The following is a 57,671-nucleotide window of genomic DNA, read 5'->3' as shown; positions in this document are numbered from 1 at the left end:
AGGCCACTTTATTATCAAAAACTAATCGAATTATCGCATTCGGTTCAGTTATTCCAGTGAATATAGGCTTATTGATATTTGTGTAGTTATCGCCCTGAATCCCTGAATCTGAGTCTGGTGTTAACTCTCCCGTCGCCAAAGCGATAGTTTTTACCGTAAAATCGCCCGAGATGGGTTGCATGCTAATTTGGCCAAGAATGTCATGTGCTTCGATTTCATAAGAGTAAGCCCCCTCAGCAAGTGCTTCCTTATCCGATAGCTTAATTTGCCAGTTACCATCGTGATCCGCGGTCGTATGATAAATGTTTCCATTGATCTTCAAGCGAACTTGCGCGTTAGCTTTAGTTGTTCCACTAAATGCGGGTTGGTTAACATGAATAACACCATCACTTGTTAGTGGATCGTCTAAGACTGCGGTTAATTCAGGAGGGGAAATGTCATAGACTAAATCAAACTCAAACTGCGTTTCACGGTTAACTAAATCCTTTGCGCTAACCAATAATTTAAGACTTTCTCCATTCTTAATACCGATAGGAACAATATCGTTGGGTAATTTTATTTGCCAACTTCCTTGGTTATTTGCCTTTGTAGTACCCAGTATTTTTCCAGTTGCATCCTTGATGCTCACCAGACTTGCGGCACTTGTCGTACCCGTGAGTGTTAAATCATTTTGATTGAAAAGTAATTTGCCGTCTTTTTCAGAAATTAACTGTTTATCATTCACACCAAATTCGATACTTGGTGAGGTCTTTCCGAGCTCGTCATTGAGCACTTTAATAATCACTTCATGCTCAGTTTTATTACCCGCGATATCAAATGCGGTTATTTTTGCCACATGCTCACCGTCAGGTAACACTAGCTCATTAGCAAACACCGTTTTAGAACCATTATATTTAGTTTGTAGCTTACTATGCCGAGTCGTTTTCCCATTCACATTTATCAGGTAATAATCCATATTTCCATGATAAGTGAAAACTAATTCAGGGTTAATTACATTAGCAACTAGCGTCCCCGAGTGAACCTGTGTGCCACTAATCTGAAAATCACTAAATATTGGTTCCTCAGTAAGAATATTGAGTGTTGTTTGTCCAACTGAAACGGTACCATCATCTTGGATAAAGCTAATATGATAGGCGCCATCCCCTTTAATAGGCACTTCAAAACACCACTCCCCCTTCTCATTTGCTTGAATAGGATAACTATCACCATTTACTTTGGCTGAGATTGTGCCACCGGCTGTTATTTTACCTTTATAAACGGGTTTTTTATGATTGGTATAGTGGTTACCGATTTGGCCGGAATCCGTATCAGGGTCAAGGTAAAACTTAAAATCACTGATCAATACAGAAGAAGAAAATTTCCTTACTGAGCCATAAACATCTTTAAATGTGAGAGTATAAGGAACCTCTCCTAGCGGGAGCTGAATATCAGCTGGAACCTTGAAATCCCAGTTTTTTCGGCCATTGGTCAAATTAACTGAATACGTTTTACCACCTATCAGTATCGCGCCACTGAGTTCATCACGATCCGACGCCCCAGAAATCTTTCCTTGTAGCTTTGGCGAGCGGCTTGAACTTAGTGAGCTATTTATTTCTCCGGTACTGCTCGACTCTGCGGCCACTTGAAATGTCACATTTAAAACACTGTCCTTGATTTGAATACCTTTTTCTTCAATTGATTGCTCTGTGACTATTCCAGAGGCTGAAGTTGCAACGAGTATCAGTCGGTCAAGATCGTAACGGCGATCCGTTTTAAGAAAACCGGGAGGCAAACTAAAAGACCAATTTCCCTCGTTATCAATATTGGTGATGGAAAAAACATGCTCATCTTTCTTACTCAATCTAAATTTAAATTTTAAACTTGAACCTGGGGTTACCTTTCCTGTAAATGTTGCCTCTAAGTCATTGGTCGATTTATCACCATGAAATTTTCCTCGGGCCCACGGTGAAGCCAAAGCCGCATTCGTTATCTTTGGTGGATTAGCATTTATCGTCAGTGTATCTATTTTTTCGTATTGATTACCTGCCGCATCCATCACAGTAATTTTATAATCACCAATAAAATCTTTCGGTAATTCATTGGGTAAAGCTAAACTCCAGAAACCATTGTTATCAACAACTGTTGAAACTAACTCATTATTTAATCCCAGCGAAATTTCACTTCCCGGCTCACTTTTTCCGGTAAATACAGGTTTACGATGTGCCGTAATAAAGTTTCCTTTGGTTCCTGTATCCGTTTCTGTGCTGAGCTCAACGGTTAATACGGGGGATATCGTATCAATAAAGATATTCCCAGAAATATCCTTTGTTTGTCCATTTGTCGGGTGCTCAGCCGTCACAAGATACTGGTTATTTCCTTCTGTAAGCTCTTTGAGTTGAATTTCCCAGTTTCCAGTCACGTTATCTGCCAATGTAGAGAAACGTTCATTCCCGATTATCAGTGTTACTTTAGCCCCCGCTGTAGCGAACCCAGTAAACTTAGGGGCTGTAATATTGGTGATATAATCACCTTTCTTTCCACTATCACTCGCAGCGTCTAATGCGGCGACAAGAATCGGAAATTCGGCTTCCCCACCCCCCACTGATGGGGGTTGATACGTGAAGCTCTGACTGATTGTATCTTGGTTGCCCGCCGCATCCTCTGCAGTGAGCTTGTAGTGATTATCCATACCGACATCCGCATCGACATCAAAAATCAGAGACCATTTTCCTTGGCTATCGGCATAAACTGTTTTAATTTGACCTTTGAATTCAGCCGTAATTTTACTTTCGGGGTCAGCTTCGCCACTAATTTGTGGTCTTTTTAAATAAGTCACTGAAGCATTTGAATTTTCTTGGCTTGCAGGATCTAAGTGTGCGGTCAGTGTAATATTACTATCTACAGTGAACTGCCCTTTGGACGTCCCGATATTACCGACTTTATCGGTTACCTTAACGTGATAATCATACTTGCCGTCTTTACCCACCGCAGGCAACGCTATTTGCCACTGCCCGTCTTTGTCAGCAATGGTACTGTATTCTTGCCCCGCAAATTGAAGCACAACCGTCGATTGCGGTTTGGTACTCCCTGCCACGGTCACAGCTTTTTGTTGGGTGATATGGTCACCTTTGAGCCCCGAGTCGCTGCTTTCGGTCAGTGTCGCTTGTGCGGCGGGTGGGGTGGTATCGATATGCAGTATTTCACTGATTCTCTCGCTATTACCCACAATATCAGTAACCTGCACCTTGAGTGAATGGCTTCCCGACGTGAGTGGTGAGGTGATCAACACCGACCAACTTCCTTGACTGTCCGCTTGCGTAGAATATGTTTTCCCGTCAATCGCGATACTGATTTTGGCATTTGCCTCACTCAGCCCAGACAACGTTGGCGTCAGTTGGTTAGTAATAAAATCTGACTGGTTATTGAGTTGTAACGTCGTCGGGTGCAAGGTGGTTTTTATCTGCACAGACTCTGTAACCACCGCCGTATTGCCTGCCACATCCGTGGCTTTCACCGTATAATCATAGGTACCATCCGTGAGTGTTTGCTGGACGACAACAGCCCAATCCCCATGGCTATCCGCCGTCGTATTCAACTGCTGCCCGTCAATCGTCAACGCAATACGGCTCCCGGCTTCCGCTTTGCCTGAAAAATGCGGACGAGTCTCTTTGGTGATGTTATCACCAATATTACCGCTATCCGACTGCGTATCTAGGTGTACTGATAGGCTATCCACCTGTGTATCTACGGTAAATTGCCCGTTGGATGTGCCAACATTTCCAATGGTATCGGTCACACTCACTTGATAATCATACTCGCCGTCTTTACCCACCGCAGGCAACGCTATTTGCCACTGCCCGTCTTTGTCAGCAATGGTACTGTATTCTTGCCCCACAAATTGGACCACGACCGTCGATTGCGGTTTGGTACTCCCTGCCACGGTCACGGCTTTTTGTTGGGTGATATAGTCACCTTTGAGCCCCGAGTCGCTGCTTTCGGTCAGTGTCGCTTGTGCGGCGGGTGGGGTGGTATCTACCAATAAACTCTGGATAAATATGCCCTGATTACCTACATTGTCTGTTACCGTAACGTTTAATACATGTGAGCCATCTGTTAGGTTATCAGTGATGGTGAGTGACCAATCGCCTTGCTCATTGGCTTTGGTGAGGTACTCTTTCCCTGCCACCTTAACGATAACATTAGAATTGGGGTCTGTTTTCCCCGTAAGCGTTGGCTTGACTTTATTGGTCAAGAAAACAGCTGAGTTATCAAGCAGTACACTAGCATCGGGTTTTGATGTTTTGATGGTAACACTCTCAGTGATAGTTTTTTGGTTACCCGCTATATCTACTGCAGTAACTTGATAAGCTAATACACCATCAGCTAGTGGCTTCTCGACTGTAATTCGCCACCCCCCTTTATTATCAGCAATTGTCGATAATTTTTGCCCTGAAATCGTTAGCGTTACCGAGCTCCCTACTTCAGCTTTTCCTGCAAAAGTAGGAAATTGCTTATTCGTTATTCTTCCCCCAGTCGTTTCGATATTTGAATGCCCATCAAGGCTTACAGAGAGGTTATCAAGCCGAGTGTCCACTTCAAATTGACCACTCACGGTGACAGGCTTGCCATCACCGGAAGAAACAACTAATGAGTATTCATATATTTTATCTTCTAACGGTTCTGAAATTTTTAATGACCATTTCCCGTCTTTATCCGCTGTTATAGGGTATTTGTTATCATTAATCGTTAAGTAAGCCTGACTATCGAGAGAAACAATACCCGTAAATATTGGTGTATTAATATTCGTAATATTATCGCCCTTTTTCCCTGAGTCAGACTCTTCGCTTAATTTTCCCTGAATAAAAACTTGTGTTATCGGTTTAGCTATTTCGGGCGTTGCAGATAATTTATTTGAAGACTGAGTGGGTGATGATGAGGAACTTGTTGGCATAACGACAGGTGCGGATGGTGGAGAAAAGGTTAAGTTGCTGTCTTCTACTGGTGCTTTTCCTTCTTTACTTTTTTGATTTAGCTGTTTTTTCGCTTCAGCGAGCTTTGTCAATGATGAGCTTAATAATACTTCTTTTTCATCTTTCTCTGAAGACAAGGTCTGAAGTGTCTTTTCTAATTGTTGATTTTTTTGATTTAATTCTGCCAGTTTTTTACTGAAACTTTGTTCATCACCTTGCAGCTCCTCCTCATCTATTTGTTCACTATTATTTTTTGAGTCTTGATTATCAGCATATTCAACAAGATCACTCGTTAATTGCTCTTTGATATAAACAGCATCAGCACCCACATTTAAAGTTATTGATGATAGAATTTCATCTTGTGAAAGAATCGCTCCTTGAACCGTCATCAATGTCATATTGCCTAAAATTACTTCCGACAGCCCATTTTTAATAGTTTCAATAGAACCATCAGGCTTAGTGACAATTAAATCAAGCCCTTGAACTTTAAATTTTTGGATTTCTATGTTTTTTAATTTATCTGTGATAGTTTTATCTGTCATGTTCTATATCATTATATTAATAAATGGAGTCATCAGCGAATACTCACATGCTGCCGTTAATAAAAACAATTATATCTATTTAATTAAAAATAAAACGTCGTTTAACTGCATATGGTCTGACAATCTTTCTTTTTGAGCTCAAATTCAAGTGAGTTCATTTCAATAGCGACTATAATATAAACATGAATTAATAACGTTGTTTCTAAAATGAAAGAATCAGATATGGAAAACGATGACGATAACTCTGATGAAGAACTCGCCCCAATGGTTGATGGGCTAAGTGGAACATTATGCATAATTATTTTAGTTTCTATGGTGTTTATTTTTAGCGGAATGAAAACCGCAGAAACCTATATTCACTATGGAGAACTAAACTTTGAAAAAACAAAAATAGACATGCCAAATAAACGAATTTACTTTAAAGGTGGCATTCATTTATCAAAAAGTGAAACTTTTTTAATAAAAAAAGAAATAACTAAAAACGAAAGTAAAAAAATCATTATCAATGGTTATATCAATGATAAAGTCAGCCACAGTAAAGAAAAAAACACTTATAACCTTCTTTATATGGCATCACTAATTAAAAATCTGGGAATAAATAAAGAGATTGTTCTAAAACAAGGAACAAGTGAACACTGCCCAGGTTGGAATTCATGTATTTATTGGGATTACAAATAATATGTACTATCTTGGATTATTTTTTTATGCTGCAACGTTCCTAGCTTGTTTTTTATTACAATCAGTACGCGAAATGGTTCAGCAATGTCTATTACTTGCGCCTGAAATAAGCTACACGATGATTGGAATTTATATTTACCCTTTAATTATCTTCTTATTTCATCGGTTATTTAATAAAAATAAACAAAGCAACTATACCTTACTTTCAAACCAAACTAAATTATCTGCATCTGTCACGGTATCATTAGGGTTAATTGGAACATTTATTGGCCTAACAGGGATGATCACTGCTATATCAGCATCGCTTGGGGGAGAAGGTGATATCTCAGAAAAAATGAACGCCATGATCTCATCTATTTCAATGGCACTGAATTCAATGTCTTTTGCATTCTTAACGTCCATTCTTGGTGTTTCTATTTCAGTTTTGCTATTAGTTAGTTTGAATTTTTTTCATTTCTTTTACCAAAAAGAAAATAAAAAAACTGCACAACAGACATCAGTAAACTACGCAGAAGAACTTAATCACATTCAAGAAACCCTAAATAAATTGCAGAAAGTAAATATTACTATAGCGCAAAAAATGATTTCAGTGACTGAAAGCAATGAACTTGCGACTGATATTTCGTCACACCTCCTAACTTTATCCAACACTGCACAAGACCACTTAGCCGTTTTACAGTCAATAAAAGATGCTGATGACGACTGGAAAAGAAAATTAGCGGTTTACTTATTAGAAGAAAAAATAAATAAAAGAAATGAAAATGAAAAAATATCAGAAGAAATACTTAAAATCGACCAAACTACGCAATGGCTAAAAGAAAATACCATTCAAAGCAGGAAAAAACTTTTAACTTTATTATCAATGGATTAAACATATGCGCCCCATCACTTTAAGTTTATTATTAACTTTATTATCAACAGGTTACAGTTTTGCCAATCAAGGTATAGAAAACTTTCAAACCTTTATTAACCGAGTATTAGAAAATTCTAATCCAGTTCAAATAAAAGCGTTAGAATTAGAGGCTGAAAACCTTAGAGCAAAACAGACAGATTATTATTATCTACCTAAAATATCAGCATCAGGAAAAATAAAAAGCCATGATGGGTGTACCAGTAATCATATTACTGCCAGTTCATTAATCTATGATACTGCGTTAAGTCATCGGTTTAATGAAAAAAACTTAAAACTAGAAATATCAACACTTTCTCTGAACAAAGAAAAAGAAGAACTGTACACTGCAACAACTAATAACTTAATTGGTATTTATTATCTCAATGAGCTAACAAAAACGACAGCTGATTTAGATAGCAAGGCTAAAAATATTTTCAAACTCATTACTCACCGCTATAAAAATGGTATAGCTAAATACAGTGATGTTGAACAAGCCTCTTTGTTGATGCAACGGATTGAAACAGAACTACAGAATATAGAAAAAGAAATTGAACAATATAAATCAAATATTGAGCTTTTATCGGGGATTACCTTTCCTTCGAAAGGTGTACAAGTACCAAAAAATCTATTAAAAAAATTGCAAGCAACCATTATTGATAGTGAAAATGCACAACAAAATAACGAATATAATTTGCTGCGCATGCAAGCTGAGGTAATGAAAGAAAATGCTTATCAACAAAACCCATTATTGAATGTTAATGTTATCGCCGAAGAACGATTTGTTGATCAAGTTAGAAGCCGTAACGAATCTTACATGGGAATGGAGGTTAAATTAAATATTTTTGATCTTGATAAAATGCTGAGCGAAAAATCTCAGCTAAAACTGTATGAAGCCACAAAAGGGAAAGCAGATTATAAATATAAAGAATCAACCGCTAAAATTAAAAATTTAAAACGAATTGCTAATTCAAATTCGAATGAACTTATAGGGCTGCATGCACAGCGTAAGACTATGCGTTCAATAATTAAGAGCCAACAAAGGGAATATGAGATATCGCAGTCCTCTTTCTATGAAATGGTGAACACACTTTTTGATATGTTAACAATGGAAAGACGCATAGCTGAGTTAATGATTGCTGATATGAAAAACAAAATGGAATACATCCAATTAACAGGGAAGTTAACTGAAATTGAAACGTTATCTAAATAAATTTATCTATATTCCTAAAAAATTAAAAATACTCCTAGGTATTACATCCTTATTTATTGGGTATATTTTATTAGCTAAAATCGAAATATCCTCTCCAGGTGAGGGAGTTATCTCAGGCGTCTCCAACCGATTAGAAATAGTCAGCCCAGCGTCTGGGTTTATTAATCAATTCGCGATAAAAACCGGTGATAAGGTCGAGAAAGAGCAAATTTTATTTTCCTATACGAATTTAGATGTATTTCATCAAGAAAAAACATTAACCAACCTCGTTACATTTGCTAATGAACGTATTGATGAGTTAGAAGAAAATAAAAAATTGTTAAATAAGATCCTTGATGGAAGTATAAAGACGGAGTCTGAATATTTTTTCTTTGCGAAGGGGTTACAGAGTAAAACTTTAAGCGCCTATAGAGAACTCTATGGCCACATTCTATTACACATGGAGATAAGCAATTTGCGAGATAAATATATCTCACAAATTAAAGAATCTAGTGAATTAGAAAAGCAGATTAACATTCTGAAAAAAAAAGATTTATTATTAAAAAATGCAAGAGCTCCTGAAATTGAAAAACTCAATAATAACGCTGAACTCAGCCGTACCAACGCACTGATGACATCAGGAGAATTAAATGCTCAAGGGCTATTACGAGAAATCTCACTGCTAGAAAAAAAATATACTGCGCGGCTTATCGGTGAGATCCAAGAAAATGAAACTCTCCTTCATCGTCTGAAAAAAGAAAAATTAGAAAACAGCGGGCAGATGGATTTACTGCGCAATAAAATAAGAGCGAATAGTGTGTTATCGCCAGCGAATGGAGTGGTACTAAGTATCGAAAAAGATTTAGAAAAAGGTTCTTATGTTGAAGCGTCTAATTTAGTGATGGTAATTAAAAAACAACAGGATACACGAGTCATTGAAGGTAAAATATTAGCGAAATATCGCCCTTTTATCGCACCGAAACTGCCAGCAAAAATTGTGGTAAATTCCCCCGGATTTAAAAAAATTATTAGCGGAAAGGTCACAAAAATTAGCGCTGACTCCTTTACTGACAGAGAACGAGCCAACCAAGAACGCTATTATTCAGTACAAATTACACCAGAACAAAATACCGAGCTCCTTCCAGAGCATGACGGCTTACCTGTGATGCTCTATATCTCGAGTAAAGAGATTTCAGTATTTCGTTATTTAACCGCATTAGTTAGCGATAACATGACATTTAACGTTTGGTGACCCTATGTTAGGTTTTATTTCCGCATTATCTGCTGCCGTTGCAACCATGACATTACTCATGGCCGTACTGTTAGCCAATGTGTTATCGAGTACGATGGCAGCTGAACAAAATAAAGGTAAAACTGCATTTATCGGAATTGATGACAACAATACTGAAACTTCCTCATCTATAAATAACGATAGTAATAATGACAACGGTACTGGCAATAACGTCATGAAGTCGTTAATGTTCAGCCATGACACCTTAAAATTAATTGTTAATAAAAAAGTTAAATCTATTGATGTTTATTGCAGTTATGGAAATAACATATCTTTTGACGCCGCAATGACCTACACCATCTATAACACAGTGTTAATTAAAAAAAACACACCTAATGTACACATTAAAGCATTAAAGCCGATTGAAGATAATCAAGGGGTTAACGCTTGCTTCCTGAAGAGTGAAGAAAATGAAAGAAAGTAATTTCCATGATGTTATTAATCAATATTTCAAGATATTAGGAGAATCATTTACCTCTCCAACACTCTCGTATGACAATAAATATATACTAAATAATATAAACGAATTTATTGATAATGATTTTTTCAATTATCAATATGTTTCTATTGTAGATTTTAGTGAAAGCAAGCTACCAGCACTGTTTATTATGGAGATAACTGATGGAAAATATATTATCATCAAAAATCATCGAGGCCAGCTAACCAATCTAACAACCGATTCCGCAATAACACAACAACTAGTTGAAAATAAACATTTATTTTCATTCTCTGCACGTGAAAACATGCTCAGTGAAGCGAGTATATATAAATCGCTGATTAAATTAACGCCAAAATCAAATTTATTTTCACTACCTTTAATCGTATTTGCACTGTTATTACCTTTATATTCAAACCTATTTAATTCCCGACTCGTTTATAGTGAGTCCATAAGCTCAATTTTATATATTAGTTTTATTTTCATTGTCATTATTGGCTTAGAGTTTTTCATCAAACATATTATTCATGAACAAAATATAAAAAAAATAAAGCTTAATATCAGTATTTTTAATCGTTATTTTGTTAACTTATTAAAACAATCTAGCTGTAAAAGTGCCTCAATTAAGGTAAGAACAGCAGAAGCATCAATCTTACAGGTATGGGAAATTAAGCCACAAATTATTTATGATATTGGGTTAGCTATTTTATTTTCATTTTGTATTGTTGGCATGTTAGGTCTTTATTCATTATTGCTATTGAGCTATTACGCTGGGTTTATCTTTTTATGTCTGCACATCCGCTTTCTATCCTACAAAAATATGCTGAGAGCTAACACCTTAAACTATGAAAAATCAGCCATGTACTACTCGTTAGAACAAAAAAAACATGAGCTTTGTTTTGCCAGAGATGACTATTTTAAGCAATACATCAGTATAAAAACCAATGAAGATGAAAAAATAAAATTAAAACTAAACGAGGCCAATCATCATTGGATGGAAATTATCAAAGTAAATACGTTTTTATCCATGATAGTAATGTACATAGCTAGCTATTTGGCTATTGGTGACGGAAGCTTAAGCTTAGCTTCTATTATCGCCGTAATGATCATTAATGGTCGACTTTCTGGTGCTATCACAAGTGCGATTAATCGCTTATTTATAGTAAAAACACATCTATTTCATATCAAATCCAGTATTGATCAGTTAAAAAACAATCCACTTATTCATTTTAAAGTAGATGGCATAACAACAGATTCAATAACACATTTTAGTGCAAAAAATCTTAGCGTTAGTATTCATGGCAAAACGATTATTAACCAGCTCAATATTGAAGCCAAACCCGGTGATGTTATCGGTATAACAGGTGTTTCAGGAGTAGGAAAGACATCACTGATGAAAGCCTTATGTGGGACTTCACAATACGCCTCAGGGAATATTACAATCAATGGTATTAGTATCGATGAAATTTCCCAGTGCTTTTTAACAGAAAAGATTGCCTACCATAATGGTGTTTCAACATTCGTTCATGGCAGTATTCGCGATAATTTTAATTTCTATGGTGTATTCGATAACGACATAATTGTTCGTCTTACTAAACTCTGCTGCCCGAGCTTACTGATTAGCAAAGAAACATTAGATGATACTCTCGTCACCGATATCGCTGCATCTACAGGGGAAAAGCAAAAATTACAGCTTGCTCTTATACTGATGAAACAACCTGACATGATCTTGTTAGACGAATCAACATCATTTATGGCGACCTCTGATGCACTCCCATTCTTACAATTAATGAAACAAGAGTTTGAATTAGATAAATCAATTATTTTCTTGTCTACTCATGACTTAGGGTTAGCCTCATTTTTTACTACACATATTGAATTATCACCGGGTCACGCTAAACGCATTAGCTCCCCACAGCATCACAATGAAATTGTTATTCCTAAAATTAATTTAAGCTAATTAAGCTAATAAAGAAAAACGCCCACTTGATTGTGGGCGCTTTGATGACGTTTAATTCAATGAATTTAACTTTGGTGTGTTTTTATGAACCGTATTACAAGAACATAAAGAACACCATACCAACAATTGCCCCTGTCGTGCCAAGAATAGTTTCCATTACCGTCCATGTTTTTAACGTTTGTGCTTCTGTCGCACCCGTAAACTTGCCATATAGCCAGAAACCGGAGTCATTCACATGGCTTAAGATCAATGAACCGCCAGAGATACAAATTGCTAAAGCCGCCAGCTGTGCTCCTGAGTAACCTAGCTCACTGATAACTGGGAGTACTAAGCCTACTGCAGTTAAACATGCAACCGTGGCAGAGCCTTGAATAACACGTACTGCTCCTGCTAATACAAAGCAAGCAACCGCAATCGGTAAACCAGCACCAATTAAAGAATCACCTAGCGCAGGGCCAACACCTGAATCCACTAAAATTTGTTTAAATACGCCACCAGCACCCGTTACCAGTAAAATGATCCCAGCGGGTTGAATCGCTGCAGAACAAATCGCCATGACTTTTTCTTTATCCATACCATAACGGAAACCTAGGCCATAAATCGCCAGTAAACACGCTAACAGTAATGCGGTGAAAGGGTGACCGATAAACTCTAACCAATGCTCAAGCGTGGTTCCTTTTTCAACTAAATGTGTTCCGATGGTTTTTAAACCCACTAATACCAATGGGAAAAGCACTAAACACAAGCTAAATCCAAAGCTTGGCATTCTGCCATGTTCTGTATTTGGCGCTTGATAATCCGCTGGAATATCAATATGAACAAAGTTACTGATAAATTTACCAAATAAAGGTCCCGCTAAAATCATGCCAGGGATAGCAGCACATAACCCAATTAAAATCATCCAGCCATAGTCTGCACCCATTTGTGATGCAACCAACATTGGTGTTGGCCCCGGTAATAAGAACGCAGCCGCAGCGGCAACCCCTGCAAATAATGGGATAGCAAGGCGAACAACGTTATGGCCAGTGCGGTTCGCTACCGCAAACACCACACCGATTAACAAAACAATCGCCACATCAAAGAAGAGTGGTAGAGCACAAATCAACCCTGCGACACCCACTGCATAATGCGCATTTTTTTCACCAAACAGATTCAGTAGCTTATTCGCAATCTGATCTAAAGCACCTGTTTCATGCAGAATTTTACCGAACATTGCTCCGAGAGCGACTACGATAGCAAGGAATCCTAAGGTTCCCGCCATTCCTTTTTGCATGGTTTCAGTGATCTGTTGTACTGGCATACCTGAAAACAAACCCGCACCAATAGAAACGATCATGAGTGCGACAAATGCGTGTAAACGAGCATACATCACTAAAAAGAGCAGTAAAACGACCGAGCCAACCGCCGTCAGCACGAGCGTTAACGTGCTTAATGTTTCTGGGGTATTCATTAGTTATCTCCAGCGACAATCTTACGAATAGTAGAACACGTATTTTCAATCACGTTTTCTAAGGATGGGCGAATATCAACAACCTGCACATCAGGTTCATCCGCGCCAGGTTCTTGCAAGGCATCAAATTGCGATTTCAGCATTTCAGGTTTAAAGAAATGCCCTTTACGTGCTTTCAATCTTTCTTCAATAACAACCGCATCACCTTTTAGGTAAATAAAATAGAGGTTGTGGTTCCCCTCTCTTAAGATATCTCGATAGCTTTTTTTCAATGCGGAGCTCACCACCAGAGATACCCTATTTGTTCTTTGCATTGCAAAAATGGCATTGTTCAATGCAACTAACCAAGGTTTACGGTCATCATCATTTAATGCATGACCCGATGCCATTTTTAAAATATTTGATTTAGGGTGAAGAAAGTCACCATCAAGGAAGGCAGCTTGCAGTTGCTGTGCGACACCTGTGGCAACAGCAGACTTACCACTACCCGATACCCCCATTAGTACAAATGTATAGTTTTGTTTTTGGGTATCATTCATAGGAAACTCCTCAGATATTCACTATTGTCCTGGCTTTAGTTAAAAACCGGCATTTGTTACCGGTAACAAGTTACGGGTAACATTATCATCAGTGAGGATTTATTTAGCAATCAAATTGGCGAAGAAAAAAGCAGAACTGTGATAGTTATCGCAATAATATAGAGGGTGCCAAGATATGAGTTTTTAATAATTTGAAGTTCAACAAATAAAGCTATCGTAAATAATTCACACTACGGCGCGAAGTATGACGGATAAAGCTACCCGAAATAATTTGAATTAATAACTCGCATTATAGCTTGCTCTTTATCCTAAATAATTCGTGTTGTAGCTAGACGCCAATCGAGCTAACCTCTGGGAGCATACACAAGTATGTGACTAGAGTTAGCAAGTGCGGGCAACGACGCTACGGCGCGAAGTATGACGGATAAAATTAGATACTTTCGCCAGTGAGGAGACTAAACCCCACATCAAAATGCGTCTCGACAAGCTTCTTACCAGACATTCTCGCCAACAAAACTTCCGCCGCCTTGCGCCCCATTTGGTCCCTTGGCGTCAAAATACTTGCCAGTTTTGGCGTCATCACTTGCCCTACGTCATGGCCATGAAAACCTGAAATAGCAAGGTCTTGTGGGATTTGAATCCCTAGACGTTGACACTCAAAAATCGCCCCTATCGCCAAGTCATCATTGGTACAAAATAAACCGTCGGTATCTGGGTATTTAGCGCGGCAATCGTGCAGTAGTTGGGCACCTAGCGAATATGACGAGCTCGCTTGTGTCATCACATTACGAGGCTCAAGATTTGCATCGAGCATGGCCTGCTCATAACCCTTTAAACGAATAAAAGTACGCTCATCATGCCTTGCCCCTAAATACACAACTTTACGGCAGCCACGCTCAATCATCGCCTGGGTCATTTGGCGGGAAGCTTCAAAGTTATCGATACCCACTGCGATATCTAGGCAAGGTGAAACGCTATCCATAATCTCAACAACGGGGATCCCCGCAGTTTTCAGCATACGTAACGTGCGTTCAGTATGTGTTCGTTCGGCTAAAATCACACCATCAATATTATAAGAAAGTAGCGAGGTCAGCCGCTCTTCTTCTTTTTCTGCTAAATAACCATAGTGAGCGAGCATGGTTTGGTAACCATGACGGTCCGTCACTGCTTCAATTCCACGGATCACTTCGGCAAAAACTTGGTTTGTTAAAGATGGGAGCAATACCCCAATGGCATGGCTGGTTGAATTCGATAAAATATCGGGCGCCTTATTTGGAATATACCCGGAAGCCTCCACCGCCTGAGCAATTTTATCGCGCAAAGCTTCTGAAACCTGCTCTGGGTTTCGTAAAAAACGGCTCACCGTCATTTTTGTAACGCCAACTTGGTCGGCAACATCCTGCAGAGAAGGTCTTTTTTTCTTCATAAGTTCAAAGCGATATCCAATTCGTTAACGATAACTATGTTCTGCTATCTATTAATGGATAGCAATCTTTGTTACTGATTTACATCACATAAACATCGAATTTTCTGAGCACGGCAACTTTTATAGTTGACTCTCTATCATGACTCCGCTAATTTTCGCGTTATATAATTATTATCATAACGAAGCAATAAAATTAGATTATGGCAATCAATCGTAGGCAGTTCCTTAAATCCAGTGCAGCACTGGCTATTTTTTACAGCTTGCCGAGCTTTGCACAAACTCGCCTAGCCGTCGAAGCGGCCATATTTGGAAAACTCCCAGCACCAGAAAATATTCACCGAGTCATCAGTTCAGGTCCTTCTTCCGACTTACTGATGTTCGCATTAGCTCCTGAAAAGATGGTGGGTTTCGCCTCTATTTCGCTGAAAAAAGGGCAAACCGGCCTTTTTGCACCACAATGGCTTGAGCTACCTGTTTATGGCCGCTTAGCAGGCCGTGGGAGCACCCTTTCTCTTGAGCAACTGCTGTCTTATAGCCCAGATTTGATCATTGATACCGGAAACATTGACGAAACTTATCGCTCACAAGCGGAAAAGGTCGCCAAACAAACTCATGTACCTTATTTATTAATCGCCGGCGGGTTAAAAGATTCACCTCAACAACTTACACAACTAGGTGAAATATTAGGCGTTATCCCGCAGGCTCAAACATTGAGCCAACTCGCTCAACGCTATATTAATGATGCCACTTTATTTGCCAATCAAAACCAACAAAAATCGCTGAGTTTTTACCTTGCAAGAGGAGCAAAAGGTTTAGAAACTGGCGCTAAAGGCTCAATTCATACTGAAGCGATTGAAATACTCGGGTTACGTAATGTGGTTGATATTCCTAATTTCCATGGTCTGACTACGGTTTCTATGGAGCAATTATATCAATGGAACCCTGACATCATTATAACTCAATATGACGAATCCATTGAATTAATGACAAATTCCGCATTATGGAGAGGCCTTGATGCCATTGCCAACAACCAATTATTACTATTTAGTGGCATGCCATTTGGTTGGTTAGATGGGCCTCCAGGGGTTAACCGCCTATTGGGAATGAGACGCCTACAAAGCCATTTTGATAAAAATATTGCTGCGAATATTAAGCATGATATCGCTGAGTTTTTTACTCATTTCTACCATTCATCATTAACGGCACAGCAAGTTGAGTTGCTCATGGAAAAATCATGAATGATGTACTGAGACAAGGGAGAAGATCCTTTTTATTAATCATCATTTTATTAATAAGTTTTATTATCGCCTTAATAAGTGGTAAGTACTCACTTACATTCAATGAGCTTTATCATCTATTTGTCAGCCAGTTATCTTCTCATAGCGAGTTGAGCAACCCGCGCCATGAAACTATTTTCTGGCAAATACGATTTCCTCGCACGTTAGTCGCTATTGTCATTGGTGGAGGTCTGGCTATTGCAGGAGCGGCTTACCAAGGTATGTTCCGTAACCCATTAGTTTCCCCTGATATTTTAGGCGTTTCCGCCGGTGCTGGCGTGGGTGCTGTTATCGGTATTTTCTTTGGCCAATCCTTATTTTACATTCAACTGAGCGCATTTATTGGTGGGCTAATCACCGTCTCCTTAGTCTGTTTTATTGCTCGATTAGCGCGGCAGCATGATCCTATTTTATCCTTGGTGCTGGTCGGTGTTGCCATCAGTGCACTATGTGGTTCAGCCATCTCTTTAATGAAAATTCTTGCCGATCCCTACACTCAACTGCCTTCCATCACATTTTGGTTGTTAGGTGGATTGTCATCGATTACCCAAGCTGACCTAGTCTCCGTGTTACCGATGATGGTTATCGGTATTATTCCGTTATTATTATTACGCTGGCGAATGAATTTACTCAGTTTATCGGATGAAGAAGCCAAAAGCCTTGGGATCAATGTCAGTTTAACTCGTGCTATCTTCATTGTTTGTGCCACTTTACTCACGGCAAGTGCGGTTTCTATTGCGGGAATTATTGGCTGGATAGGCTTGATTGTGCCACATATCACTCGAATGATAGTGGGCGCTAACTTTCGCTATCAGCTCCCTGCATCACTGGCAATTGGTGCTATTTTATTACTCATTACAGATACCTTAGCACGGACTATTGCGGCAATTGAATTACCCATAGGCATTTTAACCTCCGCAATTGGCGCCCCCTTCTTTTTGGCTATTTTGTTACAGACAAGGCGGGTGAAATGAGTATTTTGTCTTTGCAAGAGGTCGCTATTGGTTATCATGACATATCAATCATTGATGGTATAAATCTTTCGTTACCTAAAGGTGAGATTAGCTGCTTATTAGGCGCCAACGGCTGCGGTAAAACCACGTTAATGAAAACTTTACTGGGACTATTACCGGCAATTAAAGGTAAGGTATGGCTCAATGGGCAAGAGATTAAGAACCTTAAACCACGCGAAATCGCCAAAACTGTCGCCTATGTTCCCCAAGCTCATGATACCCCCTTTACCTTCACGGTACTTGATATGGTTATGATGGGCTTAACACCGCATATTTCATTATTTTCGGTTCCTAAAGAAACAGAAAAAAATTTAGCCTATCAACAACTCAAGCATCTGAATATCTCACATTTAGCATCACGCCTATACAGCACGCTTAGTGGAGGAGAAAAGCAATTAGTATTGATAGCAAGGGCTTTAATACAAAAACCATTACTTCTAATTATGGATGAACCTGCCGCTAGCCTTGATTTTGGTAATCAAATTCGCCTACTTGAGCAAATAGAAAAATTAAAATCTCGCGGTATGACAATTTTGATGTCAACTCACCATCCACAGCATGCCGCTGCTATCGCTGATAATGTTATTTTGCTCGATAAGCACCACAAAGCAAGGCAAGGATTATCTAAATGTATGTTAACACTTACTAACTTAGCAGCCCTCTATAATGTGGATAAACATAGCATTCAATCTCACTTTCAGTTTCCATCAGCGTTTTCTAGTTAAGGTCAGAAGCCATGTTAATCAATCAAATCGATTTTGCAAAAATGTACCAGCAACATATGCAACAAGCTCAACGAAGCCGTAAAGAACCGGAACATTGGGATAAAAAAGCACAACAAATGGCGCAAACTTGCGCTAACCCCAATGACCCATATTTAGTCCAGTTTCGCAAATTAATGGATTTAACAGGTGCTGAAACACTGCTTGATGTGGGCTGCGGCCCTGGCTCCATCAGTCTGTGTCTTGCGAATGAATTCAAAGATGTTATTGGTATTGATTATAGTCGTGGCATGCTTGAGATGGCTGAACTGCGCGCAAAAGAACTCGCTATTCACCATGCACGCTTTGAAGTACTCGCATGGGAAGATGATTGGAGTTCATTGCCAAAAGTGGATATTTCAGTGGCATCGCGTTCAACACTCGTTGATGATTTAAAAGCCGCTTTACTCAAGCTCAATCGCCAAACAAAATTACGGGTTTACACCACTCATACCATCAACCCAACATTTATTGATGAACACATTATTCGCAAGATAGGCCGCGAAGTTATTCGTTTGCCAACCTACATTTACGCCGTGAATATTTTGCATCAAATGGGCATTAATGCGCGCGTTGATTTTATCAAAAGTCCTAAGAAAGGTGGGTTTGATAGCTTTGACACTTTCGCTGACAGCGTCAATTGGTCTCTTAAAAATATCACACCAGAAGAAACCGCTATCTTACGTAAGTACTATGATGAACAAACGGATTTAGGTAAAACAATTCCTTATCCATCCAGAGATTGGGCGATGGTATCTTGGGATGTGGTTGATGAATCGGAACTGACATTATGATTTACCTACCCGATACATTAATCGACCAACTACTGCTAGATGACATTCAATACGGTGACCTCACCACACGGGCACTCGGCTTGCACTCTCAAATGGGTGTAATAACCTTTACATCCAAATTCGGAGGTTGTATCAGTGGGCTGATTATCGCCAAACGCATGCTAGAGAAACTGGGGATCACTTGTGATTGCCACTTTCAAGATGGCCAACTTGTTGAGCCGCAAAGTGTTTTAATTTCTGCCACTGGGCCGATTGAAGCCTTGCATCAAGGCTGGAAAGCGGTGCAAAACGTGCTTGAATGGTGTAGTGGTGTCAGCCACTACACCCAGCAAATGGTCAGTATTTTGCGCCAATATCAACCGGATGGGCAGCTTGCGTGTACTCGAAAAACTATTCCTTATACCAAGCCTCTTGCCTTAACTGCGATTTTGGCAGGGGGCGCTATTATTCATCGAGCGGGTAGCGCAGAAAGCATTTTACTGTTCACCAACCATCGTCAATGCCTTGAAAATCCAGATGATTGGGCAAGCCATATAAAAACACTGCGCCAAGCAGCCCCAGAAAAAATGATTATTGTCGAGGCCGATGATTACGAACAGGCCATTCTTGCAATCAATGCGCAAGCCGATATTGTACAACTCGATAAACTGCCTATTGAACAAATTCAGCAACTACAAGAACTCACCAAGCAGCAAAACCGGCCTTGCCAGCTATCGATTGCAGGTGGAATTAATTTAAAAACAATAGAAGCATTCGCGCAAACTGGTGTATCACTCTTAGTTACATCCGCGCCTTACTACGCAGCACCCCGAGATATAAAAGTGAAGATCTTTAAGCAGTAAGCTAAGAAGTTAGCGTCAGAAAAACCGTTCGTAAAAACAGCCTACCCCGTAGGCTGCATCCACCTATGGTTAATGACGCATATCGTTGTATAAAAAATAATATATCGTTATTTACAAAACTGGAAAGACATAATGAAAATAAAACAAATTACCTATTGGATTGGGATGGCTTTATTCACGACACAGGGCTACGCAGCCTCACCTAACACTGAAAAAAATACCGATGTGATGTCCGTTTGGAGCACCCCGCTTGCCGCTGATGCTAACATCATCACAGAAAACCAAATGAAGCAGCTGAATAAAACAAACGTCGCACAGGCGCTGAGTACCATGCCAGGAGTTTCTATTCAAAAATCAGGAAACCGCAATGAAACTCAAGTCAATGTACGTGGTTTTGATAGCCGCCAAGTACCTATTTTCTTTGATGGTATTCCAACTTACGTGCCTTATGACGGTACGCTAGACCTTGGCCGCTTTATGACTAGCGAGCTAGCCAGCGTAGAGCTATCTACCGGCTATACCTCTCTATTACAAGGCCCGAACCTGATGGGCGGGGCTATCAACTTAACCACCGCCACGCCTCAAAAACCCTTTGAAGCCAATATTAGCTTAAACCAAGGTTTTGCTCGCGGTGCAGATAACGCCCACAATATCAGCGCACGTTTAGGGGGGCGTAACGATCTCGGCTTTATTCAAGTCAGTGGCAGTCAATATAAGCAGCGCTTTATGGGAATACCGGGCTCAGAAAATAATAACCCATTAGCGGGTAATAATGGCCGTCGCCCGAATTCAGCAACTGATGACAAACGTATGATGGTGAAAGTAGGCTGGACACCACGAGAAGCAGATGAATACGTCGTGACTTATTTAAAACAAGAGGGTGATAAAAATAGTCCACCTAGCGTAACGAATAAAAAACAACAAATTTGGCAGTGGCCTGCTTATGATAAAGAAAGCATTTATTTCAACGGTACAACCCAAGTCACCGACGATATCGCCTTACAGAGTCGCCTATACCACGATACGTTCAAAAATACGCTTCATCAGTATAAATCTGTCAAAGATTACGAAAAAGGCCTTTATAACTACAGCCGTTACGATGATTACAGTAACGGTGCTGACATGCGTGTTGACTTCACCGTGCGTGAATTAGATATGCTGTCATTTGCTGCACACTGGAAAGAAGATGTCCACCGTGCACGCGCCAAAAGAGATGTCCCATTCGACCGCTATAAAGATAATACCTATTCTATTGCTACCGAATATCAATGGGTTGCCATGGATAACTTAGATATTATTGGTGGTATTGGCTATGACTGGCGCAAAAGTGCTGATGGTAAGCGCTATGATTACAAATCTGGTGATTTTGAAAAATACGATGGCAATAGCCAACATGCGTTCAACTGGGAAGTCATGGCTCGCTATCATTTAGAAAATAAAGATACCGTTCAATTTTCTATATCAGAAAGAAGCCGTTTCCCAACGCAAAAAGAGCGTTATACCAAAGAAAAAATGAAAAGTGACGACACATTCGTCATTAACCCACATATCGATACTGAGCGTGCTCTTACCTATGATTTGACTTACAAGGGACATATCTCACCCACTTGGTCATATACTTCAAGTCTCTATTATAACCATGTAACTGATGCCATTATGGCGCATCGTGTCGGTACTAATCAGGATGGAGGTTATATACTCGAAAATCGTAACAGCGGCAAAGTTGACTACTTTGGCATTGATTTAGGGACTAACGGGCAAATTACCGATTGGTTGGAAGCGGGTTTAAGTTACGGCTACATTCATGCTGATCCAAAACACTACAGCGTTAAACATGTTGCTGAATTACCTATCCACAAAGCCTTCGCTTGGGTGAAATTTACCCCTTATGAGCCATTCAGCATCACTGTAACCGAAGAAGCAAGAAGCTGGGCCTTTAATTATGTCGATGCAGATAGCAAAGTGCGTGGATATGCCAAAACTGACCTACGTTTAGATTATGACTTTGGACAAGGAATATCTGTTAATACATCAGTTAATAACTTATTCGATAAATCATATGAATATACTAATGGGTATATCGAAGAGGGTCGTAATTATTGGTTAGGTATTGAATATAAATACTAATCTAAATATATTAGGCAATGACTTTAATCATTGCCTAATATTATATAAATAAAATAAGATTAATCTGTGCTCCTGCAAAAATAATAAACATAAACCCCATAAAGTAAGCTTTAGAGGGTGAGAAAAGAAGGTTGTAAATTAAAGGCAAGATAAGTCTTAATTAAAATTACATCAAATTAAAACTAAATCTTTCAATTAATTGTTCATCATGAGTTATGAATTTATAATAAATTTGTTTAATATATGTTTCATTTTATCTGTTTATTTTTAAATAAAATTAAATATCATTTTTTATATTTTATTTATTAGTCAAAAAAACTCAGCAAAGCTAAAATTTTTTGATAGCACCGCATTCATCTCTTGATTCTCAATAGTTCAAGAAACTGTGATAAACTTGTGTGCAGTAAACATTTGCATTTTTCAACGGGTGGGGTCAGTAAAATGGAAAAGATGAGTGAAAAAAAAGTTCTTGCGATGGCAGAACATATTTGCCAATCAAGAGGCGTCAGGTTGACACCACAGAGAGAAACGGTATTGAGCCTAATAGCACAACAGCATGGTGCGATCAGTGCTTATGATTTACTCGACTTACTACGTGAAATTGAACCTCAGGCTAAGCCACCTACCGTTTATCGTGGCCTTGAGTTCTTAATGGAGCAAGGTTTTATCCATAAAATCGAATCAACCAACAGCTATGTTGTTTGTCACCATTTTGATAACCCAAGCCATATCTCTGTTATGTTAATTTGCGACCAGTGCGGAAGCGTAACGGAAAGTGATTGCACAACGATAGAAGCCGCAATTATTAATTTGGCAGATGAACACCAATTCCGCTTAAGGCATACCGTAGTGGAAAACCATGGTTTATGTAAAAATTGCGACGAAGTGAATAGCTGCCAAGATCATGAACATTGTCATCATAACCACGAACAACCTGTAACCCCTAAGAAAAAGTAAATAGCCGGACTGCTAGATCGTTTGATGAAATGCAAAGAGAAAATAGAGAAGAGAAAAATATAAGAAAGGAAACAAAACAGGCAGACTTCAGAATAAAACCATGAAATCTGCCTGCAATCGTCTTCACCGTCTGTAACACAGCTGGTTGCTAACGAAAATTAATACCAATCACTGTTACGAATAACCCCAACCGCTAAACCTTCAATAGTGAAATTTTGCTGACGCAAGTCAACAACAATAGGTTCGAATTCTGGGTTTTCTGCTATTAACTCAACACGGTTACCCTGTTGCTTAAAACGTTTAACAGTGACTTCATCTTCGATACGTGCAACCACTACTTGCCCGTTATGTACATTTTGTGTTTTATGCACAGCTAATAAATCGCCATCCATAATACCAATATCTTTCATGGACATCCCATTCACACGCAATAAGAAATCTGCATGTGGTTTAAACAGCTCAGGGTCAACTTGATAGTGGCTCTCAATATGTTCCTGTGCTAATAATGGTTCGCCAGCGGCTACACGTCCAATCAGAGGTAACCCCTGATCTTCGGTTTCTTCTTCAAGAAGCAGACGAATACCTCGAGATGCACCTGAGACGATTTCAATAACCCCTTTACGCGCTAAGGCCTTTAAATGCTCTTCTGCCGCATTAGGCGAACGAAAACCAAGGCTTGCTGCTATCTCAGCGCGTGTAGGAGGCATACCCGTCTGCGAAATGTGGTCACGCACTAGATCGTAAACCTGCTGTTGTCGAGCCGTCAGTGCTTTCATTCCGTTCCCCTGTTTGTTTATACAGTCAAGCTGTGAGTATATACAGGTAAATGAAGATTTGGAACAGTTAAATCGCTCAATTTAAGCATTTGTTATCGATTTATTTTCTTTTTACCTGATTAAGTAACCAAACACCTTAACCAGGGAAATAGCGCTGCCATAATACGAGTACCCAAATAAACAACGCTAAACCGATACTCACAAATACCGCGGCAGAACCAATATCTTTAGCTCTCCCTGAAAGTTCATGATATTCACTTCCGATACGGTCAACTACGGCTTCTATCGCGCTATTCAGTAATTCGACTATTGCCACCAGAACAACAGAACTCACTAACAAAATCCTATCTATATAGCTGATATCTAAATAAAATGCGATAAAAATCGCGATAATTGCAGCAACAGATTCTTGCCTAAATGCGGCTTCATTAACCCAAGCTGCCTTCAAACCTTTAAGGGAATACCCCGCAGCTTTAATCACTCGCGTGAAGCCCTTAACTTGACTCGCCATATTTATTCCTTAAAAAATACAAACAATAATCGATTTTTACGGTCAAAGTGAATTGTCAGTAACAGATCTAACCATGTATTTCTGGTATGATTGCGCAGCATTGTTAACAAGAGGCTATAATCATTTATGTCACTATGGCGTAAAATATATTACAACACGTTGAATTTACCACTTAAATTATTGGTAAAAAGTAAACTAATTCCTTCGGATCCCATCACTGAGTTGCAGCTTGATGTCAACAGGCCAACCCTATACGTATTACCTTATCATTCGAAGTCTGACCTCCTCACGCTACGGCACCAATGCTTAGCTATTGGTCTGCCAGACCCGCTGGTCGACAATGATATCAATGGAACGAAGCTTCCGGCCTACGTTTTTATCGATGATGGCCCACGTGTTTTTCGCTATTATTCACCGAATCCACGTAAGGATTCAGTAAAAACATTCCATGCTTATTTAGATTTGCATAAAAACAACCCAAATCTAGATATTCAAATGCTACCGGCATCCGTGATGTTTGGGCGCTCACCTGGTCGTGAAGGCCATACCCCAGCACCACCACTGAAACTGTTAAATGGCATCCAAAAATTCTTCGCCGTTTTATGGTTAGGACGTGACAGCTTCGTACGTTTATCTCCGATTGTCTCAATTGGGAAAATGGCACAAGACCACGGTACAGACACCATTATTGCCAACAAACTTGCTCGTGTCGCACGTATTCACTATTCGCGCCAACGTCTCGCAGCAGTTGGGCCTAAACTCCCTGCACGTTATGAGCTGTTTAATAAGTTATTGACGTCAAAAGCAATTGAAAAAGCCGTTGAAGACGAAGCGCGCAGTAAAAAAATTCCACTCAAAAAAGCTCAGCAAAATGCCGTTGGGATGATGGAAGAAATCGCAGCCAATTTCTCTTATGAAGCAGTACGTTTAACGGATAGGGTTCTTAGTTGGACTTGGAATCGCCTTTATCAAGGCATTAATGTTCAGCACGCTGAACGAGTCCGCCAGCTAGCACAAGACGGCCATGAAATCGTTTATGTGCCATCCCACCGTAGCCATATGGACTACTTACTGCTCTCATATGTGCTATACCATCAAGGGCTAGTTCCACCCCATATTGCCGCGGGGATCAACCTCAATTTCTGGCCTGCTGGGCCTATTTTCCGTCGTTTAGGGGCCTTTTTTATTCGCCGAACGTTCAAAGGCAATAAACTGTATTCGACCGTTTTCCGTGAATATTTAAGTGAGCTATTTGCCCGAGGTTACTCCATCGAGTACTTTGTGGAAGGTGGGCGCTCACGTACCGGTCGTTTGTTACAGCCTAAGACGGGTACTCTCTCCATGACGTTACAAGCGATGTTGCGCGGTGACTCACGCCCTATCACCATTGTTCCTATCTACATCGGGTATGAGCATGTGATGGAAGTGGGTACTTACGCCAAAGAACTGCGCGGTGCAGAAAAAGAGAAAGAAGGCTTTTTCTCTATGGTTCGCGGCTTACGTAAATTGCGCAACCTAGGCCAAGGCTATGTTAACTTTGGCCAGCCAATTTCGCTTCCACACTATCTCAACCAGCGTGTACCTGATTGGCGCGACTCTATCGACCCTATCGAACCACAAAGACCAACTTGGCTAAACCCAACGGTCAGTTCGTTAGCTGATAACATTATGGTCAATATTAATAATGCAGCCGCAGCCAATGCGATTAACCTGTGTGCGACTGCGTTACTGGCTTCTCGTCAACGCTCACTGACTCGTGAGCAACTAGTTGAACAAGTCGACTGTTACCTGCAATTATTGCGCAATGTGCCATACACCGCAGATGCTACAACGCCAAATAAAACGGCCGAGCAATTGTTAGAACATGCTTTGCACATGGATAAATTTGAAGTCGAAAAAGACAGCATGGGGGATATTATCATTCTTCCTCGCGAAAATGCCGTCTTGATGACCTATTACCGTAACAATATCCATCATTTATTAGTATTACCATCGCTAATAACTAGCATTGTGTTACACCATGAACGCATAAGCCGCCAAGACATTCACTATCAAGTAGGCCAAATTTACCCGTTCTTAAAAGCAGAACTGTTTATGCGTTATAACAGTGATGAGCTACATGAGACGGTAGATACACTAATTGATGAACTGAATAACCAAAAGCTAATTTGCTTAAAAGAAGATGATGTGGTGGTGCTAAATCCTCGCCGTATTCGCCCATTACAGCTCTTAGCAGCAGGCGTTCGTGAGACTTTGCAACGTTATGCAATCACATTGTCATTACTCAATGCGAGCCCGGAAATTAGCCGTAATACACTGGAAAAACAAAGCCGTATCCTTGCGCAACGCCTTTCTGTTTTACACGGTATTAACGCTCCTGAATTCTTTGATAAAGCGGTATTCTCGACATTGGTCGATACCCTAAGGGAGGAAGGCTACATTGATAATAATGAAAATGATATCTTTGTAACCAATGCACAGAAACTGTATGCCGTTCTGGCTCGCTTGATGTCACCTGAGATCCGTTTAACTATTGAAAGTGTTAGCCAAGACGATGAGTTTTCCACTGCGATAGAGAAGAATACAGAAACTGAAACAAATGCAGACTAGAAATCTTGGAGCTAAATAAGTAAAAGGGGTAATGTTATTCACATTACCCCTTTTATTTAATAGAGCTAGCGCTAACAATAATCTATGTCCTAAATAATTCGAAGTGCCGCACCAATGATGAATTGTTTTTTGAAACCACTGAGTTCGATTAATCAAGGTGATGTTGCTGAATTATTTATCTGGTATTATCTCTGAGCATCGCTTCGTTAAAGAAATCCAAACCAATGGCGCTTACTTTTGGTTCCTATATATAGGACTCACTGAAAAAGTATCGAATTCCACCACACTAACCAAAACAGCCAATACCTAATATTGATAGCTAGAAGGATAGGCGATTTTTATGTGTATTCAATATTATTTTAATAAAAGAAAAGCCGCCAAAACCCAACATAAAAAATTGATAAATAACAAATAAATTCAAAAAAACACACAGTTTGAAATATGGTAAATATCAAAAAATAATTTCAATTCATAATAAATTATCATTTCTTAATTAACCCCACTCTCTATGACTTCTTATTTAGTCCAAACAAGTACGTTCACATTATCAATCTAAATATATAAATTTCACCGCAAGACGAAATGCAATCATTGAGTCGAGTATTAACATCCACCACCAAAATGAGGCATTAGATTACATAACTGAAATTTATAACAGCAACTCAATATCTGCTTATCTCACTCTATTATTGGTGTTTAGCACCTTTGATAGTTCATTTATTCACAATGGAAATATCCTAATTATGGAAACAACGACTTAAAGGAAGGAATAAAAGGAATAAATAAATGATTTTTGGTATTAACCGTTACAGTATCAAATCATCTCAGATGCCCTTATTGATTCCCGTTTTACTGTCCGTATCCATCATACCAACTGGTTCAGTCTTTGCTACTGGGTTTGTAGATAGAATCAAAGTGAAGCCTTACCACCTGCAGACAGGAGAGACCGTTCACAGTGTGGCTCATCAATACAATCTGACGGTGGAGGAATTAAAAACATTAAATCAAAAACGCAATTTCGCCCGCGCTTTTGAACAACTTTCAGCTGGAGATCAAATCGATGTACCAAGCACTTACATCGCCAATACGACAGATAAAACGACGAAGAAAGGTGTACAAGTAAACGACTCAGATAGTGAAATTGAGAACTGGTTGGCCCAAACTGCCCCTAACTTTTTCCAAGCGATGAACACACAAAGTGCAGAGGAGTACCTGACTAAACAGGCCAAGGATATGGCGGTGAGCACAGCGTCATCAACCATGGAGAGTTGGTTAAATCAATATGGTACCGCACAAATTAGTGTACAGCCGGGAGATAAACTGTCACAAAGTACGCTGTCTGCCGACATGCTGTTACCTGTATATCAAAACCCAGATTGGCTGGTGTTCACCCAGTTAGGAGGTCGGAACCTTAATGATCGCACCACCCTAAACTTAGGAGTGGGCGCTCGTCGGTTCAATGAGCAATGGATGTATGGCGTCAACACCTTTTATGACGCTGATATTACAGGTGGGAACAGCCGACTCGGTATTGGCGGAGAATTGTGGTCCGATAATCTACGCTTTTCAACCAATGGTTATCTGCGACTCAACAACTGGCATCAGTCACGGGATTTTGACGACTACGATGAACGCCCCGCCAACGGATTTGATATGACCGCCAGTGCTTGGTTGCCATCTTATCCACAACTTGGTGGCAAACTGAAATATGAACAATATTTCGGTGATGAAGTGGCAATGAAAGGTAAGGACTCTCGTAGTAAGTCGCCAAAAACAATGACTGTAGGGTTGAATTACACACCTATTCCATTAATTACCCTTGGGGCTGACTGGCGTACAGGACAAGGAACTGATGATCTGCAACTTCAGGCACAACTGACCTATTCATTCGGTGTGCCTTGGAAAGACCAAATATCATCGAGTTCAGTTGCTCGCCTGCGTTCGCTCTCAGGCAGCCTAATGGCACTGGTTGAGCGCAATAACAACATTGTACTCGAATACCGTAAACAGGATTTGATCAGTTTAATACTGCCGCAGGAAATCCGTGGTCGAGGTGCCAGCCTACAGTCACTGAGCGCTATCTTAAAAGCGAAATATGGTGCTGAACGTGTGAAATGGGGAATGCTGACAGAGTTTTCATCCAACGGTGGGAAAGTACAGTCTGTTGGCAAAAGTTTAACAGCTTGGCAAATTCGCCTACCTGCTTGGCAGGCGGGTAAAAGCAATACTTATACCCTAAGTGCTATTGCATGGGATGGAAAGGGAAATGCATCAAAACCGGCCTATATAAAAGTGATTGTCGACGCAGGGTTTTCTAACCGCTACTCAAGTTTGACTGTTGGATCAGGTGTACTGAATGTCGATCAGTCGGAGGTATTAACGCTGACGATGCGGGATGAGCAGAATGCACCGATGACTAAATTGGCTTCATCGATTCAGTTGCCGTTCGCCTTCACGACACAAAAAGGCGGGTCATCACTATCGCCTTCGCAAAGTGGCGTTAAGTTGGAGGCGTTGAAAGAAACGGCACCGGGTGTTTATACCACCACCATCACCACTGGAAAATTGCCGGGCACCCTCATTTTTAGTCCGAAGGTAGAGGGGATCAATCTAGCGTCAACAAAAATAGAAGTGATGGCAGCCCCCGTAGGATTACAAATATTTCATAACGGCAGTGTTATAAAAAAGCGCCCCGTCGTTGGGGATGTCCTAACAGCAACACCAGAGTGCCAAGTCAACTGCATTTTGCCGACAGCTTGGCAATGGGAAGTGGAGACAATACAAGGATCAGGACAGTATCAAGCGATTAATGGCGCTACAGCCATGACATATACAGTCACCGCAGACACGCAAAAACGCAGGTTGCGAGCGACCGCACAATAAATACGCCTATAGGGCAACTTAATAAATTTAAAATATAAGGTAATAATTAGATGAGCAACAAAAATCAACAAACCCCAATGATCCGCAAAAACAACCTATCTGTCCTGATTGCGGGAGCCGTGTTAGGCATGACTTTTGGTACATCGGCACTCGCTGCCACGACTCAGACTCCGATCTCGATAACCTCCCCAGCAACAACTGCGGTTATTGGTCATGCACCAGAGCTAAAAGCGGGTACCATCACGGCCACAGATAAGAACAATGACGGTGTATTAGGTGAGAATGATGAGTTGAAAGCGTCAGGTTTTGACTTCAGTGATAAAGACAACGATACACTAGTGTCTATCGTCTATGAATGGCATGACGGCAAAAATGTTATTGCAGGGCAAACGAGCGACATGCTGAAACTGACATCGGCATTGTTAGGTAAAAACATTACCGTTAAGGCCGTCGCAAAAACGGATCCAGCTAAGACGGAGCCGTCAGAGAGTGTAGCCGTAGCAGCAGCAACCTTCATCGATATCGGTGGTAAGACAATAGTGGGCGGCACTAATATCCCAACAGTGAATGGCAATATCGTGAAATCAGTAACTATTTCGGGTCTCACTGGAGCTGGGTCACGACCGCTGGTTGGTGATTCGCTGAAAGCAAATGTCACCTGTCACGGGACTTGTGATAATAACCTGACTTACAAGTGGCAGATTCAAGACTCTGTGAATTCGAGCAAATACACAGATATTTCAGGTGCAACCACAGCAACATACACGGTTAAGAGCGCAGAGCAGAAACGTAAAATTCAGGTTATCGTTTCGAACAAATAATCACTATCCCCCGCAGCGAAACATTTCGCTGCGGTATTTTTGATAATAAGCACCCATAACACACTGCGATAACAGAATAGGATATTCATAAAATGGCAGAGAGGACAAAAATTATCCCCCTTATTCGTCTGATAACGTTGGCAGCAGGATTGGTCATCGTAGGAGGCGTATCCGCTTCTGTGATCGAAGTCAATACCCAAACGCTTCCCGTTATCGGTCATGCACCTGTCGTGACTGATGTTCAATTTAATAATAAGACACCCGCCGTTAATGACACGGTCACCGCTGATCCAAAGATAACGGATGCAGATAAGGATGCATTAGAAACATCACTTTTTCAATGGAAACTCGATGGTAAAAATATTTCAGGAGCCACGCAAAATAGCTATAAACTCGTCCCCGGCGATGGCAATGGAAAACAACTGTCGGTCGAGGTCACGCCACAAACCGACCCTAAAATCACAGAACCAGCAACTGGCGCTATATTCACTTCATCAACTCTCACTACTAGAGGGCTGGCACCAGAAGCTCATGATGTGAAAATTGATGGTCAGCCAGAGCCTGGTAGATTACTGACCGGAAATTATCGCTACCATGATGGGGACAGCCCGAGCGATCCTGAGAGTGGAACCAGTTTCGAGTGGTTCTGTTTGCGTAACAAGAATCATCAGGCGATATCAACAAGCAGAACTTATCACATACAAGATGCAGATATAGGGTGTGAAATTTATTTCAATGTCATCCCTCGCTCATCAAGCGGAACACCGAGTACAGGTGCGCAAGTTCAATCGAATAAGGTCACTGTAGCTAAAGCAATACCATCACATCTAGTAGAAATATATAACGGCAACCAAATAGGGAATCGCTCCGGATATGGGTACAATATGGTGATAAATTATTCGCACCTCGGTTATGGCAAACCGATATCAATAATCATCAGTGAATACAAGAACGAAAATATTAATGTGACAAGAAAGTATCAGGTTGGTAAGAAGACTTACAGTGGTTCAATTGTTACTGACGACGGAAACACTATAAAGTTTGGAAATAATGCAGTATCCAGTATCGGGGAAACTATTTATCTTGTGGTCCGCGTTGATTTTCCAAACGGCAAATTTGCCCACGCGACATCGTCTAAAATAGTACTGCAGCGTTAGTAATTTGCTCACTCAAAACCCTAGCCATTTGGTTAGGGTTTTTCCAGCCATTGAGAGGAAAAGCTGAAAAGCATACTCCTGTTAATCGTCAACAACCTGTTTACCAATAACTCAAAAAAATTCCGACAAATAAGATAAAACCAACATAGTTATTATTCATAAAAGCTTTAAAACAGGGAGCACGCTCTCTATTGACCATCAGTTTTTGCTGATAAGCAAATAACCCCACAACCAGCGCCAGAGAAAAATAGTAAATGCTCCCCAGAGCAGCCAATGATCCCACAGCCACCAGCAAGCCGACCATCAGTAATTGCAGTAACCCAATAATTAATTTGTCATACTGGCCAAATAAAATGGCTGTTGATTTCACGCCGATTTTTAAATCATCGTCACGGTCAACCATGGCATATTGCGTGTCGTAAATCACTGACCAAATAATATTTATGAAAAACAATACCCAGCATACTAACGGGAGTGTTTCACCCACCGCAGAGAAAGCCATTGGAATCGACCAGCCAAATGCTGCGCCCAGTACAACCTGAGGTAAATGACTGACTCTTTTAACAAAAGGGTAAATCCATGCCAAAGCAAGCGCCGCAATGGACAACCAAATTGTCATTAAATTTAAAGTTAAAACCAGCAAGAAGGACACACCCACTAAACTTGCAAACAATATTTTTGCTTCTTTTTCTGTCACGTCACCACTCGGGAGTGGGCGGTGTTTAGTCCGCTCTACGTGGCCATCAAAATGACGGTCAGCAAAGTCATTAATAACACAACCAGCTGCACGCATAAAAAATACGCCGGCAGTAAATACAATTAAAAGATGTAAACTTGGCGTACCTTGAGCCGCAATCCATAATGCCCAATACGTCGGCCACAATAGCAACAGTGAACCAATGGGTCTATCAATACGCATTAAACGGCTGTATGCATGCCATTTACTGAGCGTCATACTTCCCTCCACTTTGTCGTGCTCCTTTTCGAATTCCATCATACTTCAAATTGGGTATATTTTAATACCACCAACCTCTGCAACTTACTGATTTATATTTGTTGGCATAGTGTCATTGCAGAAACCTGAAAATTCAAAATACTTAGGATAGTTAACGATATGCAGGTGATTCAGGTAAAAATATTTCGGTTAATAATAAGGGTTTATCCGATAATCTTAACCGAGAACAACGTACCCAACGGTTTGCGCAAGAACCAATATGAATATAATCTCGAGTTAAGCTGTCACGGCTAAATAAATAACGCCCTAACGGCATTCTCCCAATATCCACCAGCTGCTGGTCATCATCAGTCAGTGTTTCTTCAGGGATTACCGTTCGGCCCAGTAACCAAGGGATACCATCTCCATACATGACAACTTCTCTGACCCAATAACGCTGGCTTTCAGGTAAAGACTGCACTTCATCCGCACTTAGCTTATCTTGCGATACATAGCGCTCTAAATAAGGTATCACGGTAACTTGCTGGCTATGTTGCTCAAAACGTTTTGTCATGGAGCCAAGCTCTAATAGCCAATCTAATACATTGGCAGGCACTATTTTATCGTTCTCCGCCAGCCAGTGAATCGGCTGAGAAGTAAAAAGCGTTTCATCCATTACTTAAAATTCCACCATGAATAACATGGTTATGATTTACTGTATTTCTTACACAATAGGATATCACGTTGTTTTACGACAAGGTTAAAGTTAGCTAACAATTTATATAAAAAGTCACATTTTCAACACAAAATGTAAAAATATAGTAAAAAGTTTTTTAAATACTAGCTAGTTATCGATAATAATAAAATTCATTAATATCTTAACAAAATAGATTTAGTTGCTTGAAAAATAGTCGATTAAACAATCGTTCAATTAAACAAAATGTCGACTAAACAATATAAGGCAGGAAGCTCCTACCTTATATTGAAGTATTTAAATAATACGTTAGTAATTTATCGCCAAGCTTTATAGCTATTAATCAAACCATTGGTCGAACTATCATGGCTACTCACGGTATCACTATTTTCTAATTCAGGCAGGATACGGCTTGCGAGCTGTTTACCTAATTCAACCCCCCATTGGTCGAAAGTAAAGATGTTTAAAATCGCCCCTTGGGTGAAAATTTTGTGCTCATACATGGCAATCAATGCACCTAACGAATATGGTGTAATTGATTTCAATAAAATAGAGTTAGTTGGACGGTTGCCTTCAAACACTTTATAAGGCGCAACATATTCCATATCTGCTACATTTTTACCTTGTGCAGCAAATTCAGCATCGACCACTTCACGAGTTTTACCAAATGCTAGTGCTTCGGTTTGCGCAAAGAAATTCGATAACAATTTTTCATGGTGATCCCCTAACGGGTTATGAGTTACCGCAGGTGCGATAAAATCACATGGGATCATCTTCGTTCCTTGGTGGATCAACTGATAAAACGCATGTTGGCCATTGGTTCCTGGCTCCCCCCAAATAATTGGACCAGTTTGATAAGTAACAGGTTTTCCATCACGACCAATATATTTACCGTTCGACTCCATATTGCCTTGTTGGAAGTATGCGGCAAAGCGATGCATGTATTGGTCGTATGGCAGAATCGCTTCAGTTTCTGCTTCAAAGAAATTGTTGTACCAAATGCCAATCAAACCCAACAATACTGGGATGTTTTTTTCTAATGGAGTTTGGGTAAAATGTTTATCCATCGCATGGGCGCCGCTCAATAATTGAACGAAATTATCAAAGCCAACCGATAAAATAATCGATAAACCAATTGCTGACCATAATGAATAGCGGCCACCAACCCAATCCCAGAATTCAAACATATTGTTGGTATCAATACCAAATTTCGCAACTTCTTCGCTATTCGTTGAAAGCGCCACAAAATGCTTAGCAACTTGGCTTTCATCTTTTGCCGCAGCCAAGAACCAATCACGAGCAGAATGCGCATTAGTCATGGTTTCTTGCGTTGTAAAGGTTTTTGACGCAATTAAAAACAGTGTCGTTTCTGGGTTCAGTTTTTTCAGCGTTTCCGCAATTTGTGTACCATCCACATTCGATACAAAGTGCATATTTAGGTGGTTTTTGTATGGACGTAGTGCTTCTGTCACCATAAATGGACCAAGGTCTGAACCACCAATACCGATGTTCACAACATCAGTAATCGCTTTACCGGTGTACCCTTTCCAATCACCGCTGATAATGCGCTGACTAAATTGCTGCATTTTATCCAATACCGCATTCACTTCAGGCATGACATCTTTGCCATCGACATAAACAGGGGTGTTATCGCGGTTGCGCAAAGCAGTATGTAATACCGCACGGTCTTCTGTACGGTTAATTTTCTCACCTTGGAACATGCTGTTGATAGCGCTTTCTAGCTCTGTTTCTTTTGCTAAGGCTAATAAATGTTCCAATGTTTCTTGTGTAATTCTATTTTTGGAGAAATCCACTAAGATTTGACCATCGAACGTCGCCGAAAAATGAGTAAAGCGGTCTTTATCCTGTGCAAACAAATCGCGCATATGAACATTTTTCATTTGCGCAAAATGTTGCTCTAGCGCCCGCCATGCAGCCGTTTGGCTTGGATTAATACTTCTCATGGATAACACTCTCCAAATAATATTAAATAGAAATAGATTGTACCCCGTCACGAAAACGAGACTTATCGGTTTTCTGCGTTATATTGATATTCCCCAATTCTGCCGCACTTTTCCAGACTTAATTACCCCTTTTATTGAAATACGCACTTTCAATGCATACCACTTAAAAAATAGCAGGTATATGCTCTCAATAATTCAATGAACGCAGTCAACACCCACGCAGCTTGAAGTATGACGAGTATATTGAGAAAACCGATAATAAATTACCTATCATTAGAATTACTGATTTACTTCGATTCTTGATTGACGCAATCCCATTTACCCGATAAATCTATATAAAGATTAGGTTTAACCAAAGGGATTGACACCATGAATACCGCAGCGCCTTCAACAGACAACCATCAGTATGTTATCGCCAAATTTGGCGGCACCAGCGTCGCTAACTTTGAAGCGATGAACAACAGCGCCAATATCGTTCTTTCCAACCCAAATGTGCGAGTTGTGGTACTTTCAGCTTCTGCTGGCATTACCAATTTATTAATCGAACTGGCTGAAGGCTGCGATGCGGATAAACGCAATGAACTGCTGAAAAAAGTGAAAGATATTCAATATGCAATTATTGATAATCTACAAACAGCTGATGTTATTCGTGAAGAAATCAATCGGTTACTTGATAATATTGCACATTTAGCTGATTCGGCTGCTTTAGCCACTTCCGATGCATTAACGGATGAAATGGTCAGCCATGGCGAATTAATGTCAACCTTACTATTTGTTGAAGTACTACGCCAACGTAATGCTAATTCCCAATGGTTTGATGTACGCAAAGTGATGAGAACGAATGACAGCTTTGGTCGTGCTGAACCAGAGCTAGCTCAGCTAAAAACATTGTCAGAACAACAACTCATGCCGCGCCTTGCCGAATCGGTTGTGATCACCCAAGGGTTTATTGGCCGTGATGAAAAAGGCCGCACGACAACGCTTGGCCGTGGTGGAAGTGACTACACTGCCGCTCTGTTAGCTGAAGTACTTAATTTATCACGTGTCGATATTTGGACTGATGTTCCTGGAATTTACACCACAGACCCTCGCGTCGTACCGAGTGCCCAACGGATTGATGAAATTGCTTTCGATGAAGCCGCTGAAATGGCGACTTTTGGTGCAAAAATTTTGCATCCAGCGACACTCCTTCCTGCAGTACGTGCCGGGATCCCTGTTTTTGTTGGTTCAAGTAAAGCTCCCGAAGCTGGCGGTACCATTGTGTGTGATAAAACCACTAATCCACCACAATTTAGGGCATTAGCACTGCGCCGCAAACAAACGCTACTCACCTTACACAGCCTAAAAATGCTGCATGCGCGAGGCTTCTTAGCGGAAATTTTCACCATTTTACTGCGCCACAATATTTCAGTGGATTTAATTACGACGTCAGAAGTCAGTGTTGCACTAACCTTAGATACAACGGGTTCAACGGGAACTAACGGCAGCTTACTCACCAATGCGCTGATGACAGAGTTATCCGCATTATGTCGTGTCGAAGTAGAAGAGAATTTAGCGCTCGTCGCAATCATTGGTAATGAGCTGTCGCAAGTGAATGGCCTAGGAAGGCAAATTTTTGGCGCACTTGAGTCATTCAATATTCGCATGATCAGCTATGGCGCAAGTAGCCACAATATTTGTTTATTGGTTCCTGGGAATGATGCTGAAGAGATCGTTCGTACCTTGCACAGTAACTTATTTGAATAGTGTCGAAGTTTGATCAAAATACCAAAAGGCGATCATCACGATCGCCTTCTCTATTATAAAATTAATCCCTTCCCGTATTTTTACTGGGTTGCGCAACACTGTTGGTGTATTGCAACATTTTGCCCGTCACACCTTTATTCTGTGTTAAAAGCGCTAAATTTCCTTTTGCTGTTTCATTACCGAGTTCTACTGCTCGCTCAAACCACATTACCGAACGGAAAATATTTTTTTCGCCCCCCTCGCCTCGTGCATACATCACCGCAAGGTTATTTTGTGCATCGCTGTTCTTTTTAAATGCCGCTTTTTCCAGCAATTGCCGAGCTTTCTGTGAGTTTTTCGCTACACCCGTTCCCGTTAAATAAAAGATAGCTAACTGGTTTTGAGCTTCGATGCTATCTTCTTGTGCCAGTTGCAGCCAACTCACAATTTTATTGACATCCACATTTTTCAACTCACCAGACACATACATCTTCGCTAACTTAATTTGAGCTGCATTACCATCACTGTTAGCAAGTGACATATACCATTCAATGGCCTTTTCAGGGTCTTTTTTAACGCCACCTAACCCTTTTTCATAGAATTCAGCCACTTTCATTCCTGCATCTTGGGATTTGTTTTGTGCCGCACGTTCATACCAGATAAAGGCTTCAGCGAGGTCTTTTCCAACGCCATCACCTTGTTCATAGGCTTTCGCAATCGCCAGTTGGGCTGCAATACTATTTTGTTGCGCAGCGCGTTTATACCAGTACATCGCTTGGTAGCTATTCTTTTCTATTGCACTATGGCCTTCTTGATAAAAGTCACCCATATTCACTTGTGCTGTCGCAGAGCCCATATTGGCGGCTTGGCGATATAAGTAAATCGCCATTTCGTCGTCCGGCTCTACACCTTCGCCATTTTCATACATCACCGCTAAATTATTCACAGCGGCAGCAATATTATTTCCCGCACTTCTTTCATACCATTCTCTCGCCTTTTGGTAATCGGTATCACCACCTAGCCCATCATGATAAAACAGTCCCATCGCAAACTGTGCGTTAGCGTGTTCTTGCTCTGCGGCCTCTGTATACCATGCTTTCGCTTGTTTTAAATTTCGCTCTACCCCAATACCATGTTCATATAAGTAACCCATCGCATATTGGCAATAAGCATCACCTTTTTCGGCACCTCGGCGATACCATTGTTCCGCTTGTTGGTACTTTTCCTGATTGTGCAACAACATTCCAAGGTAGTAATCGCCATCTGTATTATCTCGGTCAGCTACCTTTTTAAACCAACGATAAGCCTCTTGCTCATTGGCAGCTAAAAACTCAGTCCCATCCATATAAGCAAGCCCAACATCCACCATTGCTTCTTCATCTCCGGCATTTGCTAGTTGCAATTTTGCTTTGAATTCATCAGGAATTGGCGTACTTTTAGGCTGCGCCTGTAGCGCATTTGGCTTATCTTTCGCAGAAGGTGCTTCAACGGTATTGCCAGCTTGCGCAAGGGAAATACCGCTAACATAGAGAACTAACAGAAAAGAACGTAATTTCATCACCATGACCTATTTATTGGCGTTATCTCATTAACATATCATTCCAATAAATAATTCATAAGGGATGTTAGCTGAAAAAGTAGAATAATAGGAAAATTATTCAGAAAATGGAGGAGACGCCGGCTCTTGCTGAAACTTTTGTCTCCGAAATAAACCCCAGAGCTTAATTAACGCGGTAACCACCATGTTTACTGGCAAATAAATTAAATTTACCCCACTCAATTAACAGAGCTTCCAATGTGCGGTGGCTGATCTTACACAGTTCAGAGATCTGAGAAACAACAAAGTGATTTTCGCTCACCAGTTCTGGTGAAAACACTTCCGCAATCCACTCACACTCTTTCGTGGTCACCAGCCAACCGTCATTGGTCGAAAATTTATGTACGGGTACCATGCCGTCTTTAGGGCTTTCTTGGGATAACAGTTTATTTTCATCAACTTGGGCTTGATGAAAAGCAGCGATTTCTTCCTCTGAAGGGACGGGTTCTACCGCTAAATTCTCTTCTAAAAACAGGTAAATTTCTTCTGCTCTTGCCGGTGTAAGCTCGCTTTTTAACCAGATTTGATTAAAACAGTGCTCATTCAGTGAATCATCGGTATCAAGCTTATCCATGATCTGTAAAACACTCATCATGGCGCTCACCGCGTCTTCACTCATCATAAACGTTTCAGGCGCAGCACTGTTTTGGATCTGATAAGGAAAAACCGCCGAGCGTGGCAGTTCTTCTTCAATAATAAATTCATAGCTCATCATTGGACCCCTCTAATGTATTACCTATAAGATGGTGCCGAATACATGAAAAATCAATGTATTGATCTGGTTTTAATCTTCAGGGTCATAAGCTAAGTTTGGTGCTAACCAACGCTCCAACTCCGTTACCGACATCCCTTTACGTTTTGCGTAGTCCTCAATTTGGTCTTTTTGTAGCTGAGCTACGGCAAAATATTTACTTTCCGGGTGGCTAAAATACCAGCCTGATACCGAAGCGCCTGGCCACATCGCATAGGAACTGGTGAGTTTCATGCCAATTTGCGTTTCTACATCCAATAACTGCCAAATTTTGGCCTTTTCTGTGTGCTCAGGACAAGCCGGATACCCCGGTGCAGGACGGATACCTTGGTAATTTTCACGAATAAGCTCTTCATTACTCAAGTTTTCATCAGCTGCATAGCCCCAATATTGCCTACGGACTTGTTGGTGTAGATATTCAGCAAATGCCTCCGCTAGCCTATCCGCCAGCGCTTTAACCATAATTTTATTATAATCATCATGCTGTTGTTCATATTCATCAGCAAGCGCGTCTTCTTCTAAGCCCCCTGTCACTGCGAAAGCCCCAATATAATCGGCTTTACCGCTGTTTTTTGGCGCGACAAAGTCAGATAAACAATAGTTTGGAAACTCAGTTTTTAAGGTTTGCTGGCGTAAATTCAGCCCCATCACTTGTACATGGCTTCTTGACTCATCGGTATAAATTTCTACATCATCGCCAACTCGGTTTGCAGGGAATAAGCCAAAAATACCTTTTGGCGTTAGTAAACTTTCTTTATCAAGCTTATCTAACATATTATTGGCATCTTTCAATAGCTTACGTGCTTCAGAACCAACCACTTCATCTTCTAAGATCCGCGGGTATTTCCCCGCCAGCGACCAAGTCATAAAAAATGGCGTCCAATCAATATAGTCTCTCAGCGTTGAAATAGATGCTGTGACTTCTTGAATACCCTGGAATTTTGGTACAGGTGGTTGATAGTTTTGCCAGTCAATATTTACCGCATTCGCACGTGCCACATCCAGTGCCACCGGTGGTGTTTTTGGCCTTCTTCGACCATGCTGCTGGCGTACGGTGTCGTATTCACGGCGCGTACGCGCAACAAAATCTGCTTTTTGTGTTGCTGACAATAACGCCGAGACAACCCCCACTGTTCGGGAAGCATTTTGCACGTAAGTTGTTGGCCCACTGTAATTTGGCTCAATTTTCACAGCAGTATGTGCTTTTGATGTCGTCGCCCCACCAATCAGTAATGGTAAGGTAAATCCTTGTCTTTCCATCTCTTTAGCGACATGCACCATTTCATCAAGAGATGGCGTAATCAAACCAGATAACCCAATAATATCGACGTTTTCTTCACGCGCGGTTTTTAGAATAGTTTCACATGGAACCATCACACCTAAATCAATGATTTCATAGTTATTACACTGTAAAACAACGCCAACAATATTTTTACCAATATCATGGACATCGCCTTTTACCGTAGCGAGTAAGATTTTTCCTGCGCTGCTACCTGATTGTTTAAGCTCTTGAATATAAGGCTCTAAATAGGCGACTGCTTGTTTCATTACACGGGCAGATTTAACCACTTGAGGTAAGAACATTTTGCCTTCCCCAAACAGGTCTCCAACCACATTCATACCGTTCATCAAGGGGCCTTCAATCACTTCGATTGGGCTAGAAGCACGTTGGCGAGTTTCTTCAGTATCTTCAATAATAAATTCGGTAATGCCTTTCACTAGTGCATATTCAAGACGCTTTTCAACTTCCCAACTACGCCATTCCGCTTGTTGAACTTGCTGCTCTCCTGCCCCGGCTCCACGGTATTTTTCTGCCAGTTCAAGTAAGCGTTCCGTACTGTCATCACGACGATTTAAAATCACATCTTCAACCGCGTCTTTTAATTCAGAAGGTAAGTCATCATAGATAGCGAGCTGCCCCGCATTAACGATCCCCATATCCATTCCATTACGAATGGCGTAGTACAAGAAAACAGCATGAATCGCTTCGCGTACAGGGTCGTTCCCTCTAAATGAAAAAGAGACGTTGGAAACTCCGCCAGAAATCATCGCATGAGGTAATTGAGCCTTGATATCCTTACAGACCTCAATAAAATCAACTGCATAGTTATTGTGCTCTTCAATTCCTGTGGCTACGGCAAAAATATTTGGGTCAAAAATAATATCTTCAGGAGGGAAGCCCACCTCTTCGGTCAGGATCTGATAAGCACGGCGACAAATTTCAATTTTCCGTTCACGTGTATCTGCTTGGCCAACTTCATCAAATGCCATGACGACCACGGCAGCACCATATTTGCGCAATAGTTTAGCGTGCTCAATAAATGCCTCAACCCCCTCTTTCATTGAGATTGAATTGACGATCCCCTTACCTTGTATGCACTTAAGCCCCGCCTCGATGACCTCCCACTTTGAGGAGTCAATCATAATCGGCACGCGCGCAATATCTGGTTCGCCAGCAATGAGATTCAAGAAACGTACCATCGCCGCATGGGAGTCCAACATCCCTTCATCCATATTGATGTCGATGATTTGTGCGCCATTTTCAACTTGCTGACGAGCCACATCTAAGGCTTCTTGGTAATTTTCTTCTTTAATCAGCCGCTTAAATTTTGCTGAACCTGTCACGTTGGTTCTTTCCCCGACGTTCACAAATAATGATTTTTTGCCAATATTTAGCGGTTCTAAACCAGATAAACGGCATTCAACAGGCAGTGACGGTAATTGGCGTGGAGTGATGCCTTTTACTGCATCTGCCATTTTTTTGATATGTAATGGCGTCGTTCCACAACATCCACCAACAATATTTAAGAACCCTGCGGTTGCCCATTCATGAATTTGTTCGGCCATATTTTGCGCATCAAGGTCATACTCACCAAACGCATTGGGTAGCCCTGCATTGGGGTGCGCACTGACATAACATTCAGCAATTCTTGATAATTCAGCAATATACTGGCGTAACTCATTAGGACCTAATGCGCAATTCAAGCCAAATGATATCGGCTGAGCATGACGCAATGAGTTATAAAATGCTTCTGTTGTTTGCCCTGATAATGTTCGACCTGAGGCATCCGTGATCGTCCCCGAGATCATAATCGGTAAAGAAACGCCCAAAACTTCCAATTCGGTTTCTACCGCAAAGATCGCGGCCTTCGCATTTAATGTATCAAAAATGGTTTCGATCATGATCAGATCGACCCCACCTTTTACTAAAGATCGGGTAGATTCTCGATAAGCTTCAACGAGTTGATCAAAGGTGATATTGCGATAAGCGGGATCATTAACATCCGGAGAAATAGAAGCGGTGCGGTTTGTCGGGCCTAAGACTCCAGCAACATAACGCGGTTGCTCTGGCGTTTTACGTGTCCACTCATCAGCACATTCACGAGCAAGACGTGCAGCAACTTCATTAATTTCAGCGGAAAGAGATTCCATTTTATAATCAGCCATCGCAATGGATGTTGAGTTAAAAGTATTGGTTTCAACAATATCCGCACCAGCTTCAAAGTATTGAGAATGGATATCTCGAATGATATCTGGCTGAGTTAAGACTAATAGGTCATTATTTCCCTTTAAATCACTCGGCCAATCTGCAAATCGCTCTCCGCGAAACTGGGCTTCCGACAACTTATGTTGTTGGATCATTGTTCCCATTGCACCATCTAATACCAATATACGTTTTTTTAATTCTTGTTCTAATTGATTAACTTTTGCGGACACTGCACTGCCCTCCTGAAATGGAACACTGAGAAATAAGTCAAATTTTTACTTTTAACATCCTATCACAACTTCTCTCGTGAAAATTCGCTGTTATGATGAGAGTTTTTCAAGGTTGCACAAGAGCACACTTTTCACTGATCCGATGAGTATTTTCAAGTGAAATAGTTCATAATAGAAGCTAAATGACAGTCAGGAGAGACTTAATGGCAACGGCACCAATTACTAAGAAACTTAAAAAAGCAAAAGGGCCGGCGAGTGGCGCAGCTGCAGCAGGACAAGTTCAATCATTAAGTCGTGGATTAACACTGTTGGAATATATTTCCGAATCAACAGGGGGAATCGCCCTCACTGACCTTGCGATGCAAGCTGGCTTACCCAACTCAACAACACACCGCCTATTAATGACGTTGGAACAGCATGGATTTGTTCGGCAAACTGGCGATTTAGGCCTATGGGTTATTGCTTCCCATGCTTTTATCATTGGTAGTAGCTTCTTAGAGAGTCGTAATTTGTTAGCTCTCGTTCACCCGATACTGCGCCGCTTAATGGATGAATCTGGGGAAACCGTCAATTTAGCTATCCTAGACCATACAGAGTACGATGCCGTCATTGTTGACCAAGTACAATGCAATGCGCTAATGAGAATGTCAGCACCAATCGGTGGAAAACTGCCATTACACGCTTCGGGTGCAGGCAAAGCGTTCATTGCTAATTTAACAGAAGACAAACTGGTTCCACTTTTAAGCCGTAAAGGTTTACATGCTTATACGCCTTATACACTAACTAACCCATCCGCCTTAAAAGAGAATTTACAACAGGCTAAAAAGCAAGGTTTTTCTTATGATGATGAAGAGCATGCTTTAGGGTTACGTTGTATTGGAGCTTGTATTTATGATGAGCACAAAGAAGCGTTTGCAGCTATTTCTATTTCAGGCCCATTATCACGTATCACTGATGACCGTATTACTGAATTAGGCGCTATGGTTATCAAGGCCGCAAAAGAAATAAGCCATGAATATGGTGCAAACCGCTAACTCAATAGTAAAGAGTGAAATACAAAGCAACCTGTATTTCACTTTAGCTTAATCTCACAAAGTTTTTTACTGCCCTCTAATCACCTTGTTGGTTTGTTGATACATTAGGCAACTGCGAGGTCTTTTCAAATAACTTAAATTTTTGCATATCACGGTACTTTTCAATAAGTGCCAACGCGATAGCCTCTGTTTCAGCATCCGCTTGTCCTTCAATATCTCTCGGCCGGAAATGCAGTTGGAAAGCACGTAATGTTTCTTTCGTCTGTGAATCTAACTGACCTGATAGAGGAATTGTTGAATAGCCGTAAAAATGAAGGGCTTTTTGAATGCGTAACACGTTTGCAGGCTCATTGGCATTACGCCCCGCCAGAAATTTAGCCACGGTTTTAGGATCTGGCCAAGCCCCTATACCATGTTGAGCAAGACGCTGCCATGGAAATGCCTTGCCTGGATCTTGCTTACGCAGTGGTGCGATATCACTGTGACCAATAATATTTTCTGGAGGAATGTTATAACGCTGCATAATATCTTGGAGGAGAGGGATCAACGCAACAATTTGTGCTTCATTATAAGGAGCCCAATATCGTTTTCCTTTTACATCTTTTTGTAATCCAGCATTGACGATTTCAATCCCAATAGAAGTATCATTCAAACCATTATGGTGTAACCAATAACTTTCACCTGCATGCCATGATTTTAACGACTCAGGAACGAGTTGTAATACAACAGGCCGGCCATTTTTAGTTTCAGGTACACTTGGAATGAGATAGTGAGAACTCACTTGACCTTGTGTTAGTGTGGCTATAGAACGCACATCATCAGAAACGGTGTAGTGAATAATGACATATTGAATACGTTGACTACTATTTTTTGATGGATAACGGTTATCGAGATAGTACCCCTTGTTCGAGGCTGAACAGCCTAATAGTAAAAAGGCAAATAATATCCCTATATATTTGAACATCGAACCATAACCTTACTCTATTGTTGATTAAGCTTTATTTAAGCATTCTGTAGTCATCAATACTATCAACTTTCATACATTAACGACAAAACGATGCTTATTATTCATAAGAATATAGTCAAAACGGTGAAATAACTGTTCAAATACATAGTGTTAACACCTTCTTAGTTCATATTAGAAACAAAAAGTTTTCATTATTCTGTAGAAAGTTCCTCTTGCATTAAAAAGTAGGAGATATCACAAAAACAGAAGCAAGTACTAGAAAAATTATCATTATGAGTTCCAACAAATTCATCGACCATTAAAATAAAGATAAATTGATTATTTTTATTTCTAGAAGCTGATTTTAAATTATTTTCAATTTTAAGTAGTTATCATAAAAATGATTTTCCATCGACTATGCTAAATTAATCGTTTAGTTCTCTGTAACGTATAAGTTATAAAATATTTTCTTATACTAGCGATTTCTAAAAAGAATAAGGTAATTCATAAAATTTTATAAAGAGAAATAAAAAATAACCTTACTTAAATTACTGCTAGCTCATTTTTTCATACTCAACCTGCTTAGCAATTATTTTAGTAACTTCATTAATATCAATATCTAAAAAAATGACAATTTCAATTAGTTTATCTAAGCTCAATTTATTAATACCTAATTCATACCGTGATACCTGCTGTTGACTCAAATGAATAATTGAGCCTAACTCATTTCCTGACAATCCCTTACTCACTCTAGCCTTACGTAAATGATTACCTAATAATGCATAAACATTTTTCTTTTTAGCTATATGCATAACCATCTCCTAAATTTAAATAAGAAAAATAATTTAGCTAGTATTATTCATTATAAAATTAACCATAACTATTTAAAATAGTTACGAGTAATCAAAAAGCACAAGATTGATAGGCAAACATCATTTTTATATACAAAAGAAAAAGAACTAAGTAATATTTATAAAGTAATCCATTGCTTTATAACAGTTTTTTCATTTTTTTAATAAAATTATATTCCTATATGTTTATTTTTACCAAATCGATAATTTAATATATTTTTACATTTTAAATGTTATTAGTAATAATTAGTAACTAATAAAAATAATTATATGTTTTTTATTATTAAATAATTTCCACTTTATATGTTAAATTTATACATACATAAAAACTGGATTTACTCATTTTTTATATCAAAAAAATAGATTAATAATTTATTTTATTATTAATAAATTCAAAAAATCAGGCTAATAATCTGATTTAGGTCTAAAAATAACAATCCCAGCCTTCCCTTTTAAATAAATATTCAGTTCAATATCAATGACCTGAAAATTTCTACGCAATGAGGACGCATTTCTAAATATTGTTTTCTTCCCTTTACGTATTACAACCCCAACATGGCTCACATCTAACCCATTATTTCCTGAATAAATACCAATGTAATCCCCCGTTTTTAATCTTAATAATAAATCATCATCCACATACTTAGCTGGAATATAGTTAATTGACCTATTCTTGATGGGTAATCCCGATATATATCTCTGATCATGATATTTTAAATTAAGTTGTTTATTTACCTTAACAGCATGTGAACTTATTTCACTGGTAATATCTGCCACAATAGCTTCAGGTTCTTGCGCCCAATCAGAAAAAAAATGCCGACGATGTTTAAAGGTGATATTTTGGTTGATATACCTAATATTGGTTAAATTTAACACAAACTGTTCATAGTTTTTCGAACGCTTAAAAGCCTCGATGTACTCTATGAATGTCATACAGTCCATCTCTTTCAAATTAATCACTAATTCTTCGGCTAAGAGTGGGCTCATATTCAATGTTTGTTTATTGTAAGGTGTGGCTAAAAAGTATTGAGTCAATGCATCAATTTTTTCTGCCTGTGAGGCATTGTGTAATTGCATTTCAGTTTGCTTATTAAAAACTTCAGTTAAAATGTTATATGACCCGGAAGCTAAAACAACCTCAGCCTTAACAAAATTTGCCAACAACAATATAAATGCAGCTGTAGCTAGCCTTAACATTCTGCCACTCTTCTCATTAATACAGCCTAACCTTCGACAATTATCTAATTGAATTTTGATGATAAAATAACCAAAAAAGCCACTATAGCATGCTTATTTGCCTATTTCCTACCCTATCCATACCATATTACAAATTTGATTCAGATCACAGATAGCTTCGAATATTCATTTTCTATATTGCAACGCCTTCGCTTTCATTGAACAATGTTACCGGTAACATTGATGCTATAGTACTAGAGTAAATAACGATAGGCACAACCCAAATTGACTTGCAGTTTGATTCATCTTTTTACTGCACTATGGAGCAATTATCATGAGCGTGACCACCTCTAAAGAGACAAATCCTTCGGTGATCAATAAAGAACTTGATCGCATCACTCAACGTATCATCTCTCGTTCAGTGAAGACTCGAGCTGCTTACCTCAAAAAAATAGAGCAGGCTCGTAGTATGACCGTCCATCGAGCATCACTCGCTTGTGGTAACCTTGCCCATGGCTTTGCAGCATGCCAAAGTGAAGAAAAACAAATTCTTAAAAGCATGACTCGCTCTGATATTGCTATCATCAACTCCTACAATGATATGCTTTCAGCGCATCGCCCCTATGACAAGTACCCAGAACAACTCAAAAAAGCATTATTAGAAGCAGGCTCAATTGGCCAAGTCGCTGCAGGTGTTCCCGCAATGTGCGATGGTGTAACACAAGGTCAAGATGGGATGGAGCTATCGATGCTAAGTCGAGATGTCATTGCAATGTCAACCGCCATTGGCCTATCCCATAATATGTTTGATGGCGCACTCTATTTAGGTATTTGCGACAAAATTGTTCCAGGTTTAATGCTTGGCGCACTTTCATTTGGCCACCTTCCTGCGATATTTGTCCCAGCAGGCCCAATGGCAACAGGCTTACCAAATAAAGAAAAGGTTCGCATTCGCCAGCTGTATGCTGAAGGCAAAGTTGATAGACTCGCCTTATTAGAAGCGGAAGCTGCGTCTTATCATGGTATCGGCACTTGTACTTTTTATGGTACTGCCAACTCAAATCAAATGATGATGGAAGTGATGGGATTACATCTCCCCGGCGCATCATTTGTACCACCTGATTCTCCACTACGAGATGCATTAACAGAAGCTGCCGCACGACAAATTACGCGTTTAACTGAACAATCAGGTCAGTACTTACCTATCGGTCAACTGGTTAACGAAAAAGTGATTGTCAACGGCATCGTCGCATTACTTGCAACAGGCGGCTCAACTAACTTGACCATGCATCTTGTGGCTATAGCTAGAGCTGCTGGGATCATTATCAATTGGGATGATTTCTCCGATATTTCTGCCATTGTTCCACTTATTTGCCGTATCTATCCTAATGGCCAAGCGGATATAAACCAATTCCAAGCCGCAGGTGGCGTCGCTTTGCTCATCCACCAGCTATTGCAAAAAGGTTTATTGCATAATGATGTTCATACCGTCTCAGGATTTGGGCTGGCACGTTATACTATGGAACCATGGCTAAATAATGGTCAACTAGAATGGCGAGAAGGCCCTAAAACCTCATTCAATCCTGAAGTTATTGCTGAAATAGACCGCCCTTTCTCACCTCATGGCGGTACAAAATTACTCTCAGGGAATTTAGGACGCGCTGTGATGAAAACATCAGCAGTTCCTGAAGAAAATCAAATCATTGAAGCTCCAGCAGTCGTATTTAATAACCAAAATGAGATCGCAGCGCACTTTGAAGCTGGCGAACTCAATAAAGATTGTATCATCGTTGTCCGCTTCCAAGGACCATCTGCAAATGGTATGCCTGAGCTTCACAAGCTAATGCCACCTCTTGGTGTCCTTATGGATAAAGGCTACAAGGTCGCGCTAGTCACTGATGGTCGCTTATCCGGTGCATCCGGCAAAGTACCATCCGCAATTCATGTCACACCTGAAGCTTACAATGGCGGATTGTTAGCAAAAGTAAAAAATGGCGATATTATTAGGGTAAATGCATTGACTGGGGAATTACAATTACTGGTTGATGAAGAAGAACTCAATAAGCGCCAACCCTTTGAAGCTGATTTAACTGCTGAACATAGTGGGTGTGGAAGGGAACTTTTCGGTGCGTTAAGAAGACACTTATCAGGTGCCGAAGAAGGCGCTTGTAGCATTGATTTTTAATCTATTTTCATTGAATAGGAATAGAAAATGAATAATTGGAAAATAACCGCTGAAAGCGTATTAAAACAAGGCCCTGTCGTCCCTGTTATTGTTATAAAAAAATTAGAACAAGCGGTTCCTCTTGCAAAAGCACTAGTCAAAGGTGGCATTAAAGTTTTAGAAGTCACTTTACGTACTGAATGTGCTATTGATGCTATTCGCCTCATTGCCAAAGAAGTACCTGAGGCGATTATTGGCGCGGGTACTGTTATCAATGCAAAACAACTCGCTGAAGTCACTGAAGCGGGAGCACAATTTGCAATTAGCCCCGGCTTGACGGATGAATTACTCAATGCCGCTACCAAAGGAAATATTCCTTTAATCCCTGGTATTTCAACTGTTTCTGAGCTTATGCTTGGTATGCAATATGGCTTAAAAGAGTTTAAATTTTTCCCAGCGGAAGCCAACGGTGGCGTTAAGGCGCTAAAAGCTATTGCCGGCCCTTTCTCACAAGTCAAATTTTGCCCAACGGGTGGAATATCACTCGCTAATTACCTTAGTTATTTAGAGCTAGATAGTGTTCTGTGCATTGGCGGCTCTTGGTTAGTTCCTGAAGAGGCTTTGAATTCAGGTAATTACGAAAAAATCACCCAACTTGCACAAGAGGCTGTACAAGGCGCAAAAAAATAACGACACGAAAAACGACTCAGTCCCTTGCTGGGTCGTTTTTAACTGCCTTTAATGAATACTATTATAATTATGCAACCTTATTGAGATTATGACAAAAACGTAATTCTTCACGGTAGGCATAAACATCTTCTACGTGCCCCGCTAAAATCCTATTTTGTAACTTTTGCCAATAATCTGCTGAAAATAAATCTGCGTGATATTGTTGCAAGTAATGACGAATTTTCTCATTTTGGCAAATAAAAGAAGCAAACTCTTCGGGGAAAACATCTTGCTCCCCAATGCTATACCATGGCTCACCAGATAACTCTTGCTCAGGGTATAATGGCTCCGGAATTTTACGAAAATTCACTTCAGTCATATAACAGATTTCATCATAATCGTAAAAAACAACACGCCCATGCCGCGTTACCCCAAAGTTTTTAAATAACATATCTCCAGGAAAAATATTTGCAGCCGCTAATTGCTTAATCGCCCAGCCATATTCATTTAATGCATTATGCAATTGTGTATCAGAGGCATTATCCATATAAATATTCAATGGGATCATCTTTCTTTCCATATACAGATGACGAATCAATATGTTATCACCTAAATCTTCAATTTGAGATGGAGCCTCTTTCAATAACTCCGCCATTAATTCATCACTGATGGAGGATTTACTAATCACAAAATTTTCAAATTCTTGGGTATCCGCCATACGGCCAACTCTATCGTGCTCTTTAACCAAACGATAGCATTCTAAGACCCGTTCTCGTGTTACCTGTTTTTGTGGTGCAAATCGGTCCTTAATAATTTTAAAAACCCGATCGAAAGAAGGCGATGTAAAAACCAGCATCACCATTCCTTTCACACCTGGTGCAACCGTAAATTGCTCTCGTGAAAAATTAATATAGGCGAGATACTCTCTGTAATACTCTGTTTTTCCATGCTTTTGACAGCCAATTGCCATATATAATTCGGCAATTGACTTACTGGGTAAGATCTCCCTCAACCAAAAAACCAGTGCTGCAGGAAAAGGAGCATACACCATAAAATAGGAACGAGCGAAACCAAACACAATACTGGCTTCATCAAACTCGGTTAAACACGTATCAATATAAATGTGCTGACAATCATCATGATGAATAGGAAGTAAGAATGGATAGACCTCATCATTAATATAAATTTTACCAATCAGCCAAGCTGCCTTATTACGATAAAATAGCTCATTTGCGATATGAAAGCTGACTTTCTGGCTTTCAATATCGGAAAATTTTGTTTTTAATACATTGATAATACAATGAATATCTAAATTTAAATTCCGCCATTTTAACCTTAGCGGTAACCCACTTAATATAGTAAACAATAACTCATCTAAATTATTATTAACAAAGTATTCGCGAGCTAGAGGCCTAGGAGCAATAGAAAAGCGTCTCGCAGGCTGAGACGTAAAAATAAATAGGTTATCTTGTGTCAGCTCCCGATGCCGAAATAACCGACAGTAAACAGAATTAAAAAAGCTTTCCGCTATTTCAAACCTTGGGTAATCCGGTAATAAGGTTTTATAAATATTTTTTATCTGTGCCAGTTTATCTGGTGTTAAAGATTGAACTAACCCCATAAACTGTAGCTGAGCGACAACTAAGCCAACATGGTGGTCATACAGTTGAATTCGTCTTTTCATCGCATGCTGAATTGCATGCCAATCTGCTTGTTCAAACCGTTCTTGTGCACCTGAGGTTATTTCAAGAAAACGACCATATTGTGCATCAAACCCTTGTAAAATGGTCTGCGCTATTATCTGTTCTGTCGTCAATATCATAACCACTCCTATTAGAATACAGACTCATTTTGAATAAAAAACAGGCACTAAACGTGCCTGAAAAATTAACAGATATAGCTAACCAACAAAGACACCAGAAACACCGATCAAAAGGAAAATAATCTAACTAGAATTGCTCTTCTTCAGTCGACCCAGTTAAAGCCGTCACTGATGAAGCACCACCTTGAATAACGGTTGTTACTTTATCAAAATAACCTGTTCCCACCTCTTGTTGATGCGAAGAGAAGGTGTAGCCCTTATTCATTGCGGCAAATTCACATTCTTGAACTTTTTCAACATAATGCTTCATGCCTTCACCTTGTGCATAGGAGTGGGCTAAATCAAACATGTTGAACCACATACTGTGAATACCTGCTAGCGTAATAAATTGGAAGCGATAGCCCATTGCTGAAAGTTCATCTTGGAAACGCGCGATCGTGCTGTCATCTAAATTCTTTTTCCAATTAAATGATGGAGAGCAGTTATAAGCTAATAATTTACCAGGAAATTTAGCATGAATAGCCTCAGCGAACTGCCTTGCTGCTTCAAGGTCAGGTTTTGACGTTTCACACCAAACAAGATCTGCATATGGTGCATACGCTAGCCCGCGGCTAATCGCTTGCTCAATTCCTGCTTTGGTACGGAAAAAACCTTCAGAGGTGCGTTCTCCAGTAACAAAAGCCGCATCATAAGCATCGCAGTCTGATGTTAGAAGATCGGCTGCATCGGCATCTGTTCTAGCAACCAAAATAGTTGGTACACCTGAAACATCCGCCGCTAAACGAGCAGCAACCAGCTTCTGAATCGCTTCTTGAGTAGGTACAAGGACTTTCCCACCCATATGACCACACTTCTTAACCGCGGCTAATTGATCTTCAAAATGGACAGCCGCAGCCCCTGCCTCTATCATATTTTTCATAAGTTCGAAGGCATTTAATACGCCACCAAACCCAGCTTCCGCATCCGCGATAATAGGTAAAAAATAATCAATATACTCTTTGTTGTCAGGGCCAATACCATTCGCCCACTGAATTTGGTCTGCACGACGGAAAGTATTATTAATTTTCTTAACGACCGATGGTACTGAATCAACAGGGTAAAGTGATTGGTCTGGATACATACTTGATGAAGTATTTGCATCCGCGGCTACCTGCCAACCTGACAAATAAATAGCTTCAATACCGGCTTTCGCTTGTTGTAACGCTTGCCCACCGGTTAAAGCTCCCAGTGCATTTACATAACCTTTCTTTGAACCACCATGTAATTGCTCCCAAAAGCGTTCTGCACCTTTGCGTGCTAAAGAGTGTTCGATATTCACAGAACCACGTAATTTCACTACTTCTTCCGCAGTATATGGGCGAGTAATACCTTTCCAACGTGGTTTTTTCCATTCACTTTCTAATTGGGCAATTTGTTCTAAGCGCGATGTAGTCATGATCCACTTCCTTTATAAGAATATGTAGGGTTTATCGAATTTTCTATTTACTATGCTTAATCTAATAATTGGTATCCGGGGATAGTTAGGAATTCTATCAGCTCATCCTGCGTTGTTATGCGCCTCATTAATTCCGCAGCCTCACGAAAGCGGCCGCTTTGAAAGCGCTTATCACCAAGTTCTTTTTGGATAACCTGTAACTCTTCATCCAGCATTTCTTCAAATAATGCCTTAGTGACTTTTTCACCGGTAGACAATGTTTTACCGTGGCGGATCCATTGCCAAATTGAAGTACGTGAAATTTCTGCTGTCGCAGCATCTTCCATCAAACCATAGATAGGTACACAGCCATTCCCTGAAATCCATGATTCAATATATTGCACTGCAACACGAATATTAGCCCGCATCCCCACCTCGGTTCGTTCGCCCTCACAAGGCTCTAATAGCTGGTCAGCCGTAATTTCTTCATCGAAATCACGAGATACATGTAGCTGGTTTTGGTGCCGACCAAGTGCTTGATCAAACACATTCATAACGGTATCCGCTAAGCCCGGATGTGCAACCCAAGAGCCATCGTGCCCATTTTTCGCTTCTAATTCTTTGTCCGCTTTTACTTTCGCTAAAATAGTTTCATTTTCTTGAGGATCTTTGCTCGGTATAAAAGCAGACATTCCTCCCATCGCAAATGCGCCACGGCGATGGCACGTTTTAATTAATAAGCGCGAATAAGCACTTAAAAATGATTGTGTCATTGTGACAACTTGGCGGTCAGGCAATACTCGGTCTGCATGCTCTTTCAGTGTTTTGATATAACTGAATATGTAGTCCCAGCGCCCACAATTCAGCCCCACGATGTGGTGACGCATGTGATACAAGATTTCATCCATTTGGAACACTGCGGGTAATGTTTCAATCAGCACGGTGGCTTTAATCGTTCCCCGAGGTATACCCACTAGATCCTCTGCCATACTAAAGACATCGCTCCACCATTTAGCTTCTTGCCAAGACTCAAGTTTTGGGATGTAAAAATAAGGGCCACTTCCTTTTTCTAATAACGCTTGGTAGTTATTAAAAAAGTAAATAGCGAAATCAAATAGCCCACCAGGAATCGGTTTATTTCCTGATAAAACGTGTTTTTCATCTAAATGAAGACCACGAACACGCGCAATCAAAACAGCAGGGTTTGATTTTAATTGGTAGACTTTTCCATTTTCATTGGTATAAGAAATGTCGCCGCGAACTGCATCCCTTAAATTGACTTGTCCATCGATCAATTTTTCCCATGAAGGTGAGAGGGAATCTTCAAAATCTGCCATAAATACTTTTACATTGGCATTCAAAGCATTAATAACCATTTTACGTTCAACCGGCCCCGTAATTTCGACACGGCGATCTTGTAAATCCTCAGGAATACCTTGTATTTTCCAATCTGATTTTTTTATGGAATCAAATTCCGAAATAAAATCAGGTAAAGAACCTGCATCTATCTTTTGCTGTCTGAGCACTCTATCTTTTAATAGTTTTTCTCTATGAGGAAGAAACTCTTCAACCAATCTAGAAAGAAATGCAATAGAATCAGTATGTAATACTTGATTATCAAGCTGTTTAATATTCTTTGTGAATGTTAATTCCGATATAGATAATTGCTGCTCCATCGACCAAACCCTCATTCATCGTTGATTATGAATTAAGCATAAGATCAAAATAGAAATAAATCAAAAACGATTTCCATTTTATTTAAATGCAACTTCATTATATTGATAAATATGAGTTTTTAATAAAATTAAAAATTGATTACCCATTCCTTTAACTAGATTAAAATGTTAAATAGTCGTTAAATCAACTAATTATAGAAAACTGCATTTTTAAAATTTTTCTTTGGAAACAAAAAAAGCAGCTAAAAATAGCTGCTTTCAGACTAACTGTGGCTCAACTTTTTACTATATAAGCTTGATTTAAACTGGTAGAACCAGTAAAAAAACTTATTTTATTGCAATTCTTAAATTTATATTTCTTTTTTTAATCTAACGTTGGTTCCATATTCGTAAGATCAAAAGGTGTGATCTGGTACACATAATAATTCAACCAATTTGAGAACAACAAGTGCCCATGACTACGCCAACTCACGATCGGGGGGTTGTTGGGATCATCATTTTTGAAATAATTGCATGGGATCTGAGGAGAAATACCAGCATCTAGATCACGCCAATATTCTTGTGCAAGAGTATCTCCATCATATTCAGGATGGCCTGTCACAAATGCTAAGCGTTTGTCTTTTGACCCAAACAAATAAGCACCAGCCTCCTGTGAACTTGCTAAAATCTCTAGGTCAGTATGCTGTCGGATAAGATCTTCAGGAAAATCAGCGTATCGAGAGTGAGGCGCATAAAATGAGCCATCAAACCCCCTAGTTAATAAAGCGTACGGCTCTAACGTATCATGCTGATAAATACCTGATAATTTTTCTTCTCTTGTCCATTTTGGTAAGTCATACAATACCTTTAAAGCCGCTTGTACAGCCCAACACACAAAAAGGGTTGATGTCACATGTTGCTTCGCCCAAGCTATCACCTTTTCTATTTGCTGCCAGTATAATACGTCATTAAACTCAACTAGGCCTAACGGAGCTCCCGTTACAATTAACCCATCAAAATTTTGATCCTGTATCTCTTCAAAATCACAATAAAAAGTATCCAAGTGCTTTGTTGGAGTATTTTTTGATTCTCGTTGATCAATTCGTAATAGTTGAATATCAACCTGTAATGGTGTGTTTGACAATAAACGGAGAAACTGATTTTCAGTTTCTATTTTTTTTGGCATCAAATTGAGTATTAATACTTTCAAGGGACGGATCTCCTGATGACTTGCTCTTGTTGTTGTCATAACAAAAACATTTTCTTCTCTCAAGAAATTAACTGCCGGTAATTCATCTGGTAAACGAATAGGCATCATTCATCCCCTTTTATCTGTTTATACGTTTAGACTTCTAGAATGCTAAATAATCTAACCAATGTTTTTCATCTTGTCGAGCGTTTCAAGGTTAAATGAAATAATTTCAAGCACTGTAACTTATAGCTTATTTCTAATGATTATATACAACCATTAATCTTTTTATTTTCAATATATTGTATTAGTGACTACTATTTTTATTTACCATAAGCTATTTAAATTTTTCGATAAATTATATCTAAGATACCGTTATTTGATTAGCCTATCAGGTTAGCTTCTATACCACCGACCAAGTTATGGTGATGATTTAATTTCCATTACAAATATGAAATCGGAGTTGTTACTCACTACTTTTGCTCAAGCAATCCAATTCATCGTGGCAATAGGAAAACATCAAAATCATCATATCCATTTGATTTAATTTAAAAATCCCCGCCACATCAACAATATGTGAGCTGTTACTCACTACTTTGTATCTCTAATTAGCATTCACCCTCTAAATACATTGAAGATACAATTTAATTTTTCCCAACTACAACTACACTTCTTATTTCTCCATCGCTTTATATCTAGGTTTTTTATCACCCCATACTCCTTTTCTAACCAAATAGAGGTGAGCTGTTACTCACTACTTTGCCTCAATTAATTCCATTCATTTCGGTGATAAGTAAATCACTAACCCACGATATCCATGGGTTTTACTAAAACTCCGCTCCCCACCAAACAACTTGTGAGCTGTTACTCACTACTTTGTATCGTGGTGGTTATATTCATGATTAATGGCCCTGCGAATAGGGATGAAATTGAAGCAAGTTAAGAGAGTCGAAAAGAAATCTCATCGGTTCATGAAGTAAGAAAGGGAATTGAGCCTAAAAGAATTAGGAGATTGAGAAGTTGGCCACCCACCAAATAACTTGTGAGCTGTTACTTACTACTTTGTATCCCTCAATCACATGCCTCCCCTGAATGCTAATGGTGCAACGCCTTGATTTAATTCTCCCCTCTTAACTCCCCATCCCCTTTTGTAGCCCAAATAGAAGTGAGCTGTTACTCACTACTTTGCATCGTGAGCTACCATTAGCGATAGTTATATTCATGACTAATGGCTCTGCGAAGAGGAATAAAATCAAATAAATTAAGCGAGTCGTTAAAAGAAGAAAGAAGAAAGAAGAAAGAAGTTAGGAAGTTAGGAAGTTAGGAAGTTAGGAAGTTAGGAAGTTAGGACATTAAGGGGCTTCAACGCTAACATCAACAATTAGCGGTATCGTTTCTTTTTATGAAAGAAATCAGTTATAAATCGAATTCAGGCAAGGCATAACATGGCGACGTTTACGCTAGGTAAACGAGCTAGGTTATAACGAC

Annotated in this window: 41 protein-coding genes (1 of these 41 running past the window's edge); 22 read left to right on the top strand and 19 right to left on the bottom strand. The window is 39.9% G+C overall.

From position 1 onward, the window contains the following. Positions 1 to 5,491, bottom strand: partial view of an Ig-like domain-containing protein gene (locus tag ACU696_RS04455; RefSeq protein ID WP_213637282.1) — the 5' portion only. The gene continues 1,151 nt to the left of window position 1, outside the view; the window shows 5,491 of its 6,642 coding nt (coding positions 1–5,491); it begins with the start codon at positions 5,489 to 5,491; its stop codon lies beyond the left edge, outside the window. Between the two features lie 207 nt (positions 5,492 to 5,698). Here ACU696_RS04455 and ACU696_RS04450 point away from each other — a divergent pair, with 207 nt between their 5' ends. Genes ACU696_RS04450 through ACU696_RS04425 form a run of 6 tightly spaced genes read left to right on the top strand, consistent with a single transcriptional unit; the run spans position 5,699 to position 11,937 of the window. Beyond that, a complete protein-coding gene (locus tag ACU696_RS04450) occupies positions 5,699 to 6,169 on the top strand; it encodes a hypothetical protein (RefSeq protein ID WP_227024241.1) in 471 nt (156 codons plus the stop codon). Continuing rightward, complete coding sequence (locus tag ACU696_RS04445; protein ID WP_238563398.1) at positions 6,120 to 7,040, top strand: hypothetical protein; 921 nt, start codon at positions 6,120 to 6,122, stop codon at positions 7,038 to 7,040. Before ACU696_RS04450 ends, ACU696_RS04445 begins: the two co-directional genes overlap by 50 nt. 4 nt (positions 7,041 to 7,044) lie before the next feature. Beyond that, the gene (locus ACU696_RS04440; RefSeq protein ID WP_209102622.1) at positions 7,045 to 8,271 is read left to right on the top strand and encodes a TolC family protein; all 1,227 of its coding nucleotides are present in this window, start codon (positions 7,045 to 7,047) and stop codon (positions 8,269 to 8,271) included. Next, complete coding sequence (locus tag ACU696_RS04435; RefSeq protein ID WP_123382751.1) at positions 8,252 to 9,502, top strand: HlyD family efflux transporter periplasmic adaptor subunit; 1,251 nt, start codon at positions 8,252 to 8,254, stop codon at positions 9,500 to 9,502. Before ACU696_RS04440 ends, ACU696_RS04435 begins: the two co-directional genes overlap by 20 nt. A 4-nt stretch (positions 9,503 to 9,506) precedes the next feature. Beyond that, on the top strand, positions 9,507 to 9,965 hold the full coding sequence (locus tag ACU696_RS04430) for a hypothetical protein (RefSeq protein ID WP_123382750.1): 459 nt from the start codon (positions 9,507 to 9,509) through the stop codon (positions 9,963 to 9,965). Continuing rightward, positions 9,952 to 11,937, top strand: a complete 1,986-nt coding sequence (locus tag ACU696_RS04425) for an ATP-binding cassette domain-containing protein (RefSeq protein WP_209102620.1) — start codon at positions 9,952 to 9,954, stop codon at positions 11,935 to 11,937. Before ACU696_RS04430 ends, ACU696_RS04425 begins: the two co-directional genes overlap by 14 nt. 94 nt (positions 11,938 to 12,031) lie before the next feature. On the opposite strand, the gene gntU is transcribed toward ACU696_RS04425, so the two are convergent. The 3 genes from gntU to gntR all read right to left on the bottom strand — a co-directional run bounded on the left by gntU (position 12,032) and on the right by gntR (position 15,352). Next, positions 12,032 to 13,387: a gluconate transporter gene (gene gntU / locus ACU696_RS04420; RefSeq protein WP_004915184.1), complete on the bottom strand. Its 1,356-nt coding sequence runs from the start codon at positions 13,385 to 13,387 to the stop codon at positions 12,032 to 12,034. Then, positions 13,387 to 13,926 carry a gluconokinase gene (gntK, locus tag ACU696_RS04415; protein WP_004915186.1) on the bottom strand — a complete coding sequence of 180 codons (540 nt, stop codon included), beginning with the start codon at positions 13,924 to 13,926 and terminating at the stop codon, positions 13,387 to 13,389. Before gntK ends, gntU begins: the two co-directional genes overlap by 1 nt. Before the next feature lie 430 nt (positions 13,927 to 14,356). Beyond that, positions 14,357 to 15,352, bottom strand: coding sequence for a gluconate operon transcriptional repressor GntR (gene gntR, locus ACU696_RS04410; RefSeq protein ID WP_109913062.1), 996 nt, complete (start codon positions 15,350 to 15,352; stop codon positions 14,357 to 14,359). Positions 15,353 to 15,552: 200 nt separating this feature from the next. Here gntR and ACU696_RS04405 point away from each other — a divergent pair, with 200 nt between their 5' ends. From ACU696_RS04405 to zur, 7 genes are all read left to right on the top strand, one after another. Further along, positions 15,553 to 16,590, top strand: coding sequence for an ABC transporter substrate-binding protein (locus ACU696_RS04405; protein WP_209102618.1), 1,038 nt, complete (start codon positions 15,553 to 15,555; stop codon positions 16,588 to 16,590). Then, on the top strand, positions 16,587 to 17,603 hold the full coding sequence (locus ACU696_RS04400) for a FecCD family ABC transporter permease (protein ID WP_209102616.1): 1,017 nt from the start codon (positions 16,587 to 16,589) through the stop codon (positions 17,601 to 17,603). The genes ACU696_RS04405 and ACU696_RS04400 overlap by 4 nt, the downstream gene beginning before the upstream one ends. Beyond that, positions 17,600 to 18,367 (top strand): ABC transporter ATP-binding protein, encoded by a 768-nt coding sequence (locus ACU696_RS04395; protein WP_164528321.1) that lies wholly within the window; start codon positions 17,600 to 17,602, stop codon positions 18,365 to 18,367. The genes ACU696_RS04400 and ACU696_RS04395 overlap by 4 nt, the downstream gene beginning before the upstream one ends. Positions 18,368 to 18,378: 11 nt before the next feature. Further along, on the top strand, positions 18,379 to 19,197 hold the full coding sequence (locus ACU696_RS04390) for a class I SAM-dependent methyltransferase (protein ID WP_109913066.1): 819 nt from the start codon (positions 18,379 to 18,381) through the stop codon (positions 19,195 to 19,197). Further along, on the top strand, positions 19,194 to 20,039 hold the full coding sequence (modD, locus tag ACU696_RS04385) for a ModD protein (RefSeq protein ID WP_109913067.1): 846 nt from the start codon (positions 19,194 to 19,196) through the stop codon (positions 20,037 to 20,039). The genes ACU696_RS04390 and modD overlap by 4 nt, the downstream gene beginning before the upstream one ends. Before the next feature lie 132 nt (positions 20,040 to 20,171). Next, a complete protein-coding gene (locus ACU696_RS04380) occupies positions 20,172 to 22,166 on the top strand; it encodes a TonB-dependent receptor plug domain-containing protein (RefSeq protein WP_196724043.1) in 1,995 nt (664 codons plus the stop codon). Between the two features lie 441 nt (positions 22,167 to 22,607). Next, a complete protein-coding gene (gene zur, locus ACU696_RS04375; protein WP_004915213.1) occupies positions 22,608 to 23,123 on the top strand; it encodes a zinc uptake transcriptional repressor Zur in 516 nt (171 codons plus the stop codon). A gap of 158 nt (positions 23,124 to 23,281) precedes the next feature. On the opposite strand, the gene lexA is transcribed toward zur, so the two are convergent. Together lexA and ACU696_RS04365 are read right to left on the bottom strand one after the other, a co-directional pair. After that, positions 23,282 to 23,899: a transcriptional repressor LexA gene (lexA, locus tag ACU696_RS04370; RefSeq protein ID WP_004915217.1), complete on the bottom strand. Its 618-nt coding sequence runs from the start codon at positions 23,897 to 23,899 to the stop codon at positions 23,282 to 23,284. A gap of 136 nt (positions 23,900 to 24,035) precedes the next feature. After that, a complete protein-coding gene (locus ACU696_RS04365) occupies positions 24,036 to 24,410 on the bottom strand; it encodes a diacylglycerol kinase (protein WP_004915220.1) in 375 nt (124 codons plus the stop codon). A gap of 126 nt (positions 24,411 to 24,536) precedes the next feature. Here ACU696_RS04365 and plsB point away from each other — a divergent pair, with 126 nt between their 5' ends. From plsB to ACU696_RS04340, 5 genes are all read left to right on the top strand, one after another. Then, positions 24,537 to 27,020, top strand: a complete 2,484-nt coding sequence (gene plsB, locus ACU696_RS04360; protein ID WP_109913070.1) for a glycerol-3-phosphate 1-O-acyltransferase PlsB — start codon at positions 24,537 to 24,539, stop codon at positions 27,018 to 27,020. 157 nt (positions 27,021 to 27,177) lie between these two features. Next, the gene (locus ACU696_RS04355; RefSeq protein ID WP_162617350.1) at positions 27,178 to 27,330 is read left to right on the top strand and encodes a transposase; all 153 of its coding nucleotides are present in this window, start codon (positions 27,178 to 27,180) and stop codon (positions 27,328 to 27,330) included. Positions 27,331 to 27,977: 647 nt separating this feature from the next. Then, a complete protein-coding gene (locus tag ACU696_RS04350) occupies positions 27,978 to 29,903 on the top strand; it encodes an inverse autotransporter beta domain-containing protein (RefSeq protein ID WP_209102614.1) in 1,926 nt (641 codons plus the stop codon). 50 nt (positions 29,904 to 29,953) lie between these two features. After that, entirely contained in the window at positions 29,954 to 30,724 is a 771-nt protein-coding gene (locus ACU696_RS04345; protein WP_209102612.1) for a ZirU family protein, read from the top strand. 92 nt (positions 30,725 to 30,816) lie between these two features. After that, the gene (locus ACU696_RS04340; RefSeq protein WP_209102610.1) at positions 30,817 to 31,881 is read left to right on the top strand and encodes a hypothetical protein; all 1,065 of its coding nucleotides are present in this window, start codon (positions 30,817 to 30,819) and stop codon (positions 31,879 to 31,881) included. A gap of 100 nt (positions 31,882 to 31,981) precedes the next feature. Here the strand turns inward: ACU696_RS04340 and ubiA are convergent, their stop codons facing one another. The 3 genes from ubiA to pgi all read right to left on the bottom strand — a co-directional run bounded on the left by ubiA (position 31,982) and on the right by pgi (position 35,473). Next, a complete protein-coding gene (ubiA, locus tag ACU696_RS04335; RefSeq protein WP_196719075.1) occupies positions 31,982 to 32,836 on the bottom strand; it encodes a 4-hydroxybenzoate octaprenyltransferase in 855 nt (284 codons plus the stop codon). Positions 32,837 to 32,987: 151 nt separating this feature from the next. Further along, a complete protein-coding gene (gene ubiC / locus ACU696_RS04330) occupies positions 32,988 to 33,491 on the bottom strand; it encodes a chorismate lyase (protein ID WP_004915228.1) in 504 nt (167 codons plus the stop codon). Positions 33,492 to 33,826: 335 nt separating this feature from the next. Then, positions 33,827 to 35,473, bottom strand: a complete 1,647-nt coding sequence (pgi, locus tag ACU696_RS04325; RefSeq protein ID WP_123382739.1) for a glucose-6-phosphate isomerase — start codon at positions 35,471 to 35,473, stop codon at positions 33,827 to 33,829. A gap of 369 nt (positions 35,474 to 35,842) precedes the next feature. On the opposite strand from pgi, the gene lysC reads away from it, so the two are divergent. Further along, entirely contained in the window at positions 35,843 to 37,219 is a 1,377-nt protein-coding gene (gene lysC, locus ACU696_RS04320) for a lysine-sensitive aspartokinase 3 (protein WP_004915235.1), read from the top strand. Positions 37,220 to 37,280: 61 nt separating this feature from the next. On the opposite strand, the gene ACU696_RS04315 is transcribed toward lysC, so the two are convergent. The 3 genes from ACU696_RS04315 to metH form a co-directional block, all read right to left on the bottom strand. Then, on the bottom strand, positions 37,281 to 38,756 hold the full coding sequence (locus ACU696_RS04315) for a tetratricopeptide repeat protein (RefSeq protein ID WP_109913079.1): 1,476 nt from the start codon (positions 38,754 to 38,756) through the stop codon (positions 37,281 to 37,283). Positions 38,757 to 38,919: 163 nt separating this feature from the next. Further along, on the bottom strand, positions 38,920 to 39,510 hold the full coding sequence (locus ACU696_RS04310; protein ID WP_181937095.1) for a hypothetical protein: 591 nt from the start codon (positions 39,508 to 39,510) through the stop codon (positions 38,920 to 38,922). 69 nt (positions 39,511 to 39,579) lie between these two features. Continuing rightward, positions 39,580 to 43,263, bottom strand: coding sequence for a methionine synthase (gene metH, locus ACU696_RS04305; protein WP_209102608.1), 3,684 nt, complete (start codon positions 43,261 to 43,263; stop codon positions 39,580 to 39,582). 203 nt (positions 43,264 to 43,466) lie between these two features. Between metH and iclR the strand changes: the two genes are divergently transcribed. Further along, the gene (gene iclR, locus ACU696_RS04300) at positions 43,467 to 44,297 is read left to right on the top strand and encodes a glyoxylate bypass operon transcriptional repressor IclR (RefSeq protein ID WP_004915246.1); all 831 of its coding nucleotides are present in this window, start codon (positions 43,467 to 43,469) and stop codon (positions 44,295 to 44,297) included. Between the two features lie 76 nt (positions 44,298 to 44,373). Here iclR and ACU696_RS04295 read toward each other — a convergent pair whose 3' ends face one another. The 3 genes from ACU696_RS04295 to ACU696_RS04285 all read right to left on the bottom strand — a co-directional run bounded on the left by ACU696_RS04295 (position 44,374) and on the right by ACU696_RS04285 (position 47,291). Beyond that, positions 44,374 to 45,261: an N-acetylmuramoyl-L-alanine amidase gene (locus ACU696_RS04295; protein WP_109913082.1), complete on the bottom strand. Its 888-nt coding sequence runs from the start codon at positions 45,259 to 45,261 to the stop codon at positions 44,374 to 44,376. Positions 45,262 to 45,797: 536 nt separating this feature from the next. Beyond that, positions 45,798 to 46,055, bottom strand: a complete 258-nt coding sequence (locus ACU696_RS04290) for a helix-turn-helix domain-containing protein (RefSeq protein WP_004915254.1) — start codon at positions 46,053 to 46,055, stop codon at positions 45,798 to 45,800. Between the two features lie 444 nt (positions 46,056 to 46,499). Further along, positions 46,500 to 47,291: an N-acetylmuramoyl-L-alanine amidase-like domain-containing protein gene (locus ACU696_RS04285; RefSeq protein WP_109913083.1), complete on the bottom strand. Its 792-nt coding sequence runs from the start codon at positions 47,289 to 47,291 to the stop codon at positions 46,500 to 46,502. 313 nt (positions 47,292 to 47,604) lie between these two features. Here ACU696_RS04285 and edd point away from each other — a divergent pair, with 313 nt between their 5' ends. Together edd and ACU696_RS04275 are read left to right on the top strand one after the other, a co-directional pair. Continuing rightward, positions 47,605 to 49,455 carry a phosphogluconate dehydratase gene (edd, locus tag ACU696_RS04280; RefSeq protein ID WP_184957495.1) on the top strand — a complete coding sequence of 617 codons (1,851 nt, stop codon included), beginning with the start codon at positions 47,605 to 47,607 and terminating at the stop codon, positions 49,453 to 49,455. Positions 49,456 to 49,482: 27 nt separating this feature from the next. Further along, the gene (locus ACU696_RS04275; RefSeq protein ID WP_109913084.1) at positions 49,483 to 50,124 is read left to right on the top strand and encodes a bifunctional 4-hydroxy-2-oxoglutarate aldolase/2-dehydro-3-deoxy-phosphogluconate aldolase; all 642 of its coding nucleotides are present in this window, start codon (positions 49,483 to 49,485) and stop codon (positions 50,122 to 50,124) included. Positions 50,125 to 50,191: 67 nt separating this feature from the next. Here ACU696_RS04275 and aceK read toward each other — a convergent pair whose 3' ends face one another. The 4 genes from aceK to metA form a co-directional block, all read right to left on the bottom strand. Continuing rightward, a complete protein-coding gene (aceK, locus tag ACU696_RS04270; protein WP_123382734.1) occupies positions 50,192 to 51,925 on the bottom strand; it encodes a bifunctional isocitrate dehydrogenase kinase/phosphatase in 1,734 nt (577 codons plus the stop codon). A gap of 127 nt (positions 51,926 to 52,052) precedes the next feature. After that, entirely contained in the window at positions 52,053 to 53,360 is a 1,308-nt protein-coding gene (aceA, locus tag ACU696_RS04265) for an isocitrate lyase (RefSeq protein WP_004915268.1), read from the bottom strand. 56 nt (positions 53,361 to 53,416) lie between these two features. Then, positions 53,417 to 55,015 (bottom strand): malate synthase A, encoded by a 1,599-nt coding sequence (aceB, locus tag ACU696_RS04260; RefSeq protein ID WP_110731448.1) that lies wholly within the window; start codon positions 55,013 to 55,015, stop codon positions 53,417 to 53,419. Positions 55,016 to 55,379: 364 nt separating this feature from the next. Further along, positions 55,380 to 56,309: a homoserine O-acetyltransferase MetA gene (gene metA, locus ACU696_RS04255; RefSeq protein WP_004915271.1), complete on the bottom strand. Its 930-nt coding sequence runs from the start codon at positions 56,307 to 56,309 to the stop codon at positions 55,380 to 55,382. Positions 56,310 to 57,671 lie beyond the last annotated feature (1,362 nt).

The sequence above is a fragment of the Providencia sp. PROV_01 genome (genome assembly GCF_053098325.1).
The sequence above is the reverse complement of the archived record's forward strand: the minus strand, read 5'-3'. Positions and strand labels throughout refer to the sequence as shown.

What these genes read in the sequence shown, in the direction of transcription:
- ACU696_RS04450 (WP_227024241.1), top strand. Translation starts at nt 5,699, where the DNA reads ATGAAAGAATCAGATATGGAAAACGATGACGATAACTCTGATGAAGAA.
- ACU696_RS04440 (WP_209102622.1), top strand. Translation starts at nt 7,045, where the DNA reads ATGCGCCCCATCACTTTAAGTTTATTATTAACTTTATTATCAACAGGT.
- ACU696_RS04430 (WP_123382750.1), top strand. Translation starts at nt 9,507, where the DNA reads ATGTTAGGTTTTATTTCCGCATTATCTGCTGCCGTTGCAACCATGACA.
- ACU696_RS04425 (WP_209102620.1), top strand. Translation starts at nt 9,952, where the DNA reads ATGAAAGAAAGTAATTTCCATGATGTTATTAATCAATATTTCAAGATA.
- gntU (WP_004915184.1), bottom strand. Translation starts at nt 13,387, where the DNA reads ATGAATACCCCAGAAACATTAAGCACGTTAACGCTCGTGCTGACGGCG.
- gntK (WP_004915186.1), bottom strand. Translation starts at nt 13,926, where the DNA reads ATGAATGATACCCAAAAACAAAACTATACATTTGTACTAATGGGGGTA.
- gntR (WP_109913062.1), bottom strand. Translation starts at nt 15,352, where the DNA reads ATGAAGAAAAAAAGACCTTCTCTGCAGGATGTTGCCGACCAAGTTGGC.
- ACU696_RS04405 (WP_209102618.1), top strand. Translation starts at nt 15,553, where the DNA reads ATGGCAATCAATCGTAGGCAGTTCCTTAAATCCAGTGCAGCACTGGCT.
- ACU696_RS04400 (WP_209102616.1), top strand. Translation starts at nt 16,587, where the DNA reads ATGAATGATGTACTGAGACAAGGGAGAAGATCCTTTTTATTAATCATC.
- ACU696_RS04395 (WP_164528321.1), top strand. Translation starts at nt 17,600, where the DNA reads ATGAGTATTTTGTCTTTGCAAGAGGTCGCTATTGGTTATCATGACATA.
- ACU696_RS04390 (WP_109913066.1), top strand. Translation starts at nt 18,379, where the DNA reads ATGTTAATCAATCAAATCGATTTTGCAAAAATGTACCAGCAACATATG.
- modD (WP_109913067.1), top strand. Translation starts at nt 19,194, where the DNA reads ATGATTTACCTACCCGATACATTAATCGACCAACTACTGCTAGATGAC.
- ACU696_RS04380 (WP_196724043.1), top strand. Translation starts at nt 20,172, where the DNA reads ATGAAAATAAAACAAATTACCTATTGGATTGGGATGGCTTTATTCACG.
- zur (WP_004915213.1), top strand. Translation starts at nt 22,608, where the DNA reads ATGGAAAAGATGAGTGAAAAAAAAGTTCTTGCGATGGCAGAACATATT.
- lexA (WP_004915217.1), bottom strand. Translation starts at nt 23,899, where the DNA reads ATGAAAGCACTGACGGCTCGACAACAGCAGGTTTACGATCTAGTGCGT.
- ACU696_RS04365 (WP_004915220.1), bottom strand. Translation starts at nt 24,410, where the DNA reads ATGGCGAGTCAAGTTAAGGGCTTCACGCGAGTGATTAAAGCTGCGGGG.
- plsB (WP_109913070.1), top strand. Translation starts at nt 24,537, where the DNA reads ATGTCACTATGGCGTAAAATATATTACAACACGTTGAATTTACCACTT.
- ACU696_RS04345 (WP_209102612.1), top strand. Translation starts at nt 29,954, where the DNA reads ATGAGCAACAAAAATCAACAAACCCCAATGATCCGCAAAAACAACCTA.
- ACU696_RS04340 (WP_209102610.1), top strand. Translation starts at nt 30,817, where the DNA reads ATGGCAGAGAGGACAAAAATTATCCCCCTTATTCGTCTGATAACGTTG.
- ubiA (WP_196719075.1), bottom strand. Translation starts at nt 32,836, where the DNA reads ATGACGCTCAGTAAATGGCATGCATACAGCCGTTTAATGCGTATTGAT.
- ubiC (WP_004915228.1), bottom strand. Translation starts at nt 33,491, where the DNA reads ATGGATGAAACGCTTTTTACTTCTCAGCCGATTCACTGGCTGGCGGAG.
- pgi (WP_123382739.1), bottom strand. Translation starts at nt 35,473, where the DNA reads ATGAGAAGTATTAATCCAAGCCAAACGGCTGCATGGCGGGCGCTAGAG.
- lysC (WP_004915235.1), top strand. Translation starts at nt 35,843, where the DNA reads ATGAATACCGCAGCGCCTTCAACAGACAACCATCAGTATGTTATCGCC.
- ACU696_RS04315 (WP_109913079.1), bottom strand. Translation starts at nt 38,756, where the DNA reads ATGAAATTACGTTCTTTTCTGTTAGTTCTCTATGTTAGCGGTATTTCC.
- ACU696_RS04310 (WP_181937095.1), bottom strand. Translation starts at nt 39,510, where the DNA reads ATGATGAGCTATGAATTTATTATTGAAGAAGAACTGCCACGCTCGGCG.
- iclR (WP_004915246.1), top strand. Translation starts at nt 43,467, where the DNA reads ATGGCAACGGCACCAATTACTAAGAAACTTAAAAAAGCAAAAGGGCCG.
- ACU696_RS04295 (WP_109913082.1), bottom strand. Translation starts at nt 45,261, where the DNA reads ATGTTCAAATATATAGGGATATTATTTGCCTTTTTACTATTAGGCTGT.
- ACU696_RS04290 (WP_004915254.1), bottom strand. Translation starts at nt 46,055, where the DNA reads ATGCATATAGCTAAAAAGAAAAATGTTTATGCATTATTAGGTAATCAT.
- ACU696_RS04285 (WP_109913083.1), bottom strand. Translation starts at nt 47,291, where the DNA reads ATGTTAAGGCTAGCTACAGCTGCATTTATATTGTTGTTGGCAAATTTT.
- edd (WP_184957495.1), top strand. Translation starts at nt 47,605, where the DNA reads ATGAGCGTGACCACCTCTAAAGAGACAAATCCTTCGGTGATCAATAAA.
- ACU696_RS04275 (WP_109913084.1), top strand. Translation starts at nt 49,483, where the DNA reads ATGAATAATTGGAAAATAACCGCTGAAAGCGTATTAAAACAAGGCCCT.
- aceK (WP_123382734.1), bottom strand. Translation starts at nt 51,925, where the DNA reads ATGATATTGACGACAGAACAGATAATAGCGCAGACCATTTTACAAGGG.
- aceA (WP_004915268.1), bottom strand. Translation starts at nt 53,360, where the DNA reads ATGACTACATCGCGCTTAGAACAAATTGCCCAATTAGAAAGTGAATGG.
- aceB (WP_110731448.1), bottom strand. Translation starts at nt 55,015, where the DNA reads ATGGAGCAGCAATTATCTATATCGGAATTAACATTCACAAAGAATATT.
- metA (WP_004915271.1), bottom strand. Translation starts at nt 56,309, where the DNA reads ATGCCTATTCGTTTACCAGATGAATTACCGGCAGTTAATTTCTTGAGA.